Annotated in this window: 50 protein-coding genes (1 of these 50 running past the window's edge); 28 read left to right on the top strand and 22 right to left on the bottom strand. The window is 67.5% G+C overall.

Going from position 1 to position 57,671, the window contains the following annotated elements:
* The 3 genes in view from IPV08_RS18695 to IPV08_RS18685 are tightly spaced (at most 14 nt apart) and all read left to right on the top strand, a layout consistent with a single transcriptional unit that may run on beyond the window.
* A protein-coding gene (locus tag IPV08_RS18695; RefSeq protein WP_207413004.1) for a (2Fe-2S)-binding protein crosses the window boundary here: on the top strand, positions 1-173 show its final stretch. It extends 346 nt beyond the left edge of the window; only the last 173 of its 519 coding nucleotides appear in the window; its start codon lies off the left edge, out of view; the stop codon is at positions 171-173.
* Positions 170-1,183 (top strand): xanthine dehydrogenase family protein subunit M, encoded by a 1,014-nt coding sequence (locus IPV08_RS18690; RefSeq protein WP_207413003.1) that lies wholly within the window; start codon positions 170-172, stop codon positions 1,181-1,183. Before IPV08_RS18695 ends, IPV08_RS18690 begins: the two co-directional genes overlap by 4 nt.
* Before the next feature lie 14 nt (positions 1,184-1,197).
* Entirely contained in the window at positions 1,198-3,453 is a 2,256-nt protein-coding gene (locus tag IPV08_RS18685; protein WP_207413002.1) for a xanthine dehydrogenase family protein molybdopterin-binding subunit, read from the top strand.
* Between the two features lie 87 nt (positions 3,454-3,540).
* Here IPV08_RS18685 and IPV08_RS18680 read toward each other — a convergent pair whose 3' ends face one another.
* The 8 genes from IPV08_RS18680 to IPV08_RS18645 form a co-directional block, all read right to left on the bottom strand.
* Complete coding sequence (locus tag IPV08_RS18680; RefSeq protein WP_207413001.1) at positions 3,541-4,824, bottom strand: MSMEG_0569 family flavin-dependent oxidoreductase; 1,284 nt, start codon at positions 4,822-4,824, stop codon at positions 3,541-3,543.
* A gap of 24 nt (positions 4,825-4,848) precedes the next feature.
* Positions 4,849-5,136, bottom strand: coding sequence for an MSMEG_0570 family nitrogen starvation response protein (locus tag IPV08_RS18675; RefSeq protein WP_207413000.1), 288 nt, complete (start codon positions 5,134-5,136; stop codon positions 4,849-4,851).
* A complete protein-coding gene (locus IPV08_RS18670) occupies positions 5,129-6,307 on the bottom strand; it encodes an MSMEG_0565 family glycosyltransferase (RefSeq protein ID WP_207412999.1) in 1,179 nt (392 codons plus the stop codon). Before IPV08_RS18670 ends, IPV08_RS18675 begins: the two co-directional genes overlap by 8 nt.
* 5 nt (positions 6,308-6,312) lie before the next feature.
* The gene (locus tag IPV08_RS18665) at positions 6,313-7,293 is read right to left on the bottom strand and encodes a sll0787 family AIR synthase-like protein (RefSeq protein ID WP_207412998.1); all 981 of its coding nucleotides are present in this window, start codon (positions 7,291-7,293) and stop codon (positions 6,313-6,315) included.
* Positions 7,290-7,835: an MSMEG_0567/Sll0786 family nitrogen starvation N-acetyltransferase gene (locus tag IPV08_RS18660; protein ID WP_207412997.1), complete on the bottom strand. Its 546-nt coding sequence runs from the start codon at positions 7,833-7,835 to the stop codon at positions 7,290-7,292. Before IPV08_RS18660 ends, IPV08_RS18665 begins: the two co-directional genes overlap by 4 nt.
* Before the next feature lie 8 nt (positions 7,836-7,843).
* Positions 7,844-8,932, bottom strand: a complete 1,089-nt coding sequence (locus IPV08_RS18655) for an MSMEG_0568 family radical SAM protein (protein WP_207413025.1) — start codon at positions 8,930-8,932, stop codon at positions 7,844-7,846.
* A complete protein-coding gene (locus IPV08_RS18650) occupies positions 8,877-9,968 on the bottom strand; it encodes a Nit6803 family nitrilase (RefSeq protein ID WP_207412996.1) in 1,092 nt (363 codons plus the stop codon). Before IPV08_RS18650 ends, IPV08_RS18655 begins: the two co-directional genes overlap by 56 nt.
* Positions 9,969-10,121: 153 nt before the next feature.
* Complete coding sequence (locus IPV08_RS18645; RefSeq protein WP_056427869.1) at positions 10,122-10,604, bottom strand: MSMEG_0572/Sll0783 family nitrogen starvation response protein; 483 nt, start codon at positions 10,602-10,604, stop codon at positions 10,122-10,124.
* 354 nt (positions 10,605-10,958) lie between these two features.
* Here IPV08_RS18645 and IPV08_RS18640 point away from each other — a divergent pair, with 354 nt between their 5' ends.
* From IPV08_RS18640 to IPV08_RS18620, 5 genes are all read left to right on the top strand, one after another.
* The gene (locus IPV08_RS18640; protein ID WP_207412995.1) at positions 10,959-12,410 is read left to right on the top strand and encodes a PLP-dependent aminotransferase family protein; all 1,452 of its coding nucleotides are present in this window, start codon (positions 10,959-10,961) and stop codon (positions 12,408-12,410) included.
* Positions 12,411-12,697: 287 nt separating this feature from the next.
* Positions 12,698-13,426: a guanitoxin biosynthesis heme-dependent pre-guanitoxin N-hydroxylase GntA gene (gene gntA / locus IPV08_RS18635; protein WP_056427872.1), complete on the top strand. Its 729-nt coding sequence runs from the start codon at positions 12,698-12,700 to the stop codon at positions 13,424-13,426.
* Positions 13,407-14,054, top strand: a complete 648-nt coding sequence (locus tag IPV08_RS18630; RefSeq protein WP_207412994.1) for an urea carboxylase-associated family protein — start codon at positions 13,407-13,409, stop codon at positions 14,052-14,054. The genes gntA and IPV08_RS18630 overlap by 20 nt, the downstream gene beginning before the upstream one ends.
* Before the next feature lie 51 nt (positions 14,055-14,105).
* Positions 14,106-14,822 carry a ribonuclease HI gene (gene rnhA / locus IPV08_RS18625; protein WP_056427876.1) on the top strand — a complete coding sequence of 239 codons (717 nt, stop codon included), beginning with the start codon at positions 14,106-14,108 and terminating at the stop codon, positions 14,820-14,822.
* 14 nt (positions 14,823-14,836) lie between these two features.
* Complete coding sequence (locus tag IPV08_RS18620) at positions 14,837-15,400, top strand: DNA-3-methyladenine glycosylase (RefSeq protein ID WP_207413024.1); 564 nt, start codon at positions 14,837-14,839, stop codon at positions 15,398-15,400.
* 42 nt (positions 15,401-15,442) lie between these two features.
* On the opposite strand, the gene IPV08_RS18615 is transcribed toward IPV08_RS18620, so the two are convergent.
* Both IPV08_RS18615 and IPV08_RS18610 read right to left on the bottom strand, forming a co-directional pair.
* A complete protein-coding gene (locus IPV08_RS18615) occupies positions 15,443-16,588 on the bottom strand; it encodes an NADH:flavin oxidoreductase (RefSeq protein WP_348646159.1) in 1,146 nt (381 codons plus the stop codon).
* A 1-nt stretch (position 16,589) separates the two neighbouring features.
* Positions 16,590-16,982: a RidA family protein gene (locus IPV08_RS18610; RefSeq protein WP_207412993.1), complete on the bottom strand. Its 393-nt coding sequence runs from the start codon at positions 16,980-16,982 to the stop codon at positions 16,590-16,592.
* A gap of 120 nt (positions 16,983-17,102) precedes the next feature.
* Here IPV08_RS18610 and IPV08_RS18605 point away from each other — a divergent pair, with 120 nt between their 5' ends.
* The 7 genes from IPV08_RS18605 (at position 17,103) to mnhG (ending at position 24,372) form a co-directional block, all read left to right on the top strand.
* On the top strand, positions 17,103-18,056 hold the full coding sequence (locus tag IPV08_RS18605) for a LysR substrate-binding domain-containing protein (RefSeq protein WP_207412992.1): 954 nt from the start codon (positions 17,103-17,105) through the stop codon (positions 18,054-18,056).
* Positions 18,057-18,297: 241 nt separating this feature from the next.
* Positions 18,298-21,228, top strand: coding sequence for a monovalent cation/H+ antiporter subunit A (locus IPV08_RS18600; RefSeq protein ID WP_207412991.1), 2,931 nt, complete (start codon positions 18,298-18,300; stop codon positions 21,226-21,228).
* Positions 21,228-21,596, top strand: coding sequence for a Na+/H+ antiporter subunit C (locus IPV08_RS18595; RefSeq protein ID WP_018041828.1), 369 nt, complete (start codon positions 21,228-21,230; stop codon positions 21,594-21,596). Before IPV08_RS18600 ends, IPV08_RS18595 begins: the two co-directional genes overlap by 1 nt.
* On the top strand, positions 21,593-23,200 hold the full coding sequence (locus IPV08_RS18590; RefSeq protein WP_207412990.1) for a monovalent cation/H+ antiporter subunit D: 1,608 nt from the start codon (positions 21,593-21,595) through the stop codon (positions 23,198-23,200). The genes IPV08_RS18595 and IPV08_RS18590 overlap by 4 nt, the downstream gene beginning before the upstream one ends.
* Positions 23,197-23,688, top strand: a complete 492-nt coding sequence (locus tag IPV08_RS18585) for a Na+/H+ antiporter subunit E (protein WP_207412989.1) — start codon at positions 23,197-23,199, stop codon at positions 23,686-23,688. The genes IPV08_RS18590 and IPV08_RS18585 overlap by 4 nt, the downstream gene beginning before the upstream one ends.
* A 61-nt stretch (positions 23,689-23,749) precedes the next feature.
* Positions 23,750-24,034: a K+/H+ antiporter subunit F gene (locus IPV08_RS18580; RefSeq protein ID WP_018041825.1), complete on the top strand. Its 285-nt coding sequence runs from the start codon at positions 23,750-23,752 to the stop codon at positions 24,032-24,034.
* Positions 24,031-24,372: a monovalent cation/H(+) antiporter subunit G gene (gene mnhG, locus IPV08_RS18575; RefSeq protein ID WP_207412988.1), complete on the top strand. Its 342-nt coding sequence runs from the start codon at positions 24,031-24,033 to the stop codon at positions 24,370-24,372. The genes IPV08_RS18580 and mnhG overlap by 4 nt, the downstream gene beginning before the upstream one ends.
* Before the next feature lie 30 nt (positions 24,373-24,402).
* Here the strand turns inward: mnhG and IPV08_RS18570 are convergent, their stop codons facing one another.
* Entirely contained in the window at positions 24,403-26,154 is a 1,752-nt protein-coding gene (locus IPV08_RS18570) for a monovalent cation:proton antiporter-2 (CPA2) family protein (protein ID WP_207412987.1), read from the bottom strand.
* 72 nt (positions 26,155-26,226) lie between these two features.
* Entirely contained in the window at positions 26,227-27,165 is a 939-nt protein-coding gene (locus tag IPV08_RS18565) for a pirin family protein (protein WP_207412986.1), read from the bottom strand.
* A 438-nt stretch (positions 27,166-27,603) separates the two neighbouring features.
* Between IPV08_RS18565 and IPV08_RS18560 the strand changes: the two genes are divergently transcribed.
* Positions 27,604-29,796, top strand: a complete 2,193-nt coding sequence (locus IPV08_RS18560; protein ID WP_207412985.1) for a PBP1A family penicillin-binding protein — start codon at positions 27,604-27,606, stop codon at positions 29,794-29,796.
* A gap of 31 nt (positions 29,797-29,827) precedes the next feature.
* On the opposite strand, the gene IPV08_RS18555 is transcribed toward IPV08_RS18560, so the two are convergent.
* From IPV08_RS18555 to IPV08_RS18530, 6 genes are all read right to left on the bottom strand, one after another.
* Positions 29,828-31,267 (bottom strand): TIGR03808 family TAT-translocated repetitive protein, encoded by a 1,440-nt coding sequence (locus tag IPV08_RS18555; protein ID WP_207412984.1) that lies wholly within the window; start codon positions 31,265-31,267, stop codon positions 29,828-29,830.
* A 775-nt stretch (positions 31,268-32,042) separates the two neighbouring features.
* Entirely contained in the window at positions 32,043-32,297 is a 255-nt protein-coding gene (locus tag IPV08_RS18550; RefSeq protein WP_207412983.1) for a BrnA antitoxin family protein, read from the bottom strand.
* Positions 32,298-32,326: 29 nt separating this feature from the next.
* Complete coding sequence (locus IPV08_RS18545) at positions 32,327-32,557, bottom strand: hypothetical protein (RefSeq protein ID WP_056427912.1); 231 nt, start codon at positions 32,555-32,557, stop codon at positions 32,327-32,329.
* A gap of 478 nt (positions 32,558-33,035) precedes the next feature.
* Positions 33,036-34,304 (bottom strand): arsenic transporter, encoded by a 1,269-nt coding sequence (locus tag IPV08_RS18540; protein WP_207412982.1) that lies wholly within the window; start codon positions 34,302-34,304, stop codon positions 33,036-33,038.
* 158 nt (positions 34,305-34,462) lie between these two features.
* Positions 34,463-35,785: an MFS transporter gene (locus IPV08_RS18535; RefSeq protein WP_207412981.1), complete on the bottom strand. Its 1,323-nt coding sequence runs from the start codon at positions 35,783-35,785 to the stop codon at positions 34,463-34,465.
* A gap of 250 nt (positions 35,786-36,035) precedes the next feature.
* Positions 36,036-36,692, bottom strand: coding sequence for a DNA-binding protein (locus IPV08_RS18530; RefSeq protein ID WP_207412980.1), 657 nt, complete (start codon positions 36,690-36,692; stop codon positions 36,036-36,038).
* Between the two features lie 155 nt (positions 36,693-36,847).
* Here IPV08_RS18530 and IPV08_RS18525 point away from each other — a divergent pair, with 155 nt between their 5' ends.
* From IPV08_RS18525 to IPV08_RS18515, 3 genes are all read left to right on the top strand, one after another.
* On the top strand, positions 36,848-37,516 hold the full coding sequence (locus IPV08_RS18525; RefSeq protein WP_207412979.1) for a response regulator transcription factor: 669 nt from the start codon (positions 36,848-36,850) through the stop codon (positions 37,514-37,516).
* The gene (locus IPV08_RS18520) at positions 37,513-38,898 is read left to right on the top strand and encodes an ATP-binding protein (RefSeq protein WP_207412978.1); all 1,386 of its coding nucleotides are present in this window, start codon (positions 37,513-37,515) and stop codon (positions 38,896-38,898) included. Before IPV08_RS18525 ends, IPV08_RS18520 begins: the two co-directional genes overlap by 4 nt.
* 222 nt (positions 38,899-39,120) lie before the next feature.
* Entirely contained in the window at positions 39,121-40,308 is a 1,188-nt protein-coding gene (locus IPV08_RS18515; RefSeq protein ID WP_207412977.1) for an NAD(P)/FAD-dependent oxidoreductase, read from the top strand.
* A gap of 6 nt (positions 40,309-40,314) precedes the next feature.
* Here the strand turns inward: IPV08_RS18515 and IPV08_RS18510 are convergent, their stop codons facing one another.
* Positions 40,315-41,826: a formyl transferase gene (locus IPV08_RS18510; protein ID WP_207412976.1), complete on the bottom strand. Its 1,512-nt coding sequence runs from the start codon at positions 41,824-41,826 to the stop codon at positions 40,315-40,317.
* A 301-nt stretch (positions 41,827-42,127) separates the two neighbouring features.
* On the opposite strand from IPV08_RS18510, the gene IPV08_RS18505 reads away from it, so the two are divergent.
* On the top strand, positions 42,128-44,239 hold the full coding sequence (locus IPV08_RS18505) for an exopolysaccharide transport family protein (protein ID WP_246748031.1): 2,112 nt from the start codon (positions 42,128-42,130) through the stop codon (positions 44,237-44,239).
* Positions 44,240-44,300: 61 nt separating this feature from the next.
* Positions 44,301-45,551: a VpsF family polysaccharide biosynthesis protein gene (locus IPV08_RS18500; RefSeq protein WP_348646158.1), complete on the top strand. Its 1,251-nt coding sequence runs from the start codon at positions 44,301-44,303 to the stop codon at positions 45,549-45,551.
* Here the strand turns inward: IPV08_RS18500 and IPV08_RS18495 are convergent.
* Positions 45,511-46,767, bottom strand: a complete 1,257-nt coding sequence (locus tag IPV08_RS18495) for a cellulase family glycosylhydrolase (RefSeq protein WP_348646157.1) — start codon at positions 46,765-46,767, stop codon at positions 45,511-45,513. The genes IPV08_RS18500 and IPV08_RS18495 overlap by 41 nt on opposite strands.
* A complete protein-coding gene (locus IPV08_RS18490; RefSeq protein ID WP_207412974.1) occupies positions 46,764-47,993 on the bottom strand; it encodes a DUF1972 domain-containing protein in 1,230 nt (409 codons plus the stop codon). Before IPV08_RS18490 ends, IPV08_RS18495 begins: the two co-directional genes overlap by 4 nt.
* 166 nt (positions 47,994-48,159) lie before the next feature.
* Between IPV08_RS18490 and IPV08_RS18485 the strand changes: the two genes are divergently transcribed.
* The 7 genes from IPV08_RS18485 (at position 48,160) to IPV08_RS18455 (ending at position 57,007) form a co-directional block, all read left to right on the top strand.
* Complete coding sequence (locus IPV08_RS18485; protein ID WP_207412973.1) at positions 48,160-49,311, top strand: glycosyltransferase; 1,152 nt, start codon at positions 48,160-48,162, stop codon at positions 49,309-49,311.
* Positions 49,312-49,317: 6 nt separating this feature from the next.
* Positions 49,318-50,610 (top strand): hypothetical protein, encoded by a 1,293-nt coding sequence (locus IPV08_RS18480; RefSeq protein WP_207412972.1) that lies wholly within the window; start codon positions 49,318-49,320, stop codon positions 50,608-50,610.
* A gap of 103 nt (positions 50,611-50,713) precedes the next feature.
* On the top strand, positions 50,714-51,898 hold the full coding sequence (locus IPV08_RS18475) for a GNAT family N-acetyltransferase (RefSeq protein ID WP_207412971.1): 1,185 nt from the start codon (positions 50,714-50,716) through the stop codon (positions 51,896-51,898).
* A gap of 656 nt (positions 51,899-52,554) precedes the next feature.
* Positions 52,555-52,977 (top strand): helix-turn-helix transcriptional regulator, encoded by a 423-nt coding sequence (locus IPV08_RS18470; RefSeq protein ID WP_056454015.1) that lies wholly within the window; start codon positions 52,555-52,557, stop codon positions 52,975-52,977.
* A 138-nt stretch (positions 52,978-53,115) separates the two neighbouring features.
* Positions 53,116-54,294, top strand: a complete 1,179-nt coding sequence (metK, locus tag IPV08_RS18465) for a methionine adenosyltransferase (protein WP_207412970.1) — start codon at positions 53,116-53,118, stop codon at positions 54,292-54,294.
* 3 nt (positions 54,295-54,297) lie between these two features.
* Complete coding sequence (locus IPV08_RS18460; RefSeq protein ID WP_207412969.1) at positions 54,298-55,035, top strand: tRNA (guanosine(46)-N7)-methyltransferase TrmB; 738 nt, start codon at positions 54,298-54,300, stop codon at positions 55,033-55,035.
* Positions 55,036-55,345: 310 nt separating this feature from the next.
* Positions 55,346-57,007 (top strand): HWE histidine kinase domain-containing protein, encoded by a 1,662-nt coding sequence (locus IPV08_RS18455; protein ID WP_348646160.1) that lies wholly within the window; start codon positions 55,346-55,348, stop codon positions 57,005-57,007.
* A 7-nt stretch (positions 57,008-57,014) separates the two neighbouring features.
* Here IPV08_RS18455 and IPV08_RS18450 read toward each other — a convergent pair.
* On the bottom strand, positions 57,015-57,671 hold a 657-nt coding region (locus IPV08_RS18450; protein ID WP_207412967.1), incomplete at its 5' end, for a hypothetical protein.

Here is a 57,671-nt window from a genome sequence, read left to right as displayed (position 1 = left end):
GATACTGCACCCCCGGCCAGCTCTGCTCGGCCGCCGGCATGATTGCGGAAGGTCACGCCAGGTCCCGCGAAGAAATCCGCGAGGCGATGAGCGGCAACATCTGCCGCTGCGGCGCCTACACCAACATCGTCGACGCCATCGAAGACGTGATGCACGCGGGAGCCGCCCGATGAACCGCTTCGACTACGTCCGCCCGACCACGGTCGAGGAGGCGGTGAGGGCCATCGGCTCGGCCGCCAATGCCCGCTTCATCGCCGGCGGCACCAACCTCGTCGACCTGATGAAATACAATGTCGAGCGGCCGGAGCGCCTCGTCGACATCACCCGCCTGCCCTTGGAGGCCATCGAGGAGCGCGATGGCGGTCTCGGCATCGGCGCCCTGGTGACCAACGCGACCGTGGCCTATGACGAACGGATCAAGAGCCGCTACCCGCTCCTGTCGAGCGCGATCCTGGCCGGTGCCTCGGGCCAGTTGCGCAATGCCGCCACCACCGGCGGCAACCTGCTCCAGCGCACCCGCTGCTATTACTTCTATGACGACGCGATGCCCTGCAACAAACGCGATCCCGGCACCGGCTGCCAGGCGATCGGCGGGGTCAACCGCATCCACGCCATCTTCGGTACGAGCGACAAGTGCATCGCCACCCACCCATCCGACATGTGCGTGGCCCTGGCGGCGCTCAACGCGACGGTACGGGTCACCGGGCCGGCGGGTGAGCGCACCATTCCCTTCGGCGAGTTCCACCGCCTGCCGGGGGACGAGCCGCAGCGGGACACCACCCTCGCGGCCGATGAGATCGTGCTGTCCGTCGATCTGCCGGACGAGGATTTCGGCGCCCACCATACCTACCTGAAGCTGCGCGACAGGCTCTCCTACGCCTTCGCCCTGGTCTCGGTGGCCGCCGTGATGAAGCGCGATGGCGACACGATCACTGAGGCGCGCTTCGCCCTCGGCGGCGTCGCGCACAAGCCCTGGCGCAATGCGGAAGCGGAAAGCTCGCTGAAGGGCAAGCCCGCTACCCGCGAGACGTTCGAGGCTGCCGCCGACATCGTCATCCGTCAGGCTCAGCCGCAATCCGAGAACGGCTTCAAAGTCGAACTCGCCCGGCGCGCCATCATCCGCGGCCTGAGCCAGGCCGCGGCCGGCACGCCGCAGTCGCAATCCGACAAGCGAATCGCCTGAGGACCCGTCCAGACATGGCAAACAGCATTTCCTCCACCGGCACGGACAGCTTCGTCGGCACCGCGCGCAGTCGCGTCGACGGCCCTGCCAAGGTCACTGGCCTCGCGAAATACGCGGGCGAATTCACCGCGGCCGACCTCGCCCATGGCTACGTCGTCTCCGGCGGCATCGCCAAGGGCCGCATCACCGCCATCGACACAGCGGCGGCGGAAGCCGTCCCCGGTGTGGTCAAAGTCTTCACGCACGAGAACCGGCCACGCACGGCGTGGCTCGACTACAATTATCAGGACGCCGTGGCGCCCCCCGGGTCGCCGTTCCGCGCCCTCTACGATGACAAGATCCTCTACAGCGGCCAGCCCGTCGCGCTGGTCGTCGCAGAGGATTTCGACACTGCCCGCTATGCCGCGTCACTGATCAAGGTCGCCTACGAGGTCGAGGAGCCCCTCACCGATGTCGAGCGCCAGCGCGAGTTCGGCTACGTACCGCCGATGAAGCGCGCGGGGATCAAGCCGCCGCCGGAGCCCTGGGGCGATGCCGAGGGCGCTTTCGCCTCTGCGCCGGTGCGGCTGCGAAACGACTACACGCTCGCCGTCGAGCATCACAACCCGATGGAGCCGCACGCGTCCACCGTTGTGTGGGAGGGCGATGGCCGGATCACCGTCTACGACAAGATCCAGGGCGTCTCGAACAGCCAGGGCTACATCGCCGGCGTGTTCGGCATGGACAAGGACAAGGTGCGGGTGCTCAACCCGTATCTCGGGGGTGGCTTCGGCCTCGGCCTGCGCCCGCAATACCAGCTCTTCCTCGCGGTGATGGCCGCGCGCGAACTGGAGCGCTCGGTGCGCGTGGTGCTGACCCGCGACCAGATGTTCACGATGAGCTATCGCCCCGACGTGCGCCAGACGATCTCGCTGGGCTCCGACGAAGGAGGCAAGCTGCTCTCGCTCCGTCACGAAGCCTTGTCCGGCACCTCGCGGTTCGAGGATTACCAGGAGGTCGTCGTCAACTGGTCGGCGATCCTCTACGGCGGCTGCGAGAACGTCGCCCTCGACTACAGACTGACGCAGATCGACACGTTCACGCCGTCCGACATGCGCGCGCCGGGGGCGGTGACCGGGGTCTTCGCCCTCGAAATCGCCATGGACGAACTCGCCTACGCGACTAAGCAGGACCCGATCGCCCTGCGCCTGAAGAACTACACCGATAGGGACCCGACCGAGGGCAAGCCCTTCGGTTCGAAATCCCTGCGCGCCTGCTACGAGCAGGGCGCCGAGCGGTTTGGCTGGTCGGAGCGCAATCCCGAGCCGCGCTCCATGCGCGACGGCAAGGAACTCGTCGGCTGGGGCATGGCCACGGGCGTGTGGGAAGCCCTGATGCAGAAATCCTCGGCGCAGGCCACGCTCACCGCCGATGGCAAGCTCGTGGTCGGCAATTCCACCGGGGATATCGGCACCGGCACCTACACGATCCTCACCCAGATCGCCGCCGATGCCCTTGGCCTGCCCATGGAGGACGTGACGACGAAGCTCGGCGACACGGATCTGGCGGAAGCCCCCGTCGCGGGCGGCTCGTGGACAGCGGCCTCGTCCGGCACGGCGGTGATGAAGGCCTGCCGCAAGATCGCGGCGGATGTCTTCGCCATGGCCCGCGCCATGGACGATTCACCGCTGGCCAATGTCGATCTCGAACGCGTCGTCTTCATCGGCGGGCGGATCGAAGTGGCGGGTGACCCGTCGCGCAGCGTCTCGCTGGTGGAGGCCATGGCCGCCGCGGGCGTCGACAAGGTCGAGGCCACGGAGAGCGCGGGGCCCGATGCCGGGCACGCGAAGGAGTTCGCCTCCTACACGCATTCGGCCATCTTCGCCGAGGTGAAGATCGACGAGGAACTCGGCCAGGTCCGGCTCACGCGGATCGTATCCGCCATCGCGGCGGGCAAGATCATCAATCCAAAGACCGCGCGCAGCCAAATCCTCGGTGGCGTGGTGATGGGGATCGGTTCGGCCCTGGAGGAAGAATCGATGCTCGACCACGCGGTCGGCCGGTTCATGAACCACAACCTCGGCGAGTATCACGTGCCGGTGAATGCCGACATCCACGACATCGACGTGATCTTCGTGGAGGAAGAGGACAAGGCCAACCCGATGGGCGTGAAGGGCCTCGGCGAAATCGGCATCGTCGGCACGGCGGCGGCCATCGCCAACGCGGTCTACCACGCCACCGGCAAGCGCATCCGTGACCTGCCGATCACCATCGACAAGATCATCGGGTGATCCAACAGTCGAACTGAAAGTAGATGCTGAGTCACCCGGACCGTACGCAATGGTCCGGGTGACTCGACGGAGGCGGTTTTTGTTGCCTCAACTCGCGATCGAAAGGGGCTCCCCGACAGAGCGTTTCGCCCCCCTCTCCACCACCCGCTCCGCCAAATACTCCGTATCCCGCGCGATGCCGGAGAAGCGGCCGGAGCCCCAGGTGTGGAGCCAGGGCAGGCCGACGAAGTAGAGCCCGTCCACCGGGGTCACGCCGCGCGTGTGAATCGGCAAGCCGCGCCCGTCGAAGGCGGGGGCGTCGATGAAGCTGTAATCGGCGCGGAAGCCCGTCGCCCAGATCACGCTGCCGATGCCGGCCGCCTCGGCATCGAGGCTCGGCGCGTGAGGTCCCGGCACCCAGAGCGGAGTGTAATGCGCCTGTTCGGGAGCGGCGATCCCCTTGGCGGCGATGTGCCTGTCGATGGCGCCCTGGATGCCGGTATAGACCGCATCCGCGTTGTCGAGGTTTCGGCCCAAATCATCGGCGAAGCGCAGCACCGGCCCGTCTATGGCGTCGAGACGGCCGTGGAGGCTCATGCCTTCCAGGGCGAAACGGCGCAGGTCGATGTCCCGGCCGCCGTCGCGGCCGGTGAGGTAGTGGTTGGCCTTGCGCCGCACATCCTCCTTAAGCGGGTGGTTCTCCACGGGGAGGTCGTACTGGCCCATATCGGCGAGCCAATCGACGGCGTCGCGCCCACGATAGACGCGCGGGCAGCGCGGCGCACTGCCGACCACGAGATGGACCTTGCGGCCCGTCAGATGAAGATCTTCCGCAATCTGGCAGCCGGACTGGCCGGAGCCCACCACCAGCACCGCACCATCCGGCATCTGACACGGATTGCGATAGGTCGAGGAGTGGATCTGCCGCAATCCGGCGGGCAGCCGCGCGGAGAAGGCCGGGATCGACGGCACGTGATAGCCGCTGATCGCCATCACCACCTGGTCGGCCGTGTGATCGCCGCCGCTCGTGGCCACGGCGAACCCGCCGCCCGCGCGGCGGCGGATCGACGTGACGGTCCCCCCCTCTGCCACGGGGGCTTCGATCGCCCGGGCATAGGCCTCGATGTAGCCGACAATCTCGTCCTTCGGCATGAATCCATGCGGCTCGGCACCCGGATAGGGGAAGCCCGGCAGCTGGCATTGCCAGTTCGGCGTGACGAGGCAGAAACTGTCCCAGCGCTGCGTCTTCCAGGCATGCGCGATGGTGTTCTTCTCGAACACGATGTGGTCGATGCCGTGCTGCTGGAGCTGATAGCTCATCGACAATCCGGCTTGACCACCGCCGACGACGATGACGGAATGGTGCGAGGGGGGCGTCAGGATCTGGTCCATGGGGCGTCCTTCAGGCTCGGTCCGCTATTCCTCGAAGGCCTCGACCCGCACGCGGGCATCGGGCAACGCGGCGAGCGCCTTGGCACCGGCCTCGATCCGCGCGAGCTGCCCGAGGGCGAGGCTGCAGGGAAACCCGTAGCGCGCCTCCACCCGCTGGCTGGCGATGGTCAGCGCCGTCCGACTGCGGGCGACGAACTCGTCGAGGGCGTAGGTCTCGCCGACTCCGAAATGCTCCTTGATGACGAGGGAGGGCGAGTAGCAGGCCTCGCGCCGGCCATCCGGCCAGCGCACGTGGAAATGCATCTCAGGCATCCGACATCTCCTGCTTGCGGGCGGCGAGCGCCGCGTAGGCGGACTCGTGCTTCTCGGCGCAGGCGCGCCAGGAATGGGCCTCGGCGACAGCGATCCCTGCTCTCGCCAACCGGCCGCGGAGGGACGGTTCGAGGACAGCGCGCAGGCCGTCGAGGATCGCTCCCTCGTCCTCGGGATCGACGAACACGGTGTCTCCGGTCGTCAGATATTCCGTGAAGGGTGGCCGTTCGGACACGAGGGTGGGCGTTCCGCTCGCCATCGCCTCCAGCACGCAGAGGCCGAAGCCTTCCCTCAGCGAGGGGAAGACCAGTGCATCGGCCAGGCGATAGAAGGCCGGCATCGCCGCCTGAGGCACCGGTCCCGTCTCCACCACCGCCCGGCCGGGGCCGAGGGTGAGGCCGTTCCGGTCGAGCGCGGCCCGGCACCGGGCCTGGTAGCCGGAATGGTCGAGGAGCGAGGCACCGCCGACGACGAGAAGCTGCGCGTCCGGTCGCTCACCCCTCAAACGCGCGAAGGCCTCGATGATGGCGAGGGTGTTCTTGCGCTCCTCGAACCCACCGACGCTGAGGAGCACGGGACCGTCACCGAGGCCCCAGTGCGCACGGAGCGCCGCATCCCCCTCCCCCGGCGCGGGGCCGAAGGCGCCGGTATCGACACCGTTGCCGACATTGAGCGCGTCGAGACCGTAATCCCGCGTCAGTGCGCCCTGCCAGAGGCTGCTCACACACAGGAGGGCAGTGGCGTCGAAGATCGCCCGGTCATGCCAATAGGCGAGCTGGGGGTCGGAGAAGAGATCGACATGATGCACCGTCCGCACGAAGCCCGGAATCAGCCGGCGGCGCGCAAGGGTGGCAAGCGCATTGCCGCTGATGGCGTCCTGCGCATGGAAGACATCGTAGTCGCAGGCCGCCGGCGATGCGAAATGGCGCAGGTAATCCTCGATGCGGATGCGCACGAGCTCCACCGTGGAGCCCGAGACCGGCCGCGCGGCGACCGAGGTCACCGGGCAGGCGGCCCGGCGGAAGAAGCCGCTGCCCGAAGGGTCCGGCGCATGGACCACGGCCTCGTGGCCGAGGGCGACGAGCGCCTCGCCGAGGGCCAGGGCATGGACCACCCCGCCGCGCGGATTGGTGGAATGCGCCAGGATGGCGATGCGAAGCGGCTCACCCATTCGCGTCACTCCCCTTGCCCGCAGCCGATGAGGGGACCGGCCGCGAAATCCCAGATGACGGCCTCGTCCTCACCGTCGGCGAGGGTGGCGACACGGCTCGCATCGATGCCGCCGATGGCGGCGGCCGCGATCCCCCGCTGCGTAAAGCGCCCCAGCACCGCGTCGACATTCCCGGGCGGGACGCTGAGGAGGTAGCCGAAGCTCGGGAAAGCGGTGAGCCAGCGAACGAGGTCGATCCCCTCAGGACGCGGGATGCGGTCCAGCCGGATCGACGCGCCGACGCGGGAGCATTCGAGCAGCATCAGCGCCGTACCGACGAGGCCGGCCATGCTGATGTCCTTGGCCGCCTTGGCGAGCCCGTCCTCGGCGATGCCGCTCAACAGTTCGATATCGCCGCGCAGGCGAAGGGCCGGCGCGGCACTGGCCGCGTCCCAATAGGGGTGCGGACCGCGAAAGGCGCCGCGCAGGTCGATCGCCGCCACGAGGCTGTCGCCGGGCCGGGCGTCGAAGCTGGTGAGCAATGTCTTCGCACGGCCCAGGATGGCCACGGCGAGATGCTCGCCCGCGTTGCGCGTGTTGCTGTGGCCGCCGACGATGGGCACGCCGAAGGTCTCCGCCCCCGCTCGCAAGCCCCTGAGCATGGGGTCGGCATGGGCTTGGTCGCGGCTCCACAGGGCGTCGACCACGGCGATCGGGCGTCCGCCCATGGCCGCGATGTCGCTGACATTGACCATCACCCCGCAGAAGCCGGCGAAATACGGATCGTCGGCGACGAACCCATCCATGAACCCTTCGATGGCGAGGAGGAGGTAGCCGTCGCCATCGGGAATCGCGGCGCAATCGTCGCCCAGGGGCACGGCGAGCGCACGGTCGCCCAGGCCGAGCCGCCCGATCACCGCGTCGATGTCGCGTTTATGGGCGAGGCCGCGCCCGTCTCGGAGATGTCGCGCGATCTCGGCAAGGGACTGTATCTGGCCCACGCTCACGCCGCCTGTTTCAGGAGCGTGACGAGGCCGTGCTCCGGGTCCGCCATGGCTGGGTAATGGGCGAGATCGGCCTGCATCAGGTGATGCGGCCGCCCATGAAGTTCGATCTCGGCGAGACTCGTCCAGTGTAGAGCCTGGAACAGGATCGCGTTGGCACTCTGCACATGGGCGAGAAAGCGCGTGCATCCGCGCGCATGGGCGGAGGCCACCGCCACGTGGATCAGGCCGGCGCCGAGGGCACCGATCCGGCGGTGATCCCGCGCCACGGCGAGGCGCGAGCCCCACCATTCACCGGGATTGTCGGTCGTCTCGTGGATGCGCACGGTGCCGACGACGGCGTCCGGAGCGCCGCCCAGGGTCGAGAGGGCGCAGATCGGGACCGCCGCCGCGTCGATTGCATCGCGGTCGTCGCCCTCGAAGATCCCCTGCTCGATGCAGAAGACCTGGCGACGCAGGGCGGCCGTCCCGTCCCGCTCCCAGGGCGCGGTGGCGAACTTGATCCGGAAATGGCTCGACCGGTAGGCGGGGACGGGCTCGAACATCGTCCAGCTTACCGCTCGTAAGTGGAGAGGGCCGAACAGGCGCCGCAGCGTCCGCACCCGGCCTTGATGTCGGTGGAGCGCAAACCCGCCCCTGCCAGCATCGCTGCGAGCGGCTGGAGCACGGAATGCATGAAATCCGGCGAGGGGGCGGGATGGTCCTCCAGCGGCGTGCCGGAAATCGGCACGAACGGCACCACGAACGGGTAGACTCCCATGCCGATCAGGCGCTCGGCCATGGCGAGGATCGCTTCCGTCGTGTCTCCGAGCCCGGCGAGGATATAGGTCGAGACTTGGCCCTTGCCGAAGACCGGAACGGCGGCGGCGAAAGCGTCGAAATAGCGGTCCAGCGGCACGCTCGCCTTGCCGGGCATGATTCGCGCCCGGACCTCCGGGGTTACCGCCTCGATATGCAGGCCGAGCGCATCGACGCCCGACGCCTTCAGCCGGGCGAACCAGCGGTCGTCATCGGGAGGCTCGCATTGGGCCTGGATCGGAAGATCCACCGCCGCTTTCACCGCGAAGGCGCTCTCGCAGAGCACGGCCGCCCCACGGTCGGTGGCGTTGGGCGTGCCCGTCGTCATCACCATGTGCTTGACGCCGTCGAGGAGCACGGCGGCGCGGGCGACCTCCGCGAGTTGCTGCGGCGTCTTGTGGGCGACGGTTCGCCCGGCCGCGAGCGACTGTCCGATGGAGCAGAACTGGCAGGTCTTGGTGCGGCTCTGGTAGCGGATGCAGGTCTGCAGCACCGTGGTGGCGAGCACGTCGCGCCCGTGCAGCACGGCGATCTTCGAATAGGGCACCCCGTCGAGGGTCTGGAGCCCGTAGAACCGGGGCTTGCCCGGAAACGTCACCCGCCCGATCACGATGCCGTCATGCTCGATGAGGCTCGACCCGTCGGCATCCGGCCGGCGCACGAGGTAGGGCGAGTCGAAGGCGCCCGCGGTATGGACCGGCACCATCACGGTGCGGCCGGCGATGGTCATCGCCTTGTGGTCGGAGGGACCGGCCCCGCCCCGGCGGCTGGCGACCCCGGCGCGAGTGTCAGCCAACCTGACTCCGTAGGATTGGAGCGCGTTGATCAGGCGCTCCGTCGGCATCCCCTGGTAGACCGGGGACGGCACCGGCGAGGAAGCGGCCGGGGAGGTCAGCAGCGGAGAGTCGCTCATGGTCGGTGCTCCGGGGATGCGGGATGTCCAATGCGGGCGTGGTCACCACCGTGCGGGCGGGACGTGCGTCATGGTTGAGGCTGAGGAGTTCGGGGCGGGCGTAATGGCCGACCGAATCCATCATCCGCTTGCGCTTGGTGACCAGCGCCATGTCCATGTCGGCGACGAGGATGCCCTCGCCCTCCGTCATCGGCGGAACGAGGTGCTTGCCTTCAGGCGAGACGATGGCGGTGCAATTGCCGCCGCGCAGGGCCCCGCGCATCCGCTCGTCGGGAGAGATCTTGGCGATCTGTGTCTCGGTGAGCCAGCCGGTGGCGTTGACGACAAAGGCGGCGGCCTCGAGGGCGTGGTGCCGGATCGTCACCTCCATCTGGTCGGCGAAGATTTGCCCGACCATGGAGCCCGGGAACTGGGCCGCGTGGATCTCCTGATGCTGCGCCATCAGGGCGTAGCGGGCGAGCGGGTTGTAATGCTCCCAGCAGGCGAGCGCCCCGACCCGGCCCACCGCCGTCTCGACCACGGTGAGGCCGGCACCGTCCCCCTGACCCCAGATCATGCGCTCGTGGTAGGTCGGCGTGATCTTGCGGCGCTTGAGCAGCAGCGTCCCATCGGCGTCGAAGATGAGCTGCGCGTTGTAGAGCGAGCCGTGGTCGCGCTCGTTGATGCCGAGCACGATCACCGCGCCATGCCGGCGCGCGGCGGCCGAGACCGCCTGCGTCACCGGCCCCGGCACGGTCACCGCGCCCTCGTAGAGGCGCAAATGTTCGGGCCCCTGCGCCGCCGGCGGGGCGATGAAGGAAAAGTACGGGTAGTACGGCACGAAGGTCTCGGGGAACACGATGAACCGCGCGCCCTTCCCCGCCGCTTCGTCTGTCGCGGCGAGCACTTTCTCCAGCGTCCCGCCCGGCCGCTCCAGATCCGGGGAAACCTGGACGGCGGCGGCGCGCACGATGCGTGACTCGGACATCGGCCTGTTCCCTGTTCGCCATGGTCCGCGAGCATTCCCTCTCCCCTCTGCGGGAGAGGGTGGCCCACGAAGTGGGTCGGGAGAGGGGAGCGCCATCTCCGGAGAGGTCGCCCCTCTCCCGCCTCCACCACAGAGGGGGAGGGTCGTCCGGCCTCAGACCGTCCAGGTGTCGATGACCACGGCGTTGTCGCGCTTGTGCAGCAGCACGAGGTCGAGGACGTCGGTGGGGGCGATCGGGCGGATGCCCTCGATCAGCGAGGGTTCGCCATGGCCGTAGAGCGCCTGCAGCGCGAACCGGCAGGCATAGACCTTGCCGCCCTCGGAGAGGAACTTCACGATCTGGTTGTTCATGTTCATGTGGCCGGGAAAGGCCTCGTCGCCGAGCGTGGGAAAGCCGCGCTGGACGCCGAGCGTCACGCCCGGCCCGTAGAGCAGGACGGAGGTCTCGAAGCCCTTGCGCAGCAACCGCGTCGCCTGGAGCAGGTTCACGAAGCCGATGGAGCCCTCGAAAGCCACGGTGTGAAAGGTGACGAGCGCCTTCTGGCCCGGCTCGGCCTTCACGTCCTCGAAGACCTTTTCTTCGTAATCGACGAAGTAATCGCCCTTCTTATGGTGCTCGGCGGTCACGGCTGGCATCGCAAATACTCCCCGTCATCTCGATATCCGCCGCGATCACGAGCAGCGACGGCTGATGAGGAGATGGCAAACCGCATGCCAGCAGCCGGTGGAGTTCGATCCAGCCAAATCCGCGCTGACGGATACAGTCAATCATGCGGTCAATGTCAGTCGAATGCGAAGGCTCTGACCAGCGTGCCGATCGCTTAAAAAGCGAGCATTAGATGCATACATACTCGACACAATGGACACTATACTCACGATCTATTTGAATGCATTGACCGGAAATTCAGATCCAGAACCTTACGGTATATCGCGGCATGGCGGTTGCTTTCCATACAATACCGGATTGAATGGATATTGATCGGTTTCGCGATGACCAACAGCCAGCGATCGGGCAAGTCCGCCCGGCCGACCTTGCCTCTCCTCGTCTCGCCGGAGGGATGGACGCCGGACCTCCGCCGCTGGGGCAAGCCGCATTACCTCGCCATCGTCGAGGCCATCGCCGACGATATCCGGACCGGGCGTCTCGCCATCGCCGAGCGTCTCCCGCCCCAGCGCGTCCTCGCCGAGCGGCTGGACCTGAACTTCACCACCGTAGCGCGCGGCTATGTGGAGGCGCAGCGCCGGGGGCTCGTTGAAGCGCGGGTGGGCCAGGGGACCTTCGTCGCCGAACCGGCGCTCCGCGTCACGCAGCCGAGGGCGGCACCGGAGCGCCGGCACGGCCCCGTCGATTTCACCATGAACCTGCCGCCGGAACCCGACGACCCCGCTTTGCTCGAGCGGATGAGGGGCGGCCTCGCCTCGGTCTCGGAGAATCTCGCCAATCTGCTGCGCTACCAGGGTTTCGGCGGGACGCCCGACGACAAGGACGCGGCGGTGGAATGGCTGCGCCGCCGCGGCCTCGACGCGCCTCGCGACCGACTCCTGATCTGCCCCGGCGCCCATGCGGCGCTCGGAGCCGTGATGAGCCTCGTGGCGCAACCCGGCGACACGATCTGCTGCGAGGCGCTGACCTATCCCGGCGCGCGGGCGCTCGCCGCTCATCTCAACCTGCGCCTCGTCGGCCTGCCCATGGATGGCGAAGGGATCGACGCCGCGGCCTTCGCGGCCACCTGCACCCGTCATGCGCCGAAGGCGCTCTACCTCAACCCGACCCTGCAGAACCCGACCACGATCACGATCTCGCCGGAGCGACGCGAGGCCATCGTCACCGTGGCGCGACGCTACAACGTGGCGATCATCGAAGACGACGCCTACGGTTTCGTGCCGATGATTCCGGTTGCGAGTTTCTACCGCCTTGCGCCGGAGATCACCTATCACGTGGCCGGCCTCGCCAAGTGCCTCGGTGCCGGCCTGCGGCTCGCCTACATGCTGGCCCCCAGTGCCCGCGCGGCACTCCAACTGACGTCCGCCCTGCGCGCATCGACGGTGATGGCCTCCCCCATCACCACGGCTCTCGCGACGCGCTGGATCAATGACGGCACCGCAGAGGCGATCCTGGCCTTCGTCCGCTCGGAATCCCGGGTTCGCCAGGGCATCGCCGCCGGGATGCTGGGGCGGCACGGCGTGACCGCCGACCCCGCCGGTTTCCACATCTGGCTGTCCCTGCCCGAAGGCTGGACCCGTTCGGCCTTCGCAAGCCAGGCGCGCGCAGCCGGAATTGGCGCTGTGGCGAGCGACGCTTTCCTCGCCGCAGGAGAAGCGCCGGAAGCGGTGCGGATCTGCCTTGGAGGACTCGCCGGCCGCGCCGAGATCACGCAATCGCTGGAGGTGCTTGCCCATGCCCTGTCGCATTCACCGGAGCTGGCTTCCGCCTATATTTAGCAGCGCGCGACAAACGGCCGGAGCGGTAGCAAGAGAGCGTCAAGGTGTCCCATGACGACGACCCCTTTATCTCCATGACAATGTACGAAAGAAGACCGACCTAGATTATCCTAATTTATCGAGATCCTAGGTCTCATCTGTTGGTGATTCCGGAAACTCTGTGGACAGCGACGTTCTAGCTCAGAGAGAGTCGGAACCTCCCCTGCCGCGATTGGTTGGCCATGTCCTCGCAGCGCGGGCCTCCGGGTCCGCTTGCGGAGCTCAGACCAGAGACGATCCGGAGCACCATGCTGTTTCCCACCGACGATGCCGGGCATCCGCTCGCTCAGGAATTTCACGCCTTCATCAAGAGTCAGCCTTTCCCCTGCGTCGGTGCGAAATCGGCTCTCGCCAAGGGGCAACTGAAGGTTCTCGTGGCCCGCGACATCGCCTCCGGCTGGGACGATACGCGGATCTATCCGGCGCTTCTGGCCTTCATCTGCCGCTACCGGGCCGACCCGAAACTGTTCCAGAGCTTCGCCGTCGTCTTCGAAGCGTCTCAGCGCCAGAGCGAAGAAGAGTTCGAGCGGCACCTGTGGGCGCGTGTGCAATCCCTCTCCGACAAGGACGTCTTTCTCGGCCAGCGCTACGACAAGCGGGTGCAGGCCGACCCGGACGACCCGCATTTCTCCCTGTCCTTCGGCGGGGAGGCGTTCTTCCTCGTCGGCATGCATCCGGGCGCGAGCCGTCCGGCCCGCCGCTTTTCCCACCCCGTCCTCGTCTTCAACGTCCGCGCTCAGTTCGAGCAGTTGCGGGCGGAGGGCCGTTACGAGGGTCTGCGCTCGGCCATTCTCGCCCGCGATGAAGCCCTTGCCGGCTCGATCAACCCGATGCTGGCGCGGCATGGCGAGACATCGGAGGCACGCCAATACAGCGGCCGCGCCGTCGAAGGAGATTGGGTCTGCCCGTTCAGGGGGCGCGAGACTGGGACCAGGGCCGGCGACTCCGCTCTTCGGGATGGCCGCGATGCCGCCTGACATCGCCCTCCCCCCGGTCCGACGCCACGAGATCGCACCACGCAGCGGCGTCGCCTTCGAACTGGCCAAGGGCGAACGCCTCACCGTGATCGACCCGAACGGCGAGCAGGTCGCCGATCTTCTGGCCTTCTCCGCGGCCGACCGCGAGGAGGTGATCTCGTCGGGCCGGACCCTGGATTACGCCAGCCGCATCTACCTGACGACGGGCGACCCGATCTACTCGAATCGCTCGAACATCCTGCTGCGCATCGTCGAGGATACGGTGGGGCGGCACGATTTCCTGCTGACCCCCTGCTCTGCGGATACGTTCCGCATCATTTACGGCGACACGCATCCGCACCGCGGCTGTTTCGGCAACCTCGCCGCCGCGCTCGCGCCCTACGGGATCGAGCCGGACCGGATCCCGGTGGCCTTCAACGTGTTCATGAACGTCGTGGTAAACGGCGAGACCGGGGAATTAAAGGTCGAGCCGCCCCTGAGCCGGGCCGGCGACCGTGTGACCTTCGAGGCCGAGACCGACCTCATTGTCGGACTCACCGCCTGCTCGGCTCTGCAATCGAACAACAATGCTTTCAAGCCGATCCATTACGAGATCCGGCCCGCAGGTGCGCCCCCGCAATCGCCCTGACCCTGCGGCTCGTGCTAGGGGCCCCGCTGCCCCGGACATGAGATCAGCGTCATGACGACCACGAAGCCCGCCCTCGCCCGCGCCGTCGCCTATGCCGATGGCGGCTGTGATCCGAACCCAGGCCCGGGGGGCTGGGGCGTCGTGATCGAGGGACCGGAGGGCAAGATCGAGCTCTGCGGCGGCGACCGCGCCACCACCAACAACCGGATGGAACTGACGGCGGCGATCAAGGCCCTATCGCATTTCCCCGCCGGGTCGGCGATCGAGATGCGTTGCGACAGCCAGTACGTCATCAAGTCGGTGACCGAATGGATGCGCGGCTGGAAGGCGAAGGGTTGGCGCACCAGCACCGGGCCGGTAAAGAACGTCGAGTTGATGCAGGAGCTCGACGCCCTCAACGCCGCCCGCGACGTGAAATGGACCTGGGTGCGGGGCCATACCGGCAATGTCGGCAACGAGCGCGCCGACAGGCTGGCGGCGCAGGGCCGGCGGCAGGCCCTCGGTCTCGCTCCGGCCGGCGAACCGGTTCCGTCCCCCGCCGTCCCGGCGGTGGTGCCTCCTCCGGGCGTGGCGGCGGAAGCGCCGGCCCCTGCCCCCCGCACGACGCCGGTGGCGATCGATCTCGGCCTCGGCCTCGACGTGTCGCGAGCGGCCAAACTCGGCGGGCTGACGCCCCAGGCCTTCGTCGAACGCGCAATCCGCGTGGCCCTGAAACTCGGGCCGGACGGCATCGCCCGCGTGCTGGATGGCGGTTCCGCCAAACCGTGAGCCTCGGGCAAGCCGTGAGCCTCGGGGCGGATTTCTATGCGCGGCCGGCGGCGGCGGTGGCCTCCGACCTGATCGGATGCCGTCTCCTCGTCTCCGGGATCGGCGGGCTCGTCGTCGAGACCGAGGCCTATGACCGGAGCGACCCCGCCTCCCATAGTTTCAATGGGCCGACCCGGCGCAATGCCAGCATGTTCGGGCCGCCGGGCCATGCCTATGTCTATCGGTCCTACGGCATGCACTGGTGCCTCAACCTCGTCTGCGAACCGGGGAGCGCGGTACTGATCCGCGCAATCGAGCCGAAGGAGGGGATCGAGACCATGCGGGAGCGGCGCGGGCTCGACGCCCTCCGCCTCCTCTGCGCAGGACCGGGCCGCCTGTGTCAGGCCCTGGCGGTGACGAACCTGCAGGACGGCCTTCTCCTCGACCGGCCGCCCTTCGAGCTGGAGCGACGGGACGCGACGCCGGAGATCGTGGCCGACCGCCGCATCGGCATCACGCGCGGGGCGGATACCCCGTGGCGCTTCCTCCTCGCGGGCTCGGCCTATCTCAGCAAGCCGGTATCTCGCCGACGGGAATAGGCCGGCCATCGAGGGACACCGGAGCCCAGGGTCGTTTCGGTCTCAGTCGGGCGTGGCGGCGGAGCGCCGCCGATAGGCCTCGGCATTCTCGAGATCGGCGATGGGAGATAGGAGCGCGCCGTCGAACTCATTGAGGGGAAGTCCTCCCGCTACGCGGCGCGGCCAGTCCGGATTGGCGAGAGCTCCGCGTCCGAGAGACACGAAGTCCGCTTCGCCAGCAGCCATGAGACCGGCCGCCCGCGATGGCCGATGAAGACCACCATTGGCGATCACGGGTCGACGGCCATGGCGCTTGGCCAGAGCCGCCAGACTTGCCGTCGCCTCGAAGGCGGGCTGCCACGCCTCATGCTCTGTCGTGTGCAGATAATCGATGGACAGGCCGCCGAGCGTACCGAAGATGGCAGCGGCCTCGTCCTCGCCCCCGCTCCATTTATGCGTGAGGTCGTTGACCTTGCCCTGGGAGATGCGGAGGCCCAACACGAAATCGGGCCCCACGGCCTTCCGGACGGCATCCACGACTTCGACGATGAGGCGCATCCGCCGGACGACGTCGCCGCCGTAGCGATCCTGGCGCAGGTTGGTTCCCTCGCTGAGGAACTGGTCCAGGAGGTAGCCGTTCGCCGCGTGGATCTCGACACCGTCGAAGCCCGTATCCCGTGCCCGAACCGCCGCCTCGGCAAAGCCGATCACGACGGCCCTGACGTCCGGTTCCGACATGGCATCGGGGATCGGATACTCACCGCTTCCGCGATAGAAGATCATCTGCCGGCCCTTGGGCCTCACCGCCGAAGGTCCCCTGGTCCCGGTCCGGAACGCGTTCCCCTGTGAGAGGGCCCCGGCATGCATCAGCTGTGCGATGATCCTCGCACCGTGCCCATGCACGCCCTCGACGATCGGCTTCCAGGCATCGCACTGTCCGGTGTCGGTAAGACCCGGCTGGAACAGGTAACCCTGAGAATGCGCCGTGTCGGTGTAGAGGCCCTCGGTGATGACGAGGCCGAAGCCACCGGTCGCGAAGGCGGCATAGTAATCCGCCATGCGTTGCGTCGCACGGCCATCCGACCCGGCGCTGACCCGCGTCATCGGGGCGACTGCCATTCTGTTCCGAAGCGCCATCGGTCCGATGGCCGACGGCGTCAGGAGACGGCGCAGGGCGTCGGGATCCGGCATCGTCGCCAGCGCATCCACCTCAAGCACTCCTGACGCTGACGGCCGCGATGGCCTCGATCTCGATCATGGCCCGGGGATCGTAGAGCGCCTTGACCTCGGCGATGGTGTCGGCGGGATAGGGCGCGGTGAAGTACCGGCCGCGCAATGCCACGACGTCCCGGAAGTGGTCCATGTCGGTGACGAAGATCGTCACCTTCACCACGTCCTCCAGGCTCGATCCGCCAGCCTCCAACACCCTGCGGAGGTTGGAGAAGGCCTGCTCACCCTGCGCCATGAAGCCACCATCGACGATCCGCCCGCCATCATCCGCCCCGGCCTGGCCAGAAATGAAGAGAAGGCCGCCATACCGAATGCCCTGCGACAACAGGAAAGGCTCATAATTGTCGGGCTGCGTGATGATGCGTTCCAGCATGGTCGTCTCGCTTTCGATGGACGGGAAAGCGGCATGAACCCATCTTGCCCCAGCCGCTCCGATGGCGGAGAGGTGGGCTCGAATCCGGAGCGCGACAAACTCCAAATCCTCGGGTGATGGATGAGCGGATCTCATCTCGGTCTGCGACGCCGCCTACCGCCGCTCGGCGCTCTGCGTGCTTTCGAAGCCGCGGCGCGACACGGGAGTTTCAAGCTTGCGGCGGCCGAGCTCGCGGTGACGCCAACCGCGATCAGTCACCAGATCCGCGGCCTCGAAGAGAATATCGGACTGAGCCTCTTCGAGAGACGGGTCCGCCAGGTGATGCTGACCGAGGCCGGTCTCCAGCTATACCCTGTCCTGCGCGAGGGGTTCGATGCCTTCGAAGCCGCCATTGCCCGCCTGACGCGAGTGCGGAGCCGGGTACAGATCACCATCACCGCCACGAGCGCGTTCACGGCGAAATGGCTGGTCCCGAGGGTGTCCGGCTTCCGGGCTCTCCATCCGGATATCGACCTGCATCTGCTGGCCTCGGATGACGCCATCGATCTCGATGCCGCCGGCGCGGACCTCGCCATTCGCTACGGGCGCGGCCCCTATCCAGGCCTCTCCGCCGAGGCGATGTTCGCCGATCGTTTCGCGCCTGTGGTCAACCCTCTCCTCCGCAAGATCGCCTTCGACGACCTAACGGGCGACGATCCTGAAGCCGCGCCGCTCATCCATTTCCGTTGGCGAAGGAAGCATCAGCTGAACCCGACCTGGGAAACCTGGTTCGACCGCGCGGGATTGCCTTGTCCATCCCGGCCCGGCCAGATCCGCTTCTCCGACGAAGGGCACGCGATCCAGGCCGCGGTGGCGGGCCAAGGGGTCGCCCTGTTGAGCCTCGCCCTCGTGGAAGCGGAACTGGCGGCGGGCCAACTCGTCCAGCCGTTCGGGCCGGTTCTGGACGGCCATATCTACCATCTCGTCACCAGCGAGGCAGGCCTCTCGAAACCCAGCGTACAAGCCACGACCGAATGGCTGCGCGCGGAGGCCGCCACGTTCCGGGCGCGGATGGAAGGCCATCCTTCGACCTGACATACCTGTCCTCGCGATATCGGGCATTGAACGAGCAAGGCTCTATCTCGGCAGGGCCAGACCATGACCGGGGAGATGTCGCGGGGATTCTACGGAATCTTGGCGCTCTCCGCCCTCGCCACGTCTGATGTTGCGTCCTATACCGCACTCGACCCGCGCGAGCGCCCCGCTCCTGGTTTCGCCGGACGCCCCCGCACCCCATGGAGGGCGCTCCCGCCCAACGAGGGTATTGCCCGAGCCGATGCCGCCCCACCTGCTCCTCGCCATCGCCGCCATCCTGCCCTTCCTCGGCAGCGTCGTGGCGATCTGCCTGCCGGGCCACGCACGCAACGCCGCCGCGATCCTCGCCGGTTTCGTGATGGTGACCTGCCTCGCCTGCATCGGGCTCCTCTACCCCGCCGTAGCAGGCCCGGACCCCGTCATCTGGGCGGTCGACTGGCTGCCGACGTTGGGCGTCCGCCTCGTGCTGCGGCTCGACGGGCTATCCTGGCTGTTCTCCGTCCTGGTGCTCGGGATCGGCGCGCTCGTGGTCCTCTATGCGCGCTATTACATGGCGGAAGCGGACCCGGTGCCGCGTCTGTTCTCGTATTTCCTCGCCTTCGTCGGCGCGATGCTGGGCATCGTGCTCTCGGGCAACCTGATCCAGCTCTTCGTCTTCTGGGAATTGACGAGCATCGTCTCGTTCCTGCTCATCGGCTATTGGTCCGACAACGCCTCCGCACGGGACGGCGCACGGATGGCGCTGACCATCACGGCGGCCGGCGGCCTCTGCCTGTTCGTCGGTCTGGTGCTCATCGGGCAGATCGTCGGCAGCTACGACCTCTCGGCGGTGCTCGCCTCGGGCGACACGATTCGCAACAATTCGCTCTACCTGCCGGCCCTGGTACTGGTGCTGGCCGGCGCGCTGACGAAGTCGGCGCAGTTCCCGTTCCACATCTGGCTGCCGCGCGCCATGGCGGCACCGACCCCGATCAGTGCCTACCTGCATTCGGCCACCATGGTGAAGGCCGGCATCTTCCTGATGATCCGGTTCTGGCCGGTGCTGGCCAACACCGAGGCCTGGTACTGGATCGTCGGCACCGCCGGCATGATCACGATGCTGGTGGGCGCGTGGAGCGCGATCTTCCAGCACGACCTCAAGGGTCTGCTCGCCTATTCCACCATCAGCCATCTCGGGCTGATCACCCTGCTCCTCGGCCTCGATTCACCGCTGGCCGTCGTGGCGGCGATCTTCCACACGGTGAACCACGCGACGTTCAAGGCCTCGCTGTTCATGGCGGTGGGCATCATCGACCACGAGACCGGGACGCGCGACATGCGCCGCCTCAGCGGTCTGTGGCGGGCCATGCCCTATACGGCGACGCTGGCGATGGTCGCCGCCGCCGCGATGGCGGGTGTGCCGCTCCTCAACGGCTTCCTGTCGAAGGAGATGTTCCTGGCTGAGGCGGTCGACAACGCGGACGGCCATCTGCTCAATCTCGCCTTGCCGGTGCTGGCGACGTTGGCGAGCGCCTTCACCATGCTCTATTCCGTGCGCTTCATCCGGCAGGCCTTCTTCGGACCCGCCCCGCACGACCTGCCGCACGCGCCCCACGAGCCGGTCCGCTGGATGCGCATCCCGATCGAGCTGCTCGTCCTCGTCTGCGTCGCCATCGGCCTCGTGCCGAACCTGACGATCGGTCCCCTCCTCGCAGGCGCGGTCCGGGCGGTCCTCGGCGAGCGGACCCCCGATTACGACCTCGCCATCTGGCACGGCTTCAACGCGCCGCTTGCACTCAGCATGGTGGCGCTGCTGGGCGGCATCGCGCTCTATGTAGCGTTCGGGCGGCGGATCAATACCAATCCCCGCGGCGGCCCTTGGCTGATGGACCGGATCGACGGCGGCTGGCTGTTCGAGCGGACCATGACCGGCCTCGTGAACGGCGCGCGGCGCCTGGAAGCCGGGCTCGGCGCCGAGCGGCTCCAGGCGCAGTTGCGCATTCTCTTCCTCACCGTGCTCCTGGCCGCTTTGGTGACGGGAGCCGCACGGGGGCTAGACCTGTTCGCGCCGGGCAAGACCACGGAGTTCGACCCGGCCTTCGCGCTGATGTGGCTCGTGGGCGCGGCCTGCGCCATCGGCGCGGCGGAGCGGGCGAAGTACCACAGGCTGTCCGCCGCCATCTTCGTCGGCGGGGCGGGCCTCGTGAGCAGCCTCACCTTCCTCTGGCTCTCCGCCCCGGATCTCGCGGTGACGCAGATCCTGGTGGAGATCGTCACCACCGTGCTGCTGCTGTTGGGCCTGCGCTGGCTGCCCAAGCGCGACGCGGCGATTCCGGCACCGGCTTGGGAAAAGACGCGGTCCCGCCGTCGACGGATGATCGATCTCGGCATCGCCGCCTTTGCCGGCCTCGGGCTCGCCGGCCTGGCCTACGCGGTGATGACCCGGCCCGCCGTCGACGGGATCGCCCGCTGGTTCATCGAGGAGGCCTACCCGCAGGCGGGCGGACGCAACGTCGTCAACGTATTGCTGGTGGATTTCCGGGCCTTCGACACGCTAGGCGAAATCTGCGTGCTGGGCATCGTCGGCCTGACGGTGTTCGCGCTCCTTCGCCGCTTCCGCCCCGCCTCCGACAGTCTCGGTCCTCCCAAGCAGCAGGTGAACCACGACGCCTATGACGATGCCCGCGAGGGCCGCGAGCTCGGCGACACCACTGCCGATGCTCTCCTCGTCCCGCGCGTGGTGATGACGTGGCTGTTCCCCTTCATCGTCCTCCTCGCCCTGCATCTGTTCCTGCGCGGCCACGACCTGCCGGGGGGCGGCTTCGCGGCGGGCATCGCGCTCACCATCGCCTTCATGCTGCAATACATGGCTCAGGGCGCGCAGTGGGTGGAGGAACGGCTGCGGATCCAGCCGATCTCGTGGATCGGCATCGGCCTGCTGGTCTCCGTCTCGGTCGGCGCCGGTTCCTGGCTGTTCGGGCGTCCGTTCCTCACCGCCTATTTCGCCTATTGGAAGCCGCCTCTGCTCGGCAAGGTCCCGATGGCGAGCGCGCTGCTGTTCGATCTCGGGATCATGGTGCTGGTGGTGGGCGCGAGCGCGCTGATGCTCGTCGCCCTGGCTCACCAATCCCTGCGGCGCACCCGCCCCGCCGAGGCGGGGGTGGAGCGGGTCGTCGAGAAGGAGCCCGCCTGATGGAGATCGTGCTGTCCCTGGGGATCGGCGTCTTCGCCGCTTCGGGCATCTGGCTGATGCTGCGTCCCCGCACCTTCCAGGTCGTGCTGGGCATCTCGCTGCTGAGCTACGCCGTCAACCTGTTCATCTTCGCCATGGGCCGGCTGACGGTGGGCGCGCCGCCGGTGCTCGGGGCCGGGGCCGACATCGTCTCCGTGGACGATCCGGTGCCGCAGGCCCTGGTCCTCACCGCCCTGGTGATCGGCTTCGCGCTCACCGCGCTCTTCCTCGTCGTGCTGCTCGCCGCCCGCGGCATCACCGGCAGCGACCATGTGGACGGCCGCGAGCCGCATCTGGCGGAGCCGAATCCAGAGAACCCGCATCCATGAACGCCACGGTTCTGAATGCCCCCCACGTCAGCGACTGGACCGACCATCTCGTCGTCCTGCCGATCGTTCTGCCGATCGCGGTGGCCGGGGCGATGTTCCTCATGGATGAGCGCCGGAGCCGGCTGAAAGGGGCGCTCAGCCTCGCCACGGTGCTGGCCCTCCTCGGCATATCCCTCATCCTCGTCTGGCGCGCGAGCGAGGCGGCGCAGATCTACCGCCTCGGCAACTGGGCCGCTCCCTACGGGATCGTGCTGGTGGCCGACCGGCTCTCGGCCCTGATGCTGGCGCTCGGCAGCGTGCTGGGCCTGTGCGCCCTGGTCTTCTCCTTCGCCCGCTGGGGCCGGGCGGGTCCGCGCTTCCACGGCCTGTTCCTCCTGCTGCTGATGGGCGTGAACGGCGCCTTCCTCACCGGAGACCTGTTCAACCTGTTCGTATTCTTCGAGGTGATGCTGGCCGCCTCCTACGGTCTCGTCCTGCACGGATCTGGCGAGACGCGGATCCGCGCAGGCCTCGGCTACATCGCGGTCAACCTCGTCGCTTCACTGTTCTTCCTCGTCGGCGTCAGCCTCATCTACGGCACGATGGGAACCCTCAACATGGCCGACCTCGCCCGGCGGCTCGCGGCGCCGGAGGCGGGGGAACTCGCTTTGTTCGAGATCGGCTGCGCGATCCTCGGCATCGCCTTCCTGATCAAGTGCAGCGCTTGGCCGCTCGGGTTCTGGCTGCCCTCTACCTACGCGGCAGCGAGTGCGCCGGCGGCCGCGATCCTCGCGATCCTGAGCAAGGTCGGCATCTACGTGGTGGTGCGCCTGAGCCTGCTTCTGTTCGGGGCGGGACTGTCGGAGGGGTTCGGACAGACCTGGATCCTCGCCGCCGGTCTCGCGACGATGGCCTATGGCGCCATCGGCATCCTGGCGGCGCGCGACCTCACGCGGGCGGCGGGCTATGCGGTGATGATCTCGTCGGGCACGGTGCTGGCGGCCTTGGGGAGCGGCAGTGACCGGGCGCTCTCGGGCGCCCTGTACTACCTCCTCGGCTCCACCCTCGCAGCGGGCGCCCTTTTCCTGCTCGCCGAAATCCTGCAGCGCGGCCGCGACCCGCTGGAGGCCGCCCAGGCCGTCTTCGCCGACGAGTACCGCGACCCATTCGACGATGCCGACGCCACCGAGATCGGCCGGGCGATCCCCGCCGCGGTGGCGCTCCTCGGGAGCGGCTTCCTCGTCTGCACGCTGATGTTGGCGGGGGTTCCCCCGCTCTCCGGTTTCGTCGGCAAGCTCGCGATCTTCACGGGGCTCACCACGGGCACGACGACCGCGTCCGCCTGGTGGCTCATCACAGCGCTGACCCTGTCGAGCTTCGCCACGCTGATGCCGATGGTGCGGCTCGGGATCAAGAACCTCTGGGTTCCGAGCGACGACCCGCCGCCGGTCCTGCGCCTTTCGGAATTCGCCGCTCTGGCCGGCCTGCTCGCCGCCTGTGTGGCGCTCGCCCTTTGGGGCGGCCCGGCCCTCGCCTATGCCGACGAGACCGTGCGCTGGCTGGCCCAGCCGCAGGATTACGTTCGCGCCGTCCTCGGGCCGACGCGGGAAGGCGGTGGATCGTGAGCCGCCTCCTGCCCTACCCTATCCTGTCGGCCTGCCTCGCCGCGACCTGGCTCCTCCTGAACGCGCCGCTCTCACCGGGCAATGTCCTGCTGGCGCTGCTGGTCGGCCTCACGGTTCCTGCCGTCATGCTGGCGCTCCGTCCTCCCTCGGTGCGGGTGCGGGCGCCCGGCACCCTCGCCCGGCTCGCCGTGATCGTGCTCTACGACATGGTGCGCTCGAACATCGATGTCGCCCGCATCATCCTCGGGCTTCGCGGCGGCGAGCGGCGGACCGGTTTCGTCACGATTCCCCTCGACATGCGCGAGCCGTTCGGCCTCGCGATCCTGTCGATCATCCTCACCGGCACGCCCGGCACCCTCTGGGTCCAGTACGATTCCGACACGGGCTGCCTGCTCATCCACGTGCTCGACTACACGGATGGCGAGGAATGGGTGCGGCGGGTGAAGGACCGCTACGAGCGCCCCCTGATGCAGATCTTCGCCCCATGATCTTCTTCGCCCCATGATCTTCTTCGTCCCATGATCTTCTTCGTCCCATGAGGTTCTTCCCATGAGCGCCAACACCGTTCTCGACTGGGGGCTCGGCTTCGCCCAGGGAATGCTGGTTCTCGCCATGGCGCTTGCCGCGTGGCGGATGCTGCGCGGCCCCCGCGCGCAGGATCGCATCCTCGGTCTCGACACCCTCTACCTCAACGGCATGCTGGCGGTGGTGGTCCACGGCATGCGCACCGGCAGCGGCCTCTATTTCGAGGCCGCCCTGATCCTCGGCATGATCGGCTTCACCGCCACCGTGGCGCTGGCGAAGTTCCTGATGCAGGGCGAGGTGATCCAGTGAACGGCGCCGAATTGCCCGTCTGGGCCGCGTGGCTGGTGATTGCTCTGGCGATCGTCGGCGCAGGTTTCTCGCTGACGGGCGCCTTCGGCCTCATCCGCCTCCGAACGTTCTACGAGCGCGTCCATGCCCCCACCCTGGGCGCGACACTCGGCATGGCGCTGATCCTCATGAGCTCGATGCTGCTCCTGTCCCTGATCGAGGGCCGCCTCGTCCTGCGCGACGCCCTGATCGGCGTGTTCCTCACCGTGACGACCCCGGTGACGTTGCTGCTCCTCGCCCGCGCGGCGGCGCAGCGGGACCGCCACGAAGGCAATCCCGGTGCACCGCCAGAGGTATGACGCACGCCCGGCGACAATGAGCGCCGCGCCTCAAGCCTCCGCCGCATTCCCACGGATCAGGTCGCGCCCGGCATAGATCCCGCCCACGGTCTCCATATCGAGCCGCTCGGCGTCGCGGCGGCGGACTTCAGCCATGACCGCGCTGGCAGAATCCGGCTCGTCACCGATGGCCAGGAGTGCCTGCTCGCCGAAGGCCAGGGCCGATTCGAGCGTCTCGCGAAGCTGGTAGGCGACTCCGGCATGGATGAGCTCGATCGCGTGCTCGCGGTCGCGGGCGCGGGCAAGGACGGGAACGAGGGGGAACTCGGCCCTCGCCAGTTCGGCGATCCGCCGCGCGGCCTCGCGGTCGTCGATGCAGATCAGGATCGCCCGTGCCGTGGCGGCCCCGGCCGCGTGCAGGATGTCGAGGCGCGTACCGTCGCCGTAATAGACCTTGAAGCCGAATTGTTCGGCGACGCGGATATAGGCGGGGTTGGTGTCGATGATCGAGACCGAGCAGCCGCGCGAGATCAGCGGCTGGCTCACCACCTGCCCGAATCGGCCGAAGCCGATGATGAGGGCGCTGCCAACGAGATTTTCTGGCACCGCGACGCCCTCCGTCGAGACGGAGGCCTTGGGGCCGAGGCGGTCGAAGGCGATCACCATCAACGGCGTGACGGCCATGGAGAGGATGATCGTCGCCGTCAGGATGGCGTTGGTGGTGCCGTCGATGATGCCGGCGCTCGCGGCGGCGGCATAGAGCACGAAGGCGAACTCGCCGCCCTGGGCCATCAGGGCCGCACGCTCCATTGCCTCGGGATGCGAGGCGCGCAGGAGACGGGCGATGGCGTAGATGACGATGCTCTTCACCACCATGTAGGCGGCGACGCCCGTGAGGATGAGCGCCCAGTTCGCGGCGATGACCGTGAGGTCGAGGGACATGCCCACGCCGAGGAAGAACAGGCCGAGCAGGATGCCCCGGAACGGCTCGATATCGGCCTCCAGCTGGTGCCGGAAGCTCGATTCCGAAAGCAGGACGCCCGCCAGGAACGCACCCATGGCCATGGACAGCCCGCCGAGCTGCATGGCCAGGGCCGAGCCGAGCACGACGAGGAGGGCCGCCGCCGTCATCACCTCGCGGGCCTTGGCCGCGGCCAGCAGGCGGAACAGCGGGTTGAGCAGCCAGCGCCCGGCCGCCACCAGGGCGGCCACGGACCCGAGGGCGATACCGATGCCATAGACGCGGTCCATCGTGCCGGTCGCCTGCCCGCCGGGGGCCAGCAGCGCGACGATGGCGAGGAGCGGCACGATGGCGAGGTCCTCGAGCAGGAGGATCGCCACGATGCGCTGGCCCTTCGGCGTCGAGAGCGACCCGCGCTCTTCGAGAAGCTGCATGACGATGGCGGTGGAGGTGAGGACGAAGCCGGTGCCGGCCACGAAGGAGATCGCGGGCGAGAACCCCATGGCGATGCCGACGAGCATGAGCGCGGCGATGCAGACGCCGACCTGGGCGAGGCCGAGGCCGAAGATCTCGCGCCGCATGCCCCAGAGCCGCGACGGCTCCATCTCCAGCCCGATGATGAACAGGAACATCACCACGCCGAGTTCGGCCACATGCAGGATGGCGTGGGCATCCGAGAACAGGCCGAGGCCGAACGGGCCGATGGCGAGTCCCGCCACGAGGTAGCCGAGGACCGAGCCGAGGCCGATCCGCTTGAAGACCGGCACCGCGACGACGCCGGCGGCGAGCAGCGCTACGACCTGTACGAGTTCGCTCGCGGCACCGGATGCTTCAACTGCCATGATGTCGATATGTCCTCTCGGAGGGGATTCGCGGGCGAGGCCCCATCGGCCCCGCCCCGGTCTCGCGCAACTCTACGGATAGCGCACGGGCGGGGGTGATTCCGGCAAGGGGATGAATTCGGATTCGCCGGGCACGGTGTCGAAACGAGCCTGGCGCCAATCCTCCTTGGCCTGCTCGATCCGCTCGGGGCGCGAGGAGACGAAGTTCCACCAGAGATGGCGCGGCCCGTCCATGGGCTCGCCGCCCAGCACCATGAAGCGTGTGGCCTCGGTCGCCCGCACGCTGATACGGTCGCCGGGATTGAAGACGAGGAGCTGGCCGGGGCCGAACCCGTCGCCGGCAATGTCGATGGCGCCGGAGACGGTGTAGATCGCGCGCTCGTCATAGGTCGGGTCGAGGGGCAGCACGGCGCCGGCCTCGAGCATCACGTCGGCATAGACCATCGGGCTCGACGTCCTCACGGGCGATCTGGCGCCGAAGGCCTCGCCGGCGATCAGCCGGACGATCTTGCCCTCGCCGGAAAGGACCGGCAGCGCATCCGCATCGTAATGTTCGAAGGCGGGAGCGGTCTCCTCGTCCTTGCCGCTGAGCGCGACCCAGGCCTGAATGCCGAACAGCTTCGAGCCGGTCCGGCGCAACCCGGCGCCGGTCCGCTCCGAATGGGTGATGCCGCGACCGGCCGTCATCCAGTTGAGCTCGCCCGGACGGATCGGCAATTCGGTGCCCAGGCTGTCCCGGTGCATGATCTCGCCGTCGAACAGGTAGGTGACGGTGGAGAGGCCGATATGCGGATGGGGCCGCACGTCCATGCCCTGGCCAAGCAGGAACTCGGACGGCCCCATCTGGTCGAAGAAGATGAACGGACCGACCATCCGGCACTCAGTCGACGGCAGAGCCCGCCGGACGGAGAACGAGCCGAGATCCCGCGAGCGGGGAACGATCAGGGTCTTGATCGCGTCGCAGGAAAAGTGATCGCCCGGAACCGGATCGTCCGCACTGTGCCAGCTCATCGCCCGTTTCCCTTCTGCTCGGTCCGACTGAAAAGTATCGCGGCTCACAGGGCAAGCTCGGCCTGCATCCACACGACCGTCTCCATCGGCCCTTACGGTCGGGCCGGGGAGTACGCTCGCGTGGGGCACCAGGTCTTGAAGAAAGCCGCCATGTCCGCACCGGCATCTTTATCCGGCCCCTCCGAACGGAATGAAATAGAAACGATGGAAACCGATCGTTTCCGGAAACGCATTCTTCGTTCACGACCGTGGAGACGATGGATAAGGTTCGAAGAGCGGTCATCACGATTCAAGCCGCCACGGCCGAGCGGTTAACACTCCGCCATGATCTCAAAACCCGAAAATGATCCGGGTTAGGAACCCTTAAACCCGCCGTATTTACCATGCGGTACCTGAGCCTCTCGGATCGCGGGATGCTCACAGGTTCAGACGAAACGCATGGCGAACGGACGCAAGGGACGTGGGCGGGAGGAGCCGAACTTCGACGTGCCGGAAGGGCGCATCGGTGGGCGGAGCGACCTCAACCTGCGGCTCAGCGGCGACGATCGCGCCGGAGGCGGTGTGGGAAGACGCGCGACGAGCAGCAACGGCCAGGGCGAAGGCCCCCGGCGCCCCTCGGCGCGAGCCAAGACACCGGCCCGGAAGCCGCGCCGGCGCTCGTTCCTGGGCGGTCTCTTCTACGGCACGCTCGTGCTCGGCCTGTGGGGCGTCATCGCCATCGCGGGGCTGGTGGCCTACCACGCCTCGCAACTGCCGCCGATCGACCAGATCGCCGTTCCGAAGCGCCCCCCCAACATCGCCATCCTGGCCAGCGACGGCTCGCTCCTGGCCAATCGCGGCGAGACGGGCGGACGGGTGGTGAGCATCGGCGAGTTGCCGCCCTATCTTCCGCGCGCCTTCGTGGCGATCGAGGACCGGCGCTTCTACAGCCATTTCGGCGTCGACCCGGTGGGCATCGCCCGCGCCGTGGCCCAGAACGTCACCCGCCGCGGCGTCTCGCAGGGCGGATCGACCCTGACGCAGCAGCTCGCCAAGAACCTGTTCCTGACGCCGGAACGCTCGGCCTCGCGAAAAATCCAGGAGGCGATCCTCGCCCTGTGGCTGGAGCATCGCTACACCAAGGACGAGATCCTCGAACTCTACCTGAACCGGGTCTATTTCGGCGCAGGCGCCTATGGCATCGAGGCCGCCGCCCAGCGCTATTTCGGCAAGCCCGCCAAGGCGGTGACGCTGGCGGAGGCCGCCATGCTCGGCGGCCTCGTCCAGGCGCCCTCGCGCCTCGCCCCCAACCGCAACCTGCCCGCCGCCCAGGCGCGGGCGGCCCAGGTTCTCGCGGCGATGGAGGAACTCGGCTTCGCCAAGCCCGCCGAGGTGAAGCTGGCGCTGGCGACTCCGGCGCGGCCGGCGAGCAGCCGTGGCGGCGGCTCGGCCAATTACGTGGCCGATCTCGTCATGGACGTGCTCGACGACTTCCTGCCGAAATTCGACACCGATATCGTCGTCACCACCACCGTCGACACCCGCCTCCAGAGCGCGGCCGAGAAGGCGCTCGTGGACGAGCTGAACCAGAAGGGCTCGCGCTACAACGTCGCCCAAGGAGCCGTGGTCTCGATGAAGCCGGACGGTGCGATCCGGGCGCTCATCGGCGGGCGCGACTATGCGCAGAGCCAGTTCAACCGGGCTACCACCGCCAAGCGCCAGCCGGGCTCCTCGTTCAAGCCCTTCGTCTATCTCGCCGCCGTGGAGCGGGGCCTGACCCCGGACACCGTGCGCGACGACGCGCCGATCAGCATCAAGGGCTGGAATCCTGAGAACTATTCGCGCGACTATCGCGGGCCGGTCCCCTTGCGCGAGGCGCTGGCGCTCTCGCTCAACACCGTGGCCGTGCGCCTCGGCCAGGAGGTAGGCCCGAAGGCCGTGGTCCAGGCGGCCCAGCGCCTCGGTATCTCCTCGCCGCTACAGGCCAACGGCTCACTGGCGCTCGGCACCTCGGAAGTGACCCCGCTGGAAATGGTGGGCGCCTACGCCGCCTTCGCCAATGGCGGCACCGGCGTGAACCCCTACGTCATCGCCAACGTGAAGAGCACGACGGGCAAGGCGCTCTACCAGCGCAAAGACACCAATCTCGGCCGGGTGATGAATGCCGAGACCGTCTCGATGATGAACGCGATGATGCACGAGACCTTCGTCTCGGGCACCGCGAGGAAGGCCGAGGTTCCGGGCTGGGACCTCGCCGGCAAGACCGGCACCAGCCAGGATTTCCGCGATGCCTGGTTCATCGGCTACTCGTCGAGCCTCGTCACCGGCGTCTGGCTCGGCAACGACGATGGGGAATCCACCAAGAAGGTCTCCGGCGGCAACCTCCCCGGCGAGATCTGGAAGACCTACATGACGGTGGCCCTCAAGGGCCAGACTCCGACGATGTTGCCGGGCGCGAACCATTGGCGAAACCGCGCCCCCGCAGAGGTTCCCGCCACCACCGGAAGTGCGCCGGGAGGCCTCATCGGCGCCCTCCTCGGCGAGCCGCAATCCGCTGCCCCGCCGCCCCGCGTCGCTGCCAACCAGCGCGCCCGCGGGCCGAGCCAGGACGACCGGAACTTTCTCGAGAAGCTGTTCGGAGTGGGGGAGTAGGCGCTTGGCCACCTACTCCCCCATCCTTCGATCAGACCGTCTTCGGAATCACCTTATTCCTGAAGAACGAGAATCGGGTCGTGATCGGATCGGCGTTCCCACCGACATCCGGCGCGCCGGGCCGACGGACCAGGGGGCCGAAACCATTATTGGGGTTGTTAGGAACATTAGGCAAATTAGTGACATTCACTCGAGTAATTGCCGCACTGCTCGCGCCAATAATCACATTTCCGCTAACTTCAGCGTATCCCCGAGGATCATCATCTGAATAGCCGACTCCTACGGGGCAATTTTTTATGATGTTGCCATTCGCCAGCGCTGCAATTGTATTTTGATCCCTGACTACGCCGGTAGTCGAGTTGTACGTTCCTGCGATCGTCAATGCGATACCCGCAAACCCGCAGCTTTCGATCGTGTTCGCACATATAGCGGCATCGCTGCTCACGGTTATACCATTGCCCGGCGTTGTCACTGTGTACTGTGTTGCAGGATCCCTGGAGGGGGATGCCCATTGAACAAATATTTTCTGACTGATGTTTTTAAGGACATTGGCGGAAATTGTTGACCGACGACTTCCGAGGTTTGAATTAACGATTTTGATACCTTCGCCAGCGTCAAAAATGGTGTTATTTGAAACAACCATACCCTCGTAAGGAGCAGCACTATCGTCAGGAGCCTCAACGAAAATAGCAGTTTCTCTCATTGAGCTGATCTGGTTGCTCGAAATTACGGCATTTGAGCTTTGACTATAACGCAAAGCTGAATAATTACATCCCGTAATGACATTGCCGAAGGAGGTGACGCTATTGCTTTGATAGACAAAAATGCCGTTGCCGAACTCGCCAGACCCACCCGTTTCGTTCTGAACACCATAAATTCGATTTCTACCGATGCGCGTTCCATCAAAAGCTTGATCAGCACGCCAGATAACAATTCCGTTATCTTTGCTGTCTCTGATATAGTTCCCATAAACATCAATTCCAAGCGATTTATTGGAGTATATTGAAGTTCTACAGTCGTAAAACTCATTACCGCTGATGACTCCTGCCGATTGGATAAGATCCACACCGGCCCTATCCGAACGACTGATAATACAGTCTTTGATCATCAGTCTGTCAGCGTTGACGCATCGGATAAGGCCTGGTCGCGCAACACTAGTCACGAAAGGCTTGTTCTCCCCGTCAAAACCAATACCTTCGATGGAAACATCAGAAATCCGGCTGCCCGAAACTCCGGACTGAACAGTAATATAGAAGCAGTTTGCACCGGACGAGCTGATTGTCACAGAGCCTTTCATGGCAAAAATCTTGATCTTATCATCGATCCTGAGGCTTGTGACACTGTATGAACCTGGCCCGATATAGAGGGGTTTTTGAGCGGCGATTGCCTGATTAATCGCCGCCTGCAGAGTGTCGGTGCCTGTAGCCGTCGAATACACGATCAAGTCGTTCTGGATTTCGATCTTCGGCATTGAGCGTAGCCCTGCTATAATCCACGGTTACCTGATCTCCGACCAGGAAATAGGAACTTAGATCATTTTAGGATAAAAGTCACGAAAATTCGCATGCATCGTACGCTGCGCGGTCCCATGCTCGCGCCACTTTCGGATTAAGGAGGACATTTCATTTCATGGGAGAAAATGAGGGCACGTGTTCCCTTGCGGTGTCCTCCCCCCCCCGCAAGCCAGATGGCGGCCCGACCTACGCACGGCTTGCCATACACCGTCTTCTCCGAAGGAGGTTTTCGGTCGTCAATACTGCCGAGGCTTATTCCACAGACGTGCTGGGTATCTTCAGCGTTACATAGAACATCGGCTCGTTTCCCGGGCTCAGTCACCGTGGCCGCCGTGTTCAGCGACAGTCTTTCGCGCACCTACGAAGCGCACTGGACTTCCGCCATTCGAGCGTTCGTACTGACGTCCTTATCTTCCTAACTCCAGCATGACGTTCAAGGTCACCTTACTGTAGTCGCTCGGATATTATCCGATTTTATTCCTATTTTGCTTCGCGTATCAGCGTGTTGTGGGCGCGCCGCTTCGCAATGCTCGTCATATGCACCGTGGGTCCCCGTGCTCGCACGAGGCACACAAGCCTTACCCGACGGCAATCGGCCGTAGAGAAAGCATTCGATTGCCAAGGTCGCGACTCATGCGAAATCCGGTCGATGACGTTCGATACCGGGCATGGGTGCAACTCGGACGCAACACGGCCTGGACGTTCCGCTTTGTGATTGAGCCGGATACCGGATCAGATCCCAGCGATACCCTTCAGCGCAGCGTTGATCCGGTCCTGCCAGCCGGGGCCGTCCTTCTGGAAATGCTCCAGCACGGCTCTGTCAAGGCGCAGGGACACCATCTCGCGGGCGCCGGGCGGGCTGAGCGGCGCGGCGGGGGCGCGTTCGGCGGGTTTGGGGGCGTCGGGCGCCTTGGTGGTGGCGGCCTTGAAGGCGGCTTCCGCCGCCTGGCGGGGGTCGCTGGCGCGACGGGTCCGATCGAATGCCATGGGTCGGTTTCCTGGTGAGGCTCTCTGGCTCAGCTCGCGGAGCGCTTGCGCTTGGGGGCCGGCGCAGGAGCAGCGGCCTTCGCCTCGGCATCGGCGGCTTCCTTGGCGAGGCGAAGCGCGCGAAGCTTCACGGTGCGCTCGTCGATGGCCTTCACCGATTGCAGATGCTCCGCCATCGCCTCGGCGCCTTCCTTGGCCATCCGTTCGGCGCGCTCGGCGCGCTCTTCGGAACGGGTCCGGGCGTCAGTTTCGTCGCTCATCGTCGTCCTTCCTCGCTCCCCTCGCCCCGCGTACCATCCTTCGATCGCATCATCCGGCCCTGGCAAGGGCTGCATCGGCGAAGTCGCCGCTCGCGCCCGCTCGCGCGGCGCGTGACATCGACGATCTCGGCAGGTGCCAGCAGATGGGAAAACCCACGATCGGCGGCAAGGGAGGGTGATCCACACACCCTTCGCACGGGACCGGCTTCAGGCGGGATTATCGGGGCATAGCACGTCCGAAGACCAAAAAGCGAACCCTGGCAATGACCCGCAAGGGCAACGCCGAAAAATCCCGGTGGATGGCCCGTCAGAACGCCGCGATGAGAACGATTCCGGCGACCGTCAGCACGGCGCCCGCGATCCGTGCCTTAACCCGCACGGTGCTCTCGCATTCCGAGCCCGCCAAAATGCTTGATGGCCAGGATGAAGGGATGGAGCAGGGTCGCGCTCAGATTGGAGCGTTTTCGAACGGAGGAGATCACGGCAGGAGGAGCAGGCCGGCCAGGGCCAGGATCAGGGCCGGCGGCATCACCAGCAGGCCGAGCTTGAGGAAGCGCCAGAAGCCGACATTCTCGCCTTCGCGGCGGATGGCGGTGAGCCACAGGATGGTGGCGAGGGATCCGGTGACCGACAGGTTGGGGCCGAGATCGATGCCGATGAGGATCGCCCCGGCGACTTTCTCGGAGACATCGGCCTGCTGCACGGCCGCCCCCGCGATCAGGCCGGCCGGCAGGTTGTTGACGAGATTGGAGAGTACCGCCACGAGCGTGCCGCCGCCCCAGGCCGCCGCATCCGGCGAGGTCTCGGCCGCGCGCTTGAGATGATCGGCGACCATGGTCAGCACGCCGGTCTTCTCCAAGGCCTCGACCAGAACGAACAGACCGGCCACCAGGGGCAGTACGCCCCAGGACACGTCCTTAATGATCTCGACGGCTCCGCCGCGCTTGATCGCAAGGACGAGGAGCGTCGTGGCGAGCCCGGCGATGAAGGTCGGTAGGCCGAGTTCGAGATCGTAGGCCGAGGCGGCGATGAGCGCCCCGGCGGTGGCGACGATGCCGAGACCGGCGACTTTGCCTGTGCCCGAGAGCGGTGTCGCCGCGACGTCCTTCGCAATCAATTGCCGCCGCAGGACCGAGTTCTGGGTCAGGCGCAGAACGATGTAGGTGGCGACGATGGCCAGGGCCGAAGGCAGGGCGAACCGGGCGAGCCATTCCATGAGCGGCGGCATATGCGCGGCGTAGACGACGAGGTTGGCCGGGTTCGAGATCGGCAGCACGAAGCTCGCCGCGTTGGCGATGAAGGCGCAGATGAAGAGGTAGGGCAGAGGCTCGGCCTCCGCCGCCTTGGCCGCCGCATAGACCGCCGGCGTCAGCACCACGGCGCAGGCATCGTTCGAGAGGAACACCGTGACCACGATGCCGACGAGGTAGACGAGCAGGAACAGGCGCGTCGCCGATCCCCTGGCCTGGCGCACGGCGATGCCGGCGAGCCAGTCGAACAGGCCCTCCTTCCTGGCGATCTCGGCAAGCAGCATCATGCCGACGAGGAACAGGTAGACGTCCGTCCCCTTGCGCACGCCGTCCCAGGCCGCGTCCGGCGAGATCAGGCCAAGCACTAGCAGCGCGCCGGCGCCGAGAACGGCCCAGACCGCTTCCGGCCAGGCGAAGGGCCGGGTGATGACCCCGAGCGTCGCCAGTCCGGCGATGATCCAGATCGCCAGATGAGGCGCCACGGGAAGTGCGAACATGGGCGGACGAGATCCTGTCTGCGGCGGAAGACCGGCGCCACGGGGCCGGTACCGGTCGTTTCGGACGAGCTCCTGCTTGGTACGGAGGAGACCCTTCTCTGGCCATGCGCCGATGGAAGAAGCGGCGCTGCCGATCCCGTTCGAGACCGGTCGCCTCGTCAGACGGGGGAGACCACCATCGGCTCCGACCCACCGGCGCCCGGTGGCTTCGAGGTAGTCGTCGGCGGCTCGAAGCCGTAGGTTTCCGGCATGGCGACGAGATAGAGGACGAACCCCGCCGCCGCGATGCCGGCCAGGACCAGGAACGCGGTCGAATAGCCCGCCGACACGATGATGAGACCGGCCAGCGTCGCCGAGAACGAAGCGCCGAGTCCCTGTGTCGTCGCGACGGCCCCCTGCGAGACGTTGAACCGTCCGGTGCCTCGGGTGAGGTCGGCGACGACAATGGGGAAGAGCGCGCCGTAGATGCCGGCTCCGATCCCGTCGAGGAGCTGGACGGCGACGAGGTAGAACGGGTTGTCCGAGAAGGTGTAGAGCACACCCCGGATGGCGAGCACGCCGAAGGCCACGAGGAAGATCGGCTTGCGCCCGATCGCGTCGGCTTTGGCACCGACGAAGACCGCCACCGGCACCATGACGAACTGTGCGGCCACGATGCAGACCGAAATGAGCGAGGTCGCGCTCTCCTTGCCGGACAGCTTGGTCAGCAGCTGGCCCACCGAGGTCAGCATCGCCGCGTTGGATAGGTGGAAGATCGCCGCCAGTAATGCGAACAGCATCAGGGTGCGGTTCTGCAGCAAGGCCCGGATTCCGGAGGTTTGCTCACCGCCCTCCTCCGCCGATTCGTCGAGGCCGCGCGCGAGATCGTCGTCGATGTCCTTGGCCGGCACCATCAGCATGGCGCCGACGCTCAGGACCGCGAGCACGGCCATGAGCCAGAACACCACGATGGGTCCGAAGAAATAGGCCGTCGAACCGGCAATGGCCGCCGAGACCGCGTTGCCCGCATGGTTGAAGCCCTCGTTGCGGCCGATGCGCTTGGAGAACATCTTCGGCCCGACCACGCCGAGGGTGATCGCCGCGAGCGCCGGCGGGAACACCGCCCCGGCGATGCCGGCGACGGACTGGGTCGCGGCCACCAGGTAGAAATTGGTGACGAAGGGAAGGAGCAGGCAACTCGCCGTGACCGCCAGCGCCCCGGCAATGACGATGGCGCGCTTGTGGTTGGTCCGGTCGATCAGAGCCCCGGCCGGCGTCTGCGCGATCAGTCCGGCGATGCCGGCGATCGTCATGATCATTCCCGTCGTCGTCTCGTCCCAACCCTGGTCGGGACCGCGCACGGCGATGAGGTAGATGGCGAGATAGGGGCCGAGCCCGTCGCGGACATCGGCGAGGAAGAAATTGAGGGCGTCGAGCCCGCGCAGCGTCCGCTGCGACGGGGCACGCACGCGAGTCTGGTCGGCGGCCGTGTGGCTCGTCATCCGATCGATCCTTGGCGGAAATGTCGTGTTGGGGGGATCGATCGTCGCGCGTCCATGGCCGGCGAGCCGCGACCTTGCGTCGATCGCAGCGGCAAGTGGCGAGCCGAAACGATGGTTCCTGGCCGCCGCCTGAAATCTCCGTGAACGCAGCCGCACGCTCGCGGCCGGCGGCCTATCCTGGACGGAACAGTTCGCCCCAGCGGCCTTCTTCCATCGGCGAGGAAGAAGCCACCGGCGGCGGTACCTGGTGTCAGAAGCTGCGCTTCTCGCGGATGTCGCCGTCGAACCCGACATGAAGAAGGCGTTCGCGGCTGTCCTGGCCCTTGGCCGCCATGTCGAGGTGGCGTGGACCGCGCCCGGTGACGCGGATGTCGGAATAGCCGGCGGCCTCGACCTTCGCGGTCAGCGCGGGTGCATCGATCTCGGGGCCGAGACCGACCTTGTCCTTCGCCCAGTCGAGGCCACCGGGCTTCGGGCCGCGTGCCGGACCGAGCACCACCGTCTTGCCATCGGCTCGTGTGAGGAGGGCGGCGTGGAGGAAGCCGTTCTCGAAACGACCCTGCACCGTGACTGCCTCACCCTTGGTGACGAGGGTGCCGCCCTCGCCCTGCTTGCCGGTCTCGACCAGGGCACGGCCGGAGCCGTCCTGCAGGATGAACTTGTTGCCGAAGATCTCCACCACCTCGCCCTTGGCCGCGATGGCGGCGGAAGGAGCGAGCTGTGAAACGGTGACCGGCGCGATGGGGGTGAGGGTCACGCCGGAATTCTGTGCCAGGGAGAGGCCGACGGCCCCGAAAGCGAGGGGAGCGGCGATGGCGCCGACGATCCAGCCGCGGCGCGAGCGGCGCGGGGCGGCGGGGCTCGGCATCTCGGTGGCGGTTCCGTCGATGGTCTTCTCGGTCGTCATGGTGTCGATGTCCTGGAAAAGCGGATCCCCTCTCGGGTTGACGCCGTTCTAGGCTCGCCCCTCCAACCCGATCTGAACCGCGCGGTTCAGCCCCGGTTAAAGCGCGGCGCGTAGGCGCCGGGGCTGCCCCTGCATCCCCAAGGATACGGATTCCGATGAAGCTCCTTCTGGTGGAGGACGATGCGGCGCTCGCCGCCGAGATCGCCAAAGCTCTCCGTGCCGAGAATTTCGCCCTCGACCACGCGGTCAACGGCGAGGACGGCCTGCATCTCGGCGAAACGGAGACCTACGACGCCGTGGTGCTCGATCTCGGCCTGCCCAAGCGCGACGGCGTCTCGGTGCTCCAGGCCTGGCGGGCCGCCGGGCGGACCGTGCCGGTGCTGATCCTCACCGCGCGGGACGGCTGGAGCGACAAGGTCGCGGGCTTCAAGGCGGGGGCGGACGACTATCTCGTGAAGCCGTTCCGGGTGGCGGAACTCGTCATCCGCCTGCGGGCCCTTGTGCGCCGCGCCTCGGCGCACGGGGCCAACCGGATCGTCTGCGGGCCTCTCACCTACGATGCCGGCCTCGGCACGTTCGAGCGGGATGGCCTGCCCCTGAAGCTGACCGGGCTCGAATGGCGGGTGCTCTCCTGCCTGATCCTGCGCAAGGACGGGGTCGTACCCCGCGGCCAGCTCATCGAGCGGGTCTATGACGGCGACGCGGAGGTGGATTCGAACTCGGTGGAGGTCATCATCACGCGCCTGCGCCGCAAGATCGCGCCGGCCCGGATCGAGGGCGTGCGCGGCCACGGCTACCAGCTCCTGCCGGGAGAAGCGGCGTGACCCCGCCACATCCTCCCCACGGGCCGCCTCATGCGCATCGCGGATCCCTGCAACGGCGCCTGATCCTCGCCGCCCTCGTCCTCGTCACCGTGGCCCTCATGGTGGCGGGAATCGCCATCGGCTTCATCCTGCACCGCTTCGTGCGGGGCCAGCTCGACAGCCGCCTCGACAGTCAGATCGTCGCCATCGCATCGAGCCTCGAGCGGGGCCGCGACGGCCGCCTCGCCCTCGGGCGCAACCTCGACGGCCCGCCCTTCGACCGCGACCGGTCGGGCTGGTCCTGGCAGGTCCGGCAGGGCGACGCGATCCTTCGCTCCGGCTCCCTGGAAGGCCGCGACCTCACCGTCCCCGAAGACGACCGCCCGGACGGCGGGGGCCGCCACCGCGACCGCCCCCGCCCGGCCGACGCCGTCGACCCGTGGGGCAACCCGGTGATCCTGCGCATCCTCGCCCTGCCGGATGAAGGAGCAGCCGGCCCGGCGACGATCGTCGCCTCAGCGCCCATGGCGGCCCTGCGCGGCCCCGTCCGGGAGGCGAGCCTTACCCTGGCGCTGATCCTCGCCGTGCTCGGCCTCTGCCTCCTCGCCGGCCTCGTCGCGCAGGTGCGCCTCGGCCTCCGACCGCTGGAACGCCTGCGCCGGGACCTCGCCGAGGTGCGCGCCGGCCAGCGCATACAGGTGCCGGAGACGCAGCCTGCCGAGATCCGCCCCCTGGTACGCGAAGTGAACGCGCTGCTCGGCGAAAACGCGGCGAATCTCGAACGGGCGCGCACCCATGTGGCCAACCTCGCCCACGGATTGAAGACGCCGCTCGCGACCCTGACCATGGCGCTTCGGGATGGGGAGCGCGACCCCGACGGCCGGCTGGCGACCCTCGTCTCCGGCATGGATGGGCAGATCCGCCATCATCTGCGCCGCGCCCGCACGGCGGCCCTCGGCGGGGCCACCCGCGAGAGGACGGCGCTGCAGGCGCCCATAGCCGATCTACGGGCCACCTTCGCGCGGCTCTACGCCGACAAGGGCATCGCCTTCGCCGTGGAGGTACCGGATGGCATGGCCGTGGCGTGCGACGGCCAAGATGTCGACGAAATGCTCGGCAACCTCATCGACAATGCCTGCCGCTGGTGCCGGGCGCGAGTTCGGATCGCCGCTTCTCTCTCCAAACGGGGCGTCACCGTCACCGTGGAGGATGACGGGCCGGGTCTCGACGCGGATGCGGCTGCCGGGGTCCTCGGGCGCGGCAAACGTCTGGACGAGACAGTACCCGGCCACGGGTTCGGCCTGTCGATTACTACGGAACTGGCAGAACTCTATGGCGGCTCGCTCCGCCTCGATCGCGGGACCTTCCATGGTCTTCGCGCCCGGCTCGACTTGCCGGCCTGACTCCATGTGTCGGTCTGAATGGCCTCCCGCGAAATGGCGGTTTCAACCGCACGGATTCTTTAGAGAGACGGCGCACCTTGAACGGGACGAAGCGGGCGGCATATCCCCTGCTGTGAAGGGTCGTCCCGCTCCGCATGCGCCTCGCCTTCGTCTCGGGATGGCACGATGGGGATACAGGGCGGAGGACAGGTGGCCCATTCGGGCTCGGGCGGGAGGTTCTGAATGTCTGAGATCCACCACGACGTCATCGTCATTGGCGCAGGCCTCGCCGGAACCACCGCGACCATCGCGCTCGCTAATGCCGGGTACGACACGGCGATCATCGACACCCACGCGGTCTATCCCCCCGATTTCCGGGCGGAGAAGCTCGGCGTGCCGCAGATGGACCTGTTCGAGAAGCTCGGCTTCGGCGAACTGGCGCGGGCCGTGACGACGCCGGTGGACGAAGTCTGCGTCACGCGCTTCGGCCATCTGGTCTCGCGCCATGCCGTGCGCGAATACGGCGTCCATTACACGCCCCTCATCAACGACCTGCGCGGCGCCCTGCCCGCCTCCTCGCCCCTGGTGATCGGGCGCGTGGCGGAGATCGAGACCGGCCCGGAACGGCAGACGGTCACCCTCGCCGATGGCAGCGTGCGCACCGCGCGGCTGATTCTGCTGGCCACCGGGCTCGGTGACGTGCTCCGGCGCAAGGTCGGCATCGGCAGGACCATGATCAGCGAGAAGCACTCCCTGTGCTTCGGCTTCGACATGGCGGCCCCGCCCTCGTCCTTCGGCTTCGAATCCCTCACCTATTACGGCGAGGGCGCAGACAATGCAGTGGCCTATGTCACGCTTTTTCCCATCGGCGCGACGATGCGGGCCAATCTCTTCGTCTATCGCGCGCTTTCCGATCCCTGGGTGAAGGAGTTCCGCAAATCGCCCGAGGCACTGATGAGGCAGGCCATGCCCGGCCTCGCCCGCCTCTGCCCGGACCTCACCGTCACGGGCCCCGTGGAGATGCGCCCCATCGATGTCGTCCAGGCGGCCGATGCGGAACGCGACGGGGTCGTGCTCCTGGGAGACGCCTTCCTGACCCCATGCCCGATCCCTGGGACCGGGATCGGCAAGGTGCTCACAGATGTCGACCGGCTCTGCTCCGAGCACCTGCCGCGCTGGTTCGCCACCCCGGGAATGGGCAAGGACAAGATCGCCGAATTCTACGCCGACCCGATCAAGCAGACCTCCGACCGGCAATGTCTCCAGGCGAGCCTCTATGCCCGCCAGATCACAATTGGCAGCGGCGCCGTATGGACCCTGCGGCGCCTGCGCAACCGCGTCGGCCGCTACGGCCTGCATGCCCTCCACCTGCTGCGCACGGCCTTCGCCAAGCCGCGCGGACCGGCGATCGGGCGCACCAAGACCGTCTGAGGCGGGCTATCGCCCCCTGCGCCAGCGGGGGGAGCGGGCCGAGCCGTCGATGAATTCGAAGGTCGAGGTGCGGTTGAGGGTGTGGAGACGCGTACCGGGAAAGAGCGGACCCGACCGCAGGATCGTCTCCACGGTCTGCGCGTAACCCTCGTCGTCGAGGCGGTCGATCCGCGCGAGCGCCAGGGCCTCGCCATAACCCAGGCGGCAATCCTGGACCGGGCGGATCAGGGCGCCGTCCCGCTCGACGATGCGTCCCGCCGGCCGCGCCGAGGCGATATCGATGAGGACCGGGTTGTGCGCGTGCGGCGTCCAGGGCCCACGGAAATCCGGGGCAGACCAGAGATGCAGGCTGTCGTGGTAGGAGCCGAGAACCGTCCCTCCGCCGACATCGGCGGCCTGATCGCGCACCGTCGCGAACATCCACCAGCGGCCGTCCCGCTCCAGCAGGGTCGGATCGCTGACGGTGATGCCGCTGATCAGCGTCGCTTCCTTGACCCATCCGCCGGGAAAGGCGTTCGCACGGTAGAGGTCGACCGTGCCGTTGGCGCAGCTCTCCGGGATCATCCAGAACGACCCCTCGCGCTCGAACACGAACGGGTAGGACAGGTGATGCGGCTCCTCCAGCACCGGGACCGGCGTTCCGACCGGGCCGTTCGCATCGAAGGCCACCGCCGAGATCAGCGCCTTGCCCGTCGCGTGCGGGAAATCCTCGACGAAGAGGATCGTGCGGCCCTCGTGCTCGATCCCGAAGGGATCGGCGTAGAAGCGCAGGCCGTCATCCGCCAGGTCGCGCCAGCCCGATGAAGGATGGGCGCGCAGATCGATGAGATCGGGGCCGGCCAACCTGCGCCAGCCGACGCGCCAGTGCGGGGCACGGTAGCAGAGGTAATAGAGACGCCGGACGACGAGCCGCGCCGCCATTTTCGCGGCGCGGGTGCCGATCGTCTTCACGGTCAGGGCGGGCGCCTCGGGCGACACCGGTACGCCGTCCCGGAGAAGCGGCCGGGCGCCCGACAGCGCGCCGACGATGAGCGTCATGCTGCGGATCAGCCCATCCTCGAACGCAGTGAGCATGGTGCCGCGATCCTCGGCGCCGAAGCGCCCGGAGGCGATGATCCTGCCATCCGTGGAGAGGGCCGCGACGGGAGAGCGGCCGGCGAGAAGCGCAGCGAGAAGCGCGCCCTCGCCCGCCACCCCGTCGAAGCCGAGGCGCCAGACCGGAAGGTCCGGGCCGCCCTCCGCATCGCCGCAGAGATCGAGGATGCAGGACGCAGCCGCCGTGGGTTCGGGATAAGCAGCCAATGCGCTCCCCGGAACGGGGGCGGACAGACCGCCGAGGGACAGCCGGTTCAGCAGGGCTTCGAGGCGGAACAGCAGCGCGGCATTGTCCGGCAGGCCCCCCGGCCCCGGCGAGCGGTCGACCTCCACCTCGAGTCCGGGAAGTGCTGCGAGCCGTTGCAAAAGGCAGAGATGCCAGCGGCGGGGGGCGCGTCCATCCAGCCTCAGTCGCAGGCGCATCGTCGATCCCCAGACAGTCGAAAGCCGAGGCCGATGGCCGCGGGCCGGTGGGATCGGTCCGACCCTGGACGTTTCCTCATTCTGCCAGGTTACGGCATCACGATTGAGAAACCCTTCACCGCCGTGGGCGCGAAGGGGCAATGGGCGGGGATGTTAAGGCTTCACTAACCATATATTGGAGGGAACGGGCGAAGATCGGTGAAATCCCCAGGTGTTGGTGAATCGTCAGTAAAATCAGATCATGCCTATATCTGAAGGACGGGCTGTATCCCGGTCACGGCCCGAGCATCCGATGGCACAGATGGACAGACACATCGCGGCGGCGGATTGGATCGGTCGATCGAGCATCGACCGGCCACCCCCGTCCGAGCCCGACAAGAGCGCCGAGATCGGGGATCTCTGGCGCATCCTATACGTGCGCCGGGCTTGGGTGCTCGGAACCGCCGCTCTGCTCACCTTCATCGCGGTGGCCTACGGCTTCCTCGCGCCGCCGCTCTATGCGGCCACCGCCCAGATCCTGATCGACCCGCGCGACAAGCAGATCGTCACCAACGACGTCAATCCGGTGGCGATGGCGCCGGATGGCGGCGTCATCCAGGTCGAGAGCCAGGCGCGCGTGATCGAATCCGATTCGGTCCTGACCCGGGCGGCCCGCGAGGCCGGATTGCTCGATGACCCGGATTTCGGCGGCGTCGGCAGCGGCTTCATCAGCTGGACCCTGCGCACCCTCCAGGGCGAAGGCTCCGCCCCGAGCACCGATGCCGCCGCAGAGGCCCGGGCCGTCCGCGCCCTGCGGCGCAAGCTCTCGGTGAAGCGCGCCGACAAGGTCTTCGTGGTGGATGTCGTCGTCACCGCCGGCAACCCGGACAAAGCCGCCCGGATCGTCAACGCCATCGCCAGCGCCTACCTCAAGGATCAGACCTCCTCCCGTGCGGATGCGGCCGCGCGGGCCTCGGCCGAATTGGGCTCGCGCCTCGACGACCTGCGCAAGCGCGTGAACGTCGCCGAGAACAAGGTCGAGAAGTTCAAGGCCGAGAACGGGTTGATCACGGCGAGCGGCCAGCTCATCAGCGAACAGCAATTGGCCGAGAGCAACAACCGCATCGTCGCCGCCCGCGCCCGCACGGCGGAGGCGCGCACCCGGCTGCAGCAGATCAAGGATGCGCGCGGTACCGCGTTCGGACCGGACACAGCCCCGGAAGCGATCCAGTCCGCGGTGATCGAGCGGCTGCGCAGCCAATATGCGGAGCTCGCGAGCAAGGAAGCGGATCTTCGCACCCAGCTCGGCAACCGTCACCCCTTCATCGAGTCGGTGCGGACCCAGATGCAGGACGTCAAGCGCCTGACCGAGACGGAGCTGACCCGCATCGCCCGCTCGGCCGAGACGGATTACCAGCGCGCCGTCGCCAACGAGAAAGCGCTGACCTCGAATCTCGACGAGTTGAAGCGGGGCTCCATCGTCACCGGCGAAGCCTCCGTGCGCCTGCGTGAGCTCGAACGCGAGGTGGATACCAGCCGGGCCGTCTACGGCAACTTCCTCAGCCGTTCGCGCGAGATCCAGGAACAGACCGGCATCGACACCACCAATGCCCGCGTCATCAGCTGGGCCCGTCCGCCCGCCGAGCGGAGCTGGCCCCTGCGCCTCCTCCTGTTCGTCGGCGGGCTCGTCAGCGGCCTCGGCCTAGGGGCCGGCCTCGCCTTCGTGCGCGAGTATCTCGACCCCACCGTCCTCTCCCGGCGCCAGATGGAACGGCTCTCGCACACGTCCGTGGTCGCCACCTATCCGGAGTTCAAGGCGGGAAGCGAGCGTCCGGCCAGCGTCGCCGCGAGCCTCACCCTCGACCGGCTGTCCAGCGTGCGCGGCCAGATCCACCCGCCGGGCCAGGCGTTGAGCGTGCTCGTCACCTCGGCGGCCTCCGATGCGGCGGACCGGCGCTCGACACTTCACCTGCTCGCGGCCGTGGCGACCGCGCGCGGCGAGCGGGTTCTCCTCGTGGATGCGGATCTCGAAGCGACGCCGGAGCAGAAGGCCTACGGCCCCGGCCTCATCGAGGTCCTGCGTGGCGAGGCCGGGATGGCGGCAGCGGCCAAGTCGGATCCCGAGAGTGGTGCCGCGCGGATCGGCATCGGCGATACCGCCAGGGCCTCGCGCGAGGCTCTGAGCCGGGCCAATATCGAGCAGTTCCTCGCGGCTGCCAAATCGAGCTTCGACCTCATTCTCATCGATGGCGGCGTGCTCACCGGAAATCTGCGTATCGGGCCCCTGGCCTCGGCCAGCGACCGGTTGCTGATCGTGGCGAAGAACGGCGCCACGCGTCAGCGCGACCTCCTCGACATCCTCGACGTCTCGGAAGTGCTGGGCCGTCCGGTCTCGGGCAGCCTCTTCGTCGACCGCTACGCTGCGGCGGCGTGACGGGCTGAGCATGAGGAGCGCGGTCCATTACCCGGCTCGACCGCGGAGGGAGACCGGAGCGGTGTCGCGCAGCCCGATGCCGTTCGGCCTGATCGCCCTCACCGTGCTGATCCTCGGCGTATCGGGCGGCATGCTGTGGAATGTCGGCATCAATTACGACGGGCTCACGGGTGCGGCCCCTCAGAAGATCCACCCCTCGACCTATCTGGTCCTCGTCCTGTTCGGTTGGGCCGCGCTGAAGTCGGGCAACCCGGCGAGCTACCTCGTCTATGCCGTGCAGGTTCGGCCGGCGGGGATGCTGCTCGCCGTCTGCAGCATTGGGCTTTTCCTGCACATCGTCCTGCGTAGCGGGCCCGGCATGGCGGGAGCGCTGGACACATTCCTGCTCCCCGGCCTCTTCGCCGTGCTGTTGGCCGATCGCGACGCGCTGACCTGGAGACGCCTCGAACTGACGGTGCATGCGGTGATGCTCGTCAACGCCCTGCTCGGACTCACCGAATTCGCGACGAAGACCCTGTTCTTTCCCTATCGGTTGGACGGTCAGGTCTTCGCCACGGATACGCGCTCGGCAGCACTTCAGGGGCACCCCCTCGGCAACGCCACCCTCACGGCCTGCTACGTCCTCGCCCTCATCGGGGGAGGCGGACGCATGACGGTTCCGCAACGCCTCGCGATGATCGGGCTGCAACTCGCCGCCCTCGTCGCCTTCGGCGGGCGCTCGGCCATGGTGGTCACGCTGATCTTCGGCGGCGGCTATGGTCTCTTCGCCCTGCACAAGGTGCTGAGCGCGGGCCGGATTCCGCTCCTGGCGGCAGCGGCGGGGATCTTCCTGTTCACCCTCGTGCCCCTCGGCATCGGCGGCCTCGCGGCCGGCGGGTTCTTCGACGCGCTGCTCAGCCGGTTCATGGCGGATGGCGGAAGCGCCAATGCCCGCGTGGAGATGTTCGACCTCGTCGCCAGCATTCCGTTTCGCGAATTGCTGGTCGGGCCGGATATGAGTCTCGTGGATTCGCTACGGCGCGTGAGCGGGCTCGAATGGGGCATCGAGAACCCCATCGTCCGAACCCTCGTCTACCAGGGCATCTTCATGACGGTCCTGCTCACTGCGGCAGTGACGCTCTACATGATGGAACTGGTTCGGCATTGCCGCACCGGCACGTTCCTGCCCGTGATCGCCTTCGTCATCCTGGTGAACACGTTCGAGGGAATCGGCGGCAAGACCACGCTCCTGGCCAAATTCGCCATCCTCCTCCTCGGCCTGTTCCACGCGGTCAGCGATCGTCCGCCGGAACGCGCAGACCGAGGGCGGTGACGATGGCCGGATCGAAGCGCTTGCTGGCATCGTCCATCAGCCCCATCCCGTCGAACAGGTTCCAGAAGGCCCAGGGGAAGCCCTCGGCTTCGGCCGCCTCCCGCACGTCGCGGACGTAGCGCGCCCGGTCGTCCGCTTGAGCGGCGACGTAGCGCGCATCGCTGCGCAGGGCGCCGAATTCACCGAGGACGATGACCCCCGGCGCGATGCCGTGGCGGCGGGCCCATTCCCCCACCATGGCGAGGTGGCGGGCGAGGTATCGTTTGTCCGGCTGGGCGGCGAAGTACTCGCCGAGCTTGGCCTCGGACAGGACGTAGGCGTCGCGCTTCGCCTCCGCCGACAGACCGGCATCACCGGCCATCCGGTTCCGCACGGCGGTGAGCGTCGCCTCGAGACTGCCTGCGGAGGCAGGCCAGGGTACCGCGTTGAGCGCGCGGTAGACCGGCTCCCGCATCCAGGGCGCCCCCTGATGGCTGAACAGGTAGGGCTCGTAATAATGGAAGGTGAACAGGAGCGGCGCGAAGCGAGCCAGCGGCGCGGGGTCGAGGGCGGTGAGCCCGGTGATCATGCTGCCACAGGCGCCGCAGGCCACGAGGGTCAGGCGCGGGGCGACCCGGCGGGCCTCGCCGAGGAGATCGTCCTGGATCGTCAGCCACGATGCCGCGCCGCAATCCTGCGGCGGCTCGTTGACGGGCTCCAGCGCCAGCCGCTCCGGGGCGATCCGCTCCATCATGCGGGCGAGGTCGGAAACGAAGCGGCGATAGGCGGGAAAGAGCGGCGCGCCGGGATCACCGTAGAAATTCTGAGGGTTCCAGTGATGGGTCGCACCGTTGGCCTGGACATTGACCAGGACCGCGAGATCCGCGCGCAACGCCGCTTCCACCGCGGCCCTGAGCTCGGCCATGAGGCGCTCGCGCTCCTCCGGCGCGGCTGCAGCGAAGGGGCCGGGATCGACGGGCAGGCGCAGGAAATCGAACCCGGCGGCGCGCAGACGGGCGAGGTCGCGGCTCGTCGGGACGGGCCGGCCTTCCTGGAACGGCGGTCTTCCGTAATCCGTGCGGGGGGCCGGAAATTCCCGCGTCAGGGAGAACCAGGGCCAGGTGTTGACGCCGCGCCTCAGGCGGAGCGGCGGCGGCGGGGCGGCGGCGGCCGGGACCTGTGTCGCCGTCCATGCCGCGGCCGCGAGGATCGCCCTGCGTGTGGGCGCTGGCCTCACGAAGCGCGATCTCGGCTCTGGCCTCCCACCGCCATCGGCCTAGGGGCCGGAGGGAGATGGGCGGACGAGGTGCCGGCGTGCTTCGACTCCTGGCCCGCCGGTGCGGCGAAGCCTCCGAGCGCCATGGCCTCTTCCTCGTACTGCTTCAGGATCTCCGACCATTCGAAGCGGTCGGCGGCACGGGCGAGCGAGGCGACACCCGCCCTTCTCGCCGCGCCGTCGTCCGCGATCAGGGTTTCGATGTGCCGCTCGCAGGCATCCGCATCGGCGAAGTAGAACTGCTCCTCGCCGGCTGTCCCCCGGTTGAACGGATTGTCATGGGCGATCACCGCATTGCCGGCCCACAGAGCCTCCACCAGGGACGGGTTGGTACCGCCCACCGTATGCCCGTGCAGATAGGCCCGCGCATGGAAGCGCAGGGATCTGATCGTCTCGGATTCGTAGATGGCGCCGGGAAAGAGGACCTCGTCGCTGGCCGCCTCCCTCACCGCGCGGTGATAGGGATTGCTGTCGGAGAGCGTGCCGAGGACCACGAGCCGCATGCCCCGCACCTTGCGCGAGAAGGCATCGACCATGGTGAGGATGTTGTTGTCGGGCTCGATCCGGGCGATCGAGGTCATGTACCGCCCCGGCTTCAGGCCCATGGCCTCGATGGGCCCGGTCGGCGCCGCCGAGATCGGATCGCCGCCATACGGAATGGTGGCGATGGCGGATCGCGGACGGCGCGTGGCCACATGGTCGGCGATGGCGGGGTGGTCCGCCACGAGGCGGTGCGAAGCCCAGGCGGCGATCCATTCATTGGTCCAGAACCAGGCGCGCACCGCCATGGACCATTTCGGCCGTTTCCACTCGATGCCGTCCATATTGGTGATGATCTTCGCGCCGGAGAGGCGCAGATACGGCAGGAAGACCGCCCCGTTATAGCCGAGGACGAGGCTGACGCCGCCCCGCCTGGCGGCGTCGCGCACGCAGTGCCAGTCGAAATCCAGGGTCGCCCGCGGGCCGCTGGTGGAGACGGCCACATGGATGAGCTCGACGCCTTGCCAGGTGGTCGTGCGGAAACGCTCCGTCACCGCCTCGACCTCGTCCTGGCAATAGACCGCCACGTGCCAGCCACGCTTCACGAGAAAGAGCGCGAGCTTCTCGGCGAAGGTTTCAAAGCCGCCATGGGATGCGGGAATGCCACGCGTCCCCAGGATCAGCAGCGAGGGCTTGTGCGACGGCATCCGAGTCTCCTTTAGCCCCCAACGGTCCCGAGACGGGACATGAGAATCATCTCCAGGCAACCATGCGCCATGATTACACTGGGCGAGGTTCTTGCTCGGTAACGATTGAAAACATCGTGGCATGTCATCTTGGGGCAGTTGAGGTTGGGATTGAGGTCGAGTCGGCATGCGCATCACCTGCGTCCACCAGGGATACGAGCTCTATGGGTCCGACCGCAGCTTCGTTGAGAGCGTGCGGATCATCCGCGCGGCCTATCCGGCTGCCGTCATCGACGTCGTCCTGCCCCGCACCGGCCCCATCGTGGGTGCCCTCGAAGGCGTTGCCTCGCGGATCGTCTTCGAGCCGCTCTGGATTCTCCGGCGCCGCGACCTGCCGCGCCTCGCCACCCTCGGCCTGCTGACGCTTCCTGTAGCGATGCTGCGCGCCTGGCGGCGGCTGCGCGCGAGCAACCTCGTCTATATCAACACCTCGGTGGTGGCGGATTATCTCCTCGCCGCCCGGCTCTGCCCGGGTCGTGCCATCGTGCATGTCCACGAGATCCCGCAGGGCGCCACGCTGAAGCTGCTGCGCGGGCTGATCCGCTGGAGCGGGGCCGACATCGTGTTCAACTCCCGCGCCACCGCGAAGGCCTTCTCGCTGACCTCCAAGGTCGCCATGCGGGTGGTCTATAACGGTATCGCGGGGCCCGAGACGCCACCGGCCTCCACCTATGACGGCTCGCGTCCCCTGCGCCTGCTGATGCTGGGCCGGATCAGCCGCATCAAGGGCCAGGAAATCCTGGTCGAGGCGATCAACTCGCTTCCGCCGGAAGTGCGCGGGCGGATCGAGGTCCGCATCGTCGGCAGCGCCTTCGAGGATACGGCTCGCGAAGAGGCGCTTGCCCGCCAGATCGCCGATGCGGGTCTCGGCTCGATCATCCGCCTCTCCCCCTTCGTCGACGATCCATCCGATCTCTATCGCTGGGCGGACGTGGTGACGGTGCCGTCGCGCCTGCCGGAATCCCTCGGCCGCGTGGCGATCGAGGCCATGGCCTATGGCCGCCCGCCCGTCGTATCCCGCATCGGCGGGCTGACGGAAGTGGTCGAGGAAGGGTCGAGCGGCTGGGTCGTCACGCCCGACGATGCGCCGAGCCTCGCTTCGGCCCTGAAGCGCATCGTCACCGATCCGGCTTCCTGGCAGGAATTCCCCGCGGCCGCCCGTGCCCGCTACGCGGCCCTGTTCGGCGAGGAAGCCGCCGCGGAAGGGCTGGTGGCGATGATCCGTGCCCGCATCGGCGGTCGCGCGGGCGCCGATGCCAACACCGTCGCGGCGAGCTGAATCGTCATGCACGGTCTGAACCGCCTCGCGCGCCGCTTCATCCTCATGCTGGGGGGCGAAGTCACCCAGAGCGCCTTCCATTTCGGGATCAATATCGTCCTCGCGCGAAGCCTGAGCCCGCACGATTACGGGCGCTTCGCCATTCTCTTTCTCGTGGGTGGACTGGCGCTCACCTACATCCGGTCGCTGGCCGGCGTGCCGGCCACCATCACCATTCCGCCGCGCGCCGGACGACGCGCGGCGCGCGGTTTCGATGTGACCTTCGGTACGGTGGCGGTCATCCTGTCCGCGGCGATCGGGGCCGGGGTCTGCGCGACACTGATGGCCACTTCGGACATCAACGCCCTCGCGGGGAGCCTCTTCGTCGGCCTCTGGTCGCTGCGCAGCTATCTTCGCCTCGCGCTCTTCGCCAAGCACCGGCCGGCGATCTCGGGGCTGGGAGACGTGGTCTTCGCCCTCTCGGGCACCGCCTTTACCGTGGCGATGATCCATTTCCAGGGCGCGCCCGGCCTCGACGAGACCCTGTTCGCCCTGGCCTGCGCCAACGGCCTCGGCATCGTCGCATCGCTCGCGCTGCTGCGGGAACCGATCCGGCTCAGCCTCGGCCGCTCGGTGCGCCGCCGCTACGGGGCGATGATCCCGACCCTGTCGTGGTCGCTGGTCAACGTCACCACCGCCAACGTCCAGGGCCAGGGGCAGAGCCTTCTCGTGGCCGCCATCGCGGGGCCGGCCGCCTATGCGCCGATGGCCGCCACCTTCGTGCTGTTCTCACCCCTGCGGCTCTCGGCATCCGCCCTCATCAACATGGTCCAGCCCGAGGTGGCGGGCCATCTCGCCCGAGGCGACTTCCCCCTCGCGCGCCGCTTCGCCTTCATCTGTTCCGGCCTGCTGGGGCTCGGCTGCATCGCCTACGGCGTGATCATCCTCTGGGCGCTCGAACTCATCGAGCACAAGCTGTTTGCCGGCCAGTTCACGGCGGCGCCGATGACGCTGATCGCGGTGGCAGCCTGGGCCATCGTCACGGTCTCCCTCATTCACGCGCCGATGAGGGTGCTGATGGAGACGATGCAGGAGTTCCGTCCCCTGGCGGTCATCGCGGGCGTGAGCGTGGGAATCGGCGCCGTCGCCGTCATCGGCCTGCTCCTGATCGCCCAACCGGCTTGGTCGCTCTTCGGCGTCCTGGGTTCGGAAGTCGTGGTCCTGGCGGGCTGCCTGTGGATGCTGAAGCCCTGGAGCTCAGCCCGTCACCCGATGCAGCCCGGCCTCGGCGGCGATCTCGAAGCGAGGCCCGGGCGATGACCCTCGACTCTCTCGGCGAGGCCCCTCGCGCCGTCCATCGCGGCATGTCCGCCGCCCAGGCGGAAGCGTTCCGCCATACCACGATAGCCAGGACATCCCAGTCATGAGCGTGATCCCGGAACGTCCCGCACCGACGCTCCCCGTCTCCGCCCGCCGCTACAGCGCCCGCCTGCATACGACGATGGCGACGGTCGCCAGTCTCTGGAGCCGGTTCGAGACCGACGGGACCGCCACGGCCTATCAGCGTCTCGATTGGGCGACGGCGGTGGCGGAGCGTCTGAGCACCGAATCCAAGGCCGAGCCGATCATTGTCGAGGTGGTCGACGCCGGCGGACGTCCGGTCATGCTGGTCCCCCTGGCGCGCCTGCGCCGGCGCGGCCACCACGCGATTACCTGGCTCGATCTCGGGGTCTGCGACTACGCGGCGCCGATCCTCGCCCCCGATATCGATCTCTCGTCGGCAGAGATGGAACAGGCCTGGGCGGTGATCCGGGACGTGCTTCCCCGGACCGACCTGATCCAGATCAGCCGGATCCCCGACGATGTGAATGGCCGGCCGAACCCGTTCGCATCCCTGCCCGGCAACCGCCGGATGGACATGCAGGCCTCGGGCGTCGCCATCGAGGGCGATGCCGAGACGCTGCTGTCGCGCCTGTGTCGTCCCAGCACCCTGAAGGACATGGCCAAGCTGCGCCGCCGGCTGGAGCGTGCTGGCGCCGTCACCTTCGTGGAGGCGCGAAGCGCCGGCGAGGTCGACCGGATCTTCGATGCGCTGGTCGAGCAGCGCCGCTCGCGTTTCGCCGAGATCGGCCGGTTCAACCTTCTCTCCCGGCCCGATGTCGAAGCCTTCTACCGCGAAGGCGCGCATCGAGGCCTGACCGGCGGACCGGTCCGCCTGTTCGGATTGGCGGTCGACGGAGAATGGATCGCCTGCGCCTACGGCCTCGTCCATGGCGGAACCTTCCATGGCATCCTCCTGACCATGGCGGGCGAGGCCTGGCGCAACACGTCGCCGGGCCTCCACATCGTCGCGGAAACCCTGCGCTGGGCCCGCGCCGAGGGACTCGGCTATTTCGATTTCACGGTCGGCGTGATGCCCTACAAGTCGGATTTCGGGGTTCAGACCCGGGATCTGAGCGAGCTCTTCGAGGTCGTGACCCTGCGCGGCCATCTGGTGAGGCGCCTGATCGCGGGAACCGAAGCCTCGAAGATCTGGCTGCGCGGCCATCCGGAATGGTTTGCCCGCGCGCAGAAGGCGCGCCGGTGGCTCCGGCGCAAAGTCGCCTGAGGGGACCGGCCGGAAGCCGGCCGTCGGCGACGAGGGGTAAAGCCAGGCCTATCGCTTCGAGCGATTAGCCTGCTGCCCTCGTCCGTACCGGTTGGCCTGCCCGCCCGATGATGTTAGGGGAACACGTGGTGAGTCTCCGTAGCTCAGCTGGACAGAGCACAGGTTTCCTAAACTTCAATTGGGCGCCGCGATGGGAAACCGCGCGGCGGATCCGCTCAAATTCGGGGAACGCCCAAGGCTAGCACGCGTGCTGGCCCGGCCGATCCCGAGCCAAGCCCCGGACCCATCCGGGGAAGGTGTAGAGACTAGACGGGCGGCGCCTAAAGATCGCGACGGGTCAATCCCCACCGGTCCATGGCGAAGGGATAGTCCAGACCACGAACGCTCCTGCACGGAGCGGCGGCGGAAGCCGAAGTGGGATGAAACCTGGGGTCGCAGGTTCGAGACCTGCCGGGGACGCCACCTCTCCATTCTCGACGTATCGTCCATATCCTGGACAAGGTGACGGCTCGGAATAGCACACCGCGCCGTGCTTTTTCGGGTTGGGTTGAACCTGCGAACGTGGAAGAAACAGTAGCTGCGAGCGCCCTGAGCGACGACGATCTGCCCAAGTGCACGGCTCGCGACAGGATTCATGAGACTGCACGGGATCCGACATGGCTGGACAAAAGACCGATGCACGCGATGTCCATGTCGGCCTGCGCATTTCCGAGCAGAGGAAGAAATCGGCCCTGACCCAGAAGCGCGTCGCCCAGAGCTTCGGCATGTCGGCAGCGCAGCTTCAAAAATACGAGAAGGGTATCAATCGCATCAGCGCGATCCATCTCGAGATTCTCAGCCGGATGACCGGTATGCCGATCGAATATTTCTTCGATGGCATGGAGCGCAGCGACGATGTTCCGGCTCAGGGGTTGAGCGAGGCACCGCAGCGGGCTTTCGTGAGGCAGGAGGGTCCGCAGGCCCAATGGGTCGGCCTCGTCGATGTCGTCGCCAAGCACGTGACGGAGCATTTCTCCGACGCCAGCCGCCGGGAATTCGCTGCCGCGATCCACGCCCTCGACGAGAAACTGAACGGTTGATCTAAAGTATGTTTTGTTCGTTTTAGCGGATACGTTCGGTTTGTCGTCTTGACCGGTCGAAGTGGGAGTGCCAGAAGCTCTCCGTTCCGAATACCGGGTCTAACGCTGCCGAGGCGAACCCGAAACCGGGGGGCCCAGATGCCGCGTTCCAACTACCTGTTCACCAGCGAGTCGGTCTCCGAAGGCCATCCGGACAAGGTCTGTGACCGGATCTCGGACACCATCGTCGATGCCTATCTGGCGGCGATGCCAGAAGCCCGCCTCGGGGTCGAGACCCTTGCCACCACCAACCGCATCGTCATCGCGGGCGAGGTGCGCGGACCGGATTCCGTGACCTTCGAGCACTTGGAGCACCTCACCCGTGAAGCGGTGAAGGACATCGGCTACGAGCAGTCGGGCTTCCACTGGAAGAACAACGACATCGCGATCCACCTGCACGCCCAGTCCGCCGATATCGCGCAGGGCGTGGATTCGTCCGGCAACAAGGACGAGGGCGCCGGCGACCAGGGCATCATGTTCGGCTACGCCTCGGACGAGACGCCCGAGCTGATGCCGGCGCCGATCTACTACGCCCACAAGATCCTCAAGGACCTAGCCGACGCCCGCAAGGCGAAGCAGGGTGACGCGGCCAAGCTCGGCCCCGATGCCAAGAGCCAGGTGACGGTGCGCTACGAGAACGGCCGCCCGGTCGGGATCACGCAGATCGTACTCTCCACCCAGCATCTCGACGAAACCCTCGATTCCGCCGACGTGCGCGACATCGTCGAGCCTTACATCCTGGCGGCCCTGCCCCAGGGCTGGGTCGGCGAAGAGACCGTCTGGCACGTCAATCCCACCGGAAAGTTCGTCATCGGCGGTCCCGACGGGGATGCGGGCCTCACCGGCCGCAAGATCATCGTCGACACCTATGGCGGCGCGGCACCGCACGGCGGCGGCGCATTCTCGGGCAAGGATCCGACGAAGGTCGACCGTTCGGCGGCCTACGCCGCGCGCTACCTCGCCAAGAACGTGGTGGCCGCCGGTCTCGCCACTCGCGCCACGATCCAGCTCGCCTACGCCATCGGCGTCGCCAAGCCCCTCTCGATCTACGTGGACCTGCACGGAACCGGGACGGTGGACGAGGCCAAGCTCGAGACCGTGCTGATGGACGCTCTCGACCTCTCGCCCCGCGGCATCCGCATCGCACTCGGCCTCAACAAGCCGATCTACGCCCGCACCTCCGCCTACGGCCATTTCGGCCGCAAGCCCGAGGATGACGGCGGCTTCTCGTGGGAGCGCACCGACCTCGCCGACAAGCTCAAGTCGGCCCTGTCCTGACCCGTGACGTACGGGCGGGATGATCTCCCGCCCGACGAGGGCGGGGCCGGAAGCGAGGGCGCGGACCGCGCCTTCTACGGCCGGCGCAAAGGCAAGCGCCTGCGTGCCGGACAAGAGCAGCGGCTGGCCGAACTGCTGCCGCGCCTGCGCGTGGCGTTGCCGAAAGCAGGCGCGAGGCTCGATCTGCCCGCACTCTTTCCAAATCCGGTCGACGAGGTCTGGCTGGAAATCGGGTTCGGCGGCGGCGAGCATCTCGCCGCCCAGGCCACGCTTTACCCGCAGGTCGGCATCATCGGCGCGGAGCCTTTCGTCAACGGCGTCGTCAAGCTCCTGCGGGCCGTGGATGATGGCGAACTCGGCAACGTCCGGATCTGGGACGAGGATGCCACTCGGCTCCTCGCCGCCATTCCCGATGCGAGCCTCGCCCGCGTCTACCTGCTCTATCCCGATCCCTGGCCCAAGCGCCGCCAGCGCAAGCGGCGGTTCGTCTCGGACGAGACGCTCGCCGAGATCGCCCGGGTCCTGAAGCCCGGTGGCGTCTTCCGCTTCGCCAGCGACATCGACGATTATGCCGGCTGGACCCTGGTCCGCGCCGCGCGTTGCGACGCTCTCAGCTGGACCGCCGAAGCCGCCACCGACTGGAAACGCCCCTTCGCGGAATGGCCCGGCACCCGCTACGAAGCCAAGGCAATCGCGGCGGGCCGGGGCCCGACCTACCTGGAATTTCGTCGCGTCGGCTGATCGGTCGGGAGCGATGCGGCCGCGCCGAGCTCGGGCGCGATCGAAATCCGGCCACCAGTGACGGGTGCGCTCCGGCACAGCTTTTTCGTCGTAAGCCCTTGCGGCGCAGAGCGTTGCGTCTTCAGATACCGTGGCAACGAGCATCCGGGGCTACCGGAGCGAGTCTTGTGCCCCATACGAGTCCAGGGGCGCCGCCGAGTGAGGGTGCGGAGTGGGCAGCGGATCTGATCGAGGATCGCCAGTGCTTGGGGATGCGCGCTCCCCGGCCGACCCATATCGGCGCGGCTTCGAGGAGGCCGGGATCGGCCTGGTGATCGTCGATCACTCCACGAATCGCATCTACGATGCCAACCGGTTTCTGACGAACCTCCTGGGATACGAGACCGGAGCCCTGGTAGGCCGGCCCGTCAGTGTGTTCGGAGACGATTCCGGCCTGCTCTCCACCGGCATCCGGCGCTGGACCACCGCGAGCGGCACCCCCCTCGACGTCCGCATCCGGCCATCCTCAGCCACGAACGAGGGCGTCTTCCGCACCTTCGTGGTGGAACGGGTCGATGCCGACGATATCGTGCGCTCAAAGGAGAACCGCGCCGCCCTTACCGCCGCCGGGCTCGGAGAATGGCGGATCGATCTGGCCGACGGGCTCCTCAGGGTGTCGCGGCGCGCGGCCCATATCCTCGGCTTCCCGCCCGGCACGTCGCTGACCTGGCCGCAGGTCGCCGAGCTGATGGACGCGCCCGAAGTGGAAAGAGTGAAGACCACCGTCCGCGCCGCGATGAGCGACGGCACTCCCTTCGCCATCGAAGCCCGCCTGCGTCGGGCGGGCGACGACGTCGAGATCCGGATCAGCGCCAGGGGGCAGGCGATCGGTACCGTGGGCGGCCGGTCCGGAATCGTCGTCGGCGTACTGCAGGATGTGACGACGCGGGTGGAGGCGCGCGACGCCCTCCGCGAGAGCGAGGAGCGCCTGCGTATCGCCACGTCGCTGGCCGAACTCGGCATTTTCGAATGGCACATGCTGGACGACCAAGCCGTCTGGGAGAACGAGCGCATGTTCGCGATCTTCGGGCGACACCCCGAAGAGGGAGCTCTGGGCAAGCGCGAATTCCTCAGCACCGTCCTCCATCCTGATGACCGGCCCGCATTCCGCCAGGCGATCTCGACGGCTTTGCGCGAGGATTCCACGCTACAGGCCAGCGGCCGAATCCAGCGCGCGCATGACGGTGCGTGGCGCATCATCGACATGGCCGGGCGCTTCGAGAGCGATGCCCCCCATCGCCTTCCCCGCCGCCTCATCGGCGTCGTCGCCGACGTCACCGAACGTAGGATCGCCGAGGAGCGGCAGGCGCTACTGATCCGTGAATTGCACCACCGGGTGAAGAACACGCTGGCGACCGTCCAGGCCATCGTCGGCTCGACCGCCCGCACCGCGTCGAGCATCGAGAGCTTCTACGAGGCTTTCGTGGGGCGGATCATGTCGCTGGCCCATACCCATTCGGTCCTCACCGAGGATACCTGGCAGACCGCGTCTCTGCGCAACCTTCTCGAGAACGAGCTCAGGCCCTATGGCGACGGTGCGTCGGACGGGCCGGGTACCAAGCGCATCGCACTCGACGGGCCGCCGGTGGACCTCGCCTCCGAGATCGCGGTCCCGATCGGCATGGCGATCCACGAGCTGACCACCAACGCGGCGAAACACGGCGCGCTCTCGACGCAGGAGGGACGGGTCGCCATCACCTGGAGCGTCATGGAGGATGCAGGCGGCAAGACGCTGCATCTCGAATGGTCGGAATCCGATGGGCCGCCGGTGCGACCGCCGACCCGCCAGGGTTTCGGCTCACGCCTGCTGCAGCGCGTGCTCACGGCCCAGGTCCGCGCCGACATCGCTGCGAGCTATCCGCCCGAAGGGTTTCGCCTGACCATGACGGCGCCGCTGCCCGCCCGGACCGAGGGGCTGAACCCCTTGGCCTGACCGGCTGTCACGCCGCTCCGCGGGCAGCCCCGTCTTCGCCGCCCGCCTCGACGAAGGCCTTCAGTTCATCCAGGGAGTCGAAGGTGAACTGGCCACGCGGCGTATCCGCCTCGATAGAGCCGTTGGAATACATCACGTAAGTGTTGCCGCCCGACGCATAGGTGCCCACGACGGTCAGGCCGGCCTTGGCGGGGCCGGCGGCCGGTTCGACCTCCTCGGGTGAAGCACGCTCCGCAACGGGCTCCGGCTCGTCGACCACCGACGACCGCAGCCCGAGCGGCTCGTCCCGATCGGCGTCGCGCGGCGGCGAAGGCGGCACCACGACGGCGGCGGGCGCTTCCACGACCGGGGGCGCGGGCTCCGGCGCGGGGATGACCGTATCAACCATCGCCATCGGCTTCACCGCCCGAGGCGGCTTGTTCGGCTTGATCCGCCGCGCCGGCACGGCATCGGCTTCCATCTCGGGCCCTCCCGTGCGGACCTGGTCCTTCCGCGCTTCCTCGACGGAAGGAGGTGGCGGTTCGGGCAGGAGATCCGGCAGGAGCGGCGAAGCCGGGTCGCTGCCGAGGGGCGAAGCCTCGTCGGTGAAATGAGGTGGCGATGCGAGCCTCGGCTCGGACAGCCCCAGCGCGCTGGGGCGCTGCCGCCCGGACGGTGCCGGCTC

Source organism: Methylobacterium sp. SD274, from assembly GCF_017355285.1.
Taxonomy (GTDB): domain Bacteria; phylum Pseudomonadota; class Alphaproteobacteria; order Rhizobiales; family Beijerinckiaceae; genus Methylobacterium.
This window is presented reverse-complemented; position numbering and strand designations above follow the sequence as displayed.

What these genes read in the sequence shown, in the direction of transcription:
- IPV08_RS18690 (WP_207413003.1), top strand. Translation starts at nt 170, where the DNA reads ATGAACCGCTTCGACTACGTCCGCCCGACCACGGTCGAGGAGGCGGTG.
- IPV08_RS18685 (WP_207413002.1), top strand. Translation starts at nt 1,198, where the DNA reads ATGGCAAACAGCATTTCCTCCACCGGCACGGACAGCTTCGTCGGCACC.
- IPV08_RS18680 (WP_207413001.1), bottom strand. Translation starts at nt 4,824, where the DNA reads ATGGACCAGATCCTGACGCCCCCCTCGCACCATTCCGTCATCGTCGTC.
- IPV08_RS18675 (WP_207413000.1), bottom strand. Translation starts at nt 5,136, where the DNA reads ATGCCTGAGATGCATTTCCACGTGCGCTGGCCGGATGGCCGGCGCGAG.
- IPV08_RS18670 (WP_207412999.1), bottom strand. Translation starts at nt 6,307, where the DNA reads ATGGGTGAGCCGCTTCGCATCGCCATCCTGGCGCATTCCACCAATCCG.
- IPV08_RS18660 (WP_207412997.1), bottom strand. Translation starts at nt 7,835, where the DNA reads ATGTTCGAGCCCGTCCCCGCCTACCGGTCGAGCCATTTCCGGATCAAG.
- IPV08_RS18655 (WP_207413025.1), bottom strand. Translation starts at nt 8,932, where the DNA reads ATGCCGACGGAGCGCCTGATCAACGCGCTCCAATCCTACGGAGTCAGG.
- IPV08_RS18650 (WP_207412996.1), bottom strand. Translation starts at nt 9,968, where the DNA reads ATGTCCGAGTCACGCATCGTGCGCGCCGCCGCCGTCCAGGTTTCCCCG.
- IPV08_RS18645 (WP_056427869.1), bottom strand. Translation starts at nt 10,604, where the DNA reads ATGCCAGCCGTGACCGCCGAGCACCATAAGAAGGGCGATTACTTCGTC.
- IPV08_RS18640 (WP_207412995.1), top strand. Translation starts at nt 10,959, where the DNA reads ATGACCAACAGCCAGCGATCGGGCAAGTCCGCCCGGCCGACCTTGCCT.
- gntA (WP_056427872.1), top strand. Translation starts at nt 12,698, where the DNA reads ATGCTGTTTCCCACCGACGATGCCGGGCATCCGCTCGCTCAGGAATTT.
- IPV08_RS18630 (WP_207412994.1), top strand. Translation starts at nt 13,407, where the DNA reads ATGGCCGCGATGCCGCCTGACATCGCCCTCCCCCCGGTCCGACGCCAC.
- rnhA (WP_056427876.1), top strand. Translation starts at nt 14,106, where the DNA reads ATGACGACCACGAAGCCCGCCCTCGCCCGCGCCGTCGCCTATGCCGAT.
- IPV08_RS18610 (WP_207412993.1), bottom strand. Translation starts at nt 16,982, where the DNA reads ATGCTGGAACGCATCATCACGCAGCCCGACAATTATGAGCCTTTCCTG.
- IPV08_RS18605 (WP_207412992.1), top strand. Translation starts at nt 17,103, where the DNA reads ATGAGCGGATCTCATCTCGGTCTGCGACGCCGCCTACCGCCGCTCGGC.
- IPV08_RS18600 (WP_207412991.1), top strand. Translation starts at nt 18,298, where the DNA reads ATGCCGCCCCACCTGCTCCTCGCCATCGCCGCCATCCTGCCCTTCCTC.
- IPV08_RS18595 (WP_018041828.1), top strand. Translation starts at nt 21,228, where the DNA reads ATGGAGATCGTGCTGTCCCTGGGGATCGGCGTCTTCGCCGCTTCGGGC.
- IPV08_RS18590 (WP_207412990.1), top strand. Translation starts at nt 21,593, where the DNA reads ATGAACGCCACGGTTCTGAATGCCCCCCACGTCAGCGACTGGACCGAC.
- IPV08_RS18580 (WP_018041825.1), top strand. Translation starts at nt 23,750, where the DNA reads ATGAGCGCCAACACCGTTCTCGACTGGGGGCTCGGCTTCGCCCAGGGA.
- IPV08_RS18570 (WP_207412987.1), bottom strand. Translation starts at nt 26,154, where the DNA reads ATGGCAGTTGAAGCATCCGGTGCCGCGAGCGAACTCGTACAGGTCGTA.
- IPV08_RS18565 (WP_207412986.1), bottom strand. Translation starts at nt 27,165, where the DNA reads ATGAGCTGGCACAGTGCGGACGATCCGGTTCCGGGCGATCACTTTTCC.
- IPV08_RS18560 (WP_207412985.1), top strand. Translation starts at nt 27,604, where the DNA reads ATGGCGAACGGACGCAAGGGACGTGGGCGGGAGGAGCCGAACTTCGAC.
- IPV08_RS18555 (WP_207412984.1), bottom strand. Translation starts at nt 31,267, where the DNA reads ATGCCGAAGATCGAAATCCAGAACGACTTGATCGTGTATTCGACGGCT.
- IPV08_RS18550 (WP_207412983.1), bottom strand. Translation starts at nt 32,297, where the DNA reads ATGGCATTCGATCGGACCCGTCGCGCCAGCGACCCCCGCCAGGCGGCG.
- IPV08_RS18545 (WP_056427912.1), bottom strand. Translation starts at nt 32,557, where the DNA reads ATGAGCGACGAAACTGACGCCCGGACCCGTTCCGAAGAGCGCGCCGAG.
- IPV08_RS18540 (WP_207412982.1), bottom strand. Translation starts at nt 34,304, where the DNA reads ATGTTCGCACTTCCCGTGGCGCCTCATCTGGCGATCTGGATCATCGCC.
- IPV08_RS18535 (WP_207412981.1), bottom strand. Translation starts at nt 35,785, where the DNA reads ATGACGAGCCACACGGCCGCCGACCAGACTCGCGTGCGTGCCCCGTCG.
- IPV08_RS18530 (WP_207412980.1), bottom strand. Translation starts at nt 36,692, where the DNA reads ATGACGACCGAGAAGACCATCGACGGAACCGCCACCGAGATGCCGAGC.
- IPV08_RS18525 (WP_207412979.1), top strand. Translation starts at nt 36,848, where the DNA reads ATGAAGCTCCTTCTGGTGGAGGACGATGCGGCGCTCGCCGCCGAGATC.
- IPV08_RS18515 (WP_207412977.1), top strand. Translation starts at nt 39,121, where the DNA reads ATGTCTGAGATCCACCACGACGTCATCGTCATTGGCGCAGGCCTCGCC.
- IPV08_RS18510 (WP_207412976.1), bottom strand. Translation starts at nt 41,826, where the DNA reads ATGCGCCTGCGACTGAGGCTGGATGGACGCGCCCCCCGCCGCTGGCAT.
- IPV08_RS18505 (WP_246748031.1), top strand. Translation starts at nt 42,128, where the DNA reads ATGGACAGACACATCGCGGCGGCGGATTGGATCGGTCGATCGAGCATC.
- IPV08_RS18490 (WP_207412974.1), bottom strand. Translation starts at nt 47,993, where the DNA reads ATGCCGTCGCACAAGCCCTCGCTGCTGATCCTGGGGACGCGTGGCATT.
- IPV08_RS18485 (WP_207412973.1), top strand. Translation starts at nt 48,160, where the DNA reads ATGCGCATCACCTGCGTCCACCAGGGATACGAGCTCTATGGGTCCGAC.
- IPV08_RS18480 (WP_207412972.1), top strand. Translation starts at nt 49,318, where the DNA reads ATGCACGGTCTGAACCGCCTCGCGCGCCGCTTCATCCTCATGCTGGGG.
- IPV08_RS18475 (WP_207412971.1), top strand. Translation starts at nt 50,714, where the DNA reads ATGAGCGTGATCCCGGAACGTCCCGCACCGACGCTCCCCGTCTCCGCC.
- IPV08_RS18470 (WP_056454015.1), top strand. Translation starts at nt 52,555, where the DNA reads ATGGCTGGACAAAAGACCGATGCACGCGATGTCCATGTCGGCCTGCGC.
- metK (WP_207412970.1), top strand. Translation starts at nt 53,116, where the DNA reads ATGCCGCGTTCCAACTACCTGTTCACCAGCGAGTCGGTCTCCGAAGGC.